Source organism: Bacillus sp. JJ1764 (genome assembly GCF_036962145.1).
Taxonomy (GTDB): domain Bacteria; phylum Bacillota; class Bacilli; order Bacillales; family Cytobacillaceae; genus Neobacillus.
Genome location: NZ_JBALNY010000099.1, coordinates 17,431 through 58,392 on the forward strand (window position 1 = coordinate 17,431; position 40,962 = coordinate 58,392).

A 40,962-nucleotide genomic window follows, 5' to 3' on the forward strand; every position below is an offset into this window, starting at 1 on the left:
GAAATCAACATACAAGTTGAACAGAGCCTTATTAATAAAATATAGTCCAATTTTGCAAACATGATCTGCATGCTTTAGTCTTGAATGGTATAAAAAGTGGGGGGCATGGGTCTCTACATTTTTAGGTATTGGGTTTATATTAGGAATATCCATTAAATTTTGTCTATAAGGGAGTAACTTTGACATAGAAACGGGAAGAACTATTCCTAAAAGAGGTGGTAAAATTTATTCGATTGGCAGGGGGGACAGGACCATGTTAAAACAGTACTTTGAAAAGGCAAAAGAAAAGGTTGAATTGGTTGAAAAAAATCAAATGGCGAAATTGAAAGAAGCAGCTGAACAGGTGGCAAAAGCGATTCAAAATGGCGGTATCATTCAACTATTTGGCTGCGGCCACTCTCATATTTTAACAGAAGAGGTATGTTATCGAGCTGGTGGACTTGTTCCTATTAACCCCATCTTGTTTGAGCCCTTAATGCTGCATGAAGGCGCAATAAGGTCCTCACAGTTAGAACGACAAAACGGCTTAGCAGCTGAGTTCATGAGCGCCCAAGACATCCGTAAAGAAGACGTTATGTTTGTCATTTCCACTTCTGGCCGTAACCCGGTTCCTGTGGATGTAGCCCAAATGGCCAAAGTAAAAGGGGCTTTTGTAATTGGGATCACTTCCTTGGAATATTCGAAGAGCCAGCCATCCAGGCATGAGAGCGGTAAACACTTATTTAATTCGGTCGACTTAGTGATCGATAACTATTCAACCAAAGGGGATGCAGCACTTTCTTATGAAAAGGTTAGTGTACCATTTGGCCCTACATCAACTGTAGTGGGGGCAGTCATCATTAATGCTATCTTTGCCGAAGCGGTAAAAATGATGGCAGACAATGGCTTTGAACCTCCAATCTTCTTAAGTGGAAACATTGATGGAGCTGATCAACATAACCAGCAATTAATAGAAAAATACCGGGATAGAATTCCGCTGTTAAAATAAATTCCAGATAAAGAAGCTACAAAAGACGACTGTTTATCTCAAAAATGTGAATTTCAGTCGTCTTTTTTCTTTTGAATGAGTTTGATAATAGAGTCCTTCGGGTTCCAACATTGGAATTGATAGTGTGTCTTTGTTTCATAGCCTAATCTTTTGCAAAAGTATTTCATTCCTTCTGCTTTTTTCTCTGCTTGGAAATGTTGGCATGTGGCGCAGCAATGGAAATTTTTCAATTTTCTTTGCCTCTTTTTTTCTGTATTTGGTGCTTCATTTTGAAACATCCATCATCTCGGTGAACATGTCAACCTTGAACTTTATTTCCATGTGTAAGGCCTGGAGGAATTTCTTTATGTTGATTCGTGAAGGAGTTGCGGTGTTTTTGCCTTCCAACTCGTGCATTTTCATTCGTACTTGGGTGTAATCGAATAGCTTGGATGAGTAATATTCAAAAGTTGGATTGGCGTAATCAGTTAATCCCAGTGAAGCGAGATGCTCAAGCACCTGTTGGATTGCCCGGCGGACTCTCTGTTCCACTGCTTTGCACTCTTTTCGGAGTTCCTGTTGAGTTGCAGAGGCATCGAGATGTTTTTTTGCTGCAAGCTCATACAGCACATGTAAGTTAGGGATTTCGTGATTTCCCTGGATTTCCCATTGATGCATCTGTTCTAATAGGTCCAAAAGGTCCTTTTCACCGCTCTTGCCAACCATACCTAGTTCAAACAAGATTTTCTTTGAAGTGGATGTGAATGATGGCTGCTTTGTTGGTTGTTGGCTTTCAATTTTGCGATTTTTGGTTGTACTCTTGGTTAAAATGCTTAAGGAATGCTGGATGGTATGAAGCGATTTTTCCAACAACCGATAGTCGCTTACCTTTTTAAGGACGCTAACCACTTCAAGCCGGTTTATCGGCTTTGTAATATAATGCTCTACTCCGATGGAATACGCTTCACTAATCATATCCTTCGATTCGATTTGCGAGATCATGATGATTTTCCCCTGGAAAAATGGGGCAATCGCTCTTACAGTCTCAATTCCGTCCCTAATGGGCATGAGAAGATCGATAATAAGGATATCGACTTCCATTTTGTTCAGAGTCTGAGCATCTACTTCGGCTCCATCGGCTGCTTCCCCTACAATGGTACCCAATTCTTCTTCCTCAATGATATTTGAGAGCATTCCCCTGATGTTAGCGGTATCATCGACTATGAAAAAGTTCATCTTCATTCCTCCTTTTTAATTAACATGGCAACTGGAAGATGAATTTCAAAGGTAGTTCCTTTTTCGTGTGATGACTGGACCAGTTTTATAGTGCCTCCTAGATTTTCAATGATATTTTTTGTGTAAGATAAACCAATACCATTTGATGCCATTCCGTCCTGATTAAACTTTGTTGTAAAGCCCGGTTCAAAAATATACGCTTTGTTTTTCTCAGAAATTCCTGTTCCATTATCTTTTACTGTTATTCTGACCTGGTCTTTCACCCTTTTCACTGTTAACGCAATGTTCCCCTCATGCTTGATCGCCTCCACCGCATTGGCGACAAGGTTATTAAGGATGGAGAGGAGGAGGAAAGTCTGGTATTCCGGATGCTCGCCATAGATATTTACTTGAACCTGAATCGATTTCCGAAGAAGCTCCCCATAATTTTTATTTGAGAGGCTGATAACAGAGATAATATCCTTAATATCCATGAAATCTGCCAACTTTTCCTTGATCATTAAACGGGATAATCCTGCGTAAATCCGTTGATTATCTTTTTTTATTTCATGCAATTCACCAGCAACTTTCAGCATGGCTTGTGCATGTGTATGATGGTTCTCCTCTTTTAAGTCTCGGTAAATGGCATAACAGGTGCTTGTTAATTCCTCCGCGTTTTTCATCGATTTCTCCAATTGGAACTTTTCCGCATATAATTCTGAGACAAATAATAAAATTTGTTCGGTCCGTTGTCGCTGCTGCTCTTCGGCCAATCTTGTTTCCCGAACTAAAATGGCATTAAAAAAACCGAGTGCAAAAAAGCTGCGGATCATGGCGACCAAAACGATGATAAGTAAGTTTGAACCCGTCATTTTCATATCGGTCGTGAAATGGCGAATGGTCATTTCTGTTACATTTCCGATTATTTCAAGAACCATACCTAGCAGGCCAATTAGCAGAGGTTTGGAATACATCTTTTTAACTTTGAAAATATGAAAAAACAGAGCAAAAAGCATGTAATAAAAAAACACAGGAAAATTAGTAGAAAATTGGAATGCTCCATCTAGCAGTTTGTCGTGAATCATTCGAAAGCAGAGAACGGAGGCCCCTGTTAAAAAGCCTGCAAAAATTGGATGGATTTTACGTGACCATAACAGGATAAAGAAAAAAACCGGCGCACTCATGCTGACCCTTTGATCAGGGCTGCTAAAGGGATACACCTTTACTTCACCAGCGATCGGTACAGCAATCATCATAAACAAATAAGCTAATAATTTGTCACGAATCGGTTCTTCCCCCTTTTATGCAACGAAGATTCTAACTACTCTAAAAATTATAATTCATCTTTGTAGTTTTTTGTAGTTTTTCGTAGTTAGGGATGTACGATTAATCCATGGAATCGTTTACAATGTATTTTCTACTATTAATAGTATCAAAAGATGGGAGAGAAGCGAGTGAAAAAGAATAGCTTAGCTTGGCAAATTTTTATTGGATTAATCTTGGGGATTATTGTGGGGGCCGTTTTTTACGGTAATCCGCATGTTGAACAATTTTTACAGCCGATTGGAAATATCTTTTTACGATTAATTAAAATGATTGTTGTACCGATTGTCATCTCTTGCTTAGTTGTAGGCGTGGCTGGTGCCGGTGACATGAAAACATTAGGAAAGCTGGGCGGCAAAACCCTACTCTATTTTGAAATTATTACCACCATTGCGATTGTTGTCGGCTTGTTAATCGCGAATATATTCCATCCAGGAACAGGTGTGGATCGTTCTCAATTAGTAAAGTCAGATATTAGTTCCTATGTAACGACTGAAAAAGCAACGGAATCACACTCTAAGATTGATACATTTGTAAATATTGTACCGACCAATGTCGTACAGGCATTTGCAAATGGAGACATGCTTGCGATTATTTTCTTCTCTGTTATGTTTGGACTTGGTGTAGCGGCAATAGGTGATAAAGGCAAACCGATTATCGCATTTTTTAGAGGCACAGCCGATGCAATGTTTTATATAACCAATCAGATTATGAAGGTTGCTCCATTTGGTGTATTTGCTTTAATTGGCGTTACCGTTTCAAAGTTTGGCTTGTCTTCCTTAATACCGCTCGGAAAACTGGTTATTACTGTATATGGTGCGATGGCATTCTTTATTATCGTTATTCTCGGCATGGTTGCAAAAATTTGCGGCTACAACATCTTTAAATTATTAGCCTATCTAAAAGATGAATTAATTTTAGGCTATTCAACAGCAAGCTCAGAAACGGTACTTCCGCGAATTATGGAAAAAATGGAACGAATCGGCTGTCCAAAAGGAATTACATCTTTTGTCATCCCAACCGGTTATTCCTTTAATTTGGATGGCTCCACATTGTATCAGGCCATTGCAGCATTGTTTATCGCTCAAATGTATGGCATTCATATGAGTATTGGGCACCAGATCACATTGGTTCTCATTTTAATGATTACCTCCAAAGGAATTGCAGGTGTACCGGGTGTTTCGATTGTTGTTCTCTTATCAACCTTAGGCAGTGTGGGCGTTCCAGTAGAGGGCTTGGCCTTTATACTTGGTGTTGACCGAATTCTTGACATGGCTCGTACATGTGTTAACATCGTCGGCAACGCACTAGCCAGCATCGTCATTTCAAAATGGGAAGGGCATAAGGTTGGAGACACGTTCGAGGAAAAAGCTGCCTAATCAGTAAAAGTGTTCTATTAAAATAAGAAGGGTTAGCCACTACGAACAGTAGCGTCTAGCCCTTTTTGTTATTTGTTAGATATATTCATTGTGCAAGGCCTTTTAGAGATGTGGCACCTTCGGACAAGGCGAATCGAAAAAAGCAAGGTGTGACCGAAGTCGAGGCATAAATGCGAAGGGAATGCCTACAACCTATTGGATGAACCCATATTCTTTTAGGGATTCAACCAGCTGAGCTTTCGGTTGGAACCCAGATATTCTTTTCACCAGCTGTCCGTTTTGAAAAAATAATAATGTTGGGATCCCCATTACCTGATACTCACTGATAAACTCCTGATTTTCATCGGAATTCACTTTAACTATTTTTACATCGTACTCTAAATCAATTTCCTCTAGGACAGCCCCGATTAATCTGCAAGGCGGACACCAAGGTGCCCAGCAATCAATCAGCACAGACTGACTTGTTTTAATCTCCTTATAAATTCCCTGTCCCTCTGCCTGTAATATACTCATGATTTCCTCACCTTTCCATTTGTCTTTTGATAGTAGTATATGATGAGTTATACTATAAGTAAAATTAATACTTTGAATGTATTGCATAAGTAAAATCTAATGTAGGTGTGGGGTGAACCATGACTTTATTTCAATTAGAGGTTTTCTTAAAGGTAGTGGAAGCAAAAAGTTTTACTAAGGCCGGTGAGCAGATTGGCCTTTCGCAATCGGCCGTCAGCCAGGCGGTGGCAGCTCTGGAATCAGAGTTAAATGTAAAGTTACTGAACCGGAGCAGAAATGGGATTAATTTAACAAAAGTTGGAGAACGCATCACGGTTTTGATTCGGGAGTTAATGGTGATTAAAACCAAGATCACCAATGAGGCGACGGGAATCACAGAACTTGAAACAGGGACGATCAGAATTGGAAGTATTGCAGGTATGGCAGCAAAACTATTGCCTGGTCTGATTAGTTCTTTTAAGAAACGATTTCCGGGTGTAGAAGTCGTGCTATATGAAGGAAACCAAGATGAGGTAAATAATTGGCTAACATTATCAGTGGTAGATGTTGGAGTGGTCTCTGAAGAAAAGCGGGAATTTGAATTTATCCCCTTGCTCCAGGATAAAATGGTTGTGTTTGTCTCGGAAAATCATCCGTTGAGCCATCAATCAGCCATTCATGTAAAGGATATCGCAAGTGAACCCTTCATCATGGCAAAAGAATGCAACCATGTTATTCGGAAGATTTTTAAAGAACAAGGGATCTCACTAAATGTTCAATTTGAAGTCAGTGACATTGCCACCATCATCGCAATGGTTCAGGAGGGAGTAGGAAATACGATTCTTCCGGAATTGGCCATTCCTTCTACCTTATCCAAAGTCACGGCCTCCTATTTAAGCCCGCAAGTCTATCAGAACTTAGGGCTAGAGGTGCGTTCAACCAATTTCATAAATCCCGCTCTAAAAGCATTTATCCACGAAGCGCAGGAATTCACTAAGAATTTGTCATTGAAATTATTTAATAGTTATCAATCTGTTATTGTGAGAAAAAAATAGGGAGCGTCTAAGCCAGTGAGGACGTTTATATAAAAGTAGAAGAAAAAAGCTTGTTTGCAAAAAGCCTTTTTCTTCTACATTTAAAGAGCCTTGCTGTTACAAATTAGTTCTATGATTTTTTTCTACTATATCCAGAGGTTCTCTAATCTATCAAACAGAGTGAGATTTTGCACCTTCATAAACTACTTTTCCATCAACAATCGTTAGCTTCACCTTTGCAACTGGTATTTCCTCCGCCGGTATGTCAAAAAGATTTCTTTCCAAAACTACTAGATCTGCGAGTTTTCCAACTTCCAATGTACCCAACTCATGCTCTCGGAATGAACCGTAAGCCGGTCCAATTGTATATGCTTTTAACGCATCGGCAAGAGTAATCCGCTCATGTGGATGCCATACTGTTTTTCCGCTGCTGTCAATTCTTGTGACGGCACGATAGATTTGTTGAAGTGGATTCAGGATGTCGATAGGGAAGTCTGTTCCAAATGCTAACCTCGCTCCTGCTTTTTTCAATGTATTGACCGCGAAAACATGCTTTTCCCGTTCGGCACCAATTCGGTCGGTGTAAACACCCCGTTCTGACATGGCCATGTGATCCGGTTGCATCGAAGCCGTGACACCAAGCTCATTAAAACGATGGATATCATCAGGATGAATCACTTCAATATGTTCCACGTTATGCCGGGAATCACGCTTGCCGTTGACTTTTTGTGCTTCCTCATAAGCATCTAAAGCAAGGCGAATGGCTCCGTCACCAATCGCATGAAAACGAATGCTAAATCCCTCTTTATCCGCTTCCACTACCCACTTTTTAATTGTTTCAGGAGGGAAAGTTGCCTCACCGCGTGTATCGTCCTGATCTGCATAGGGTTCTAATAAATACGCCGTACGAGCTGTAATGACACCATCAATAAATTGCTTCAGTCCGGACACACGGAGTAAATCGGATTGGTAGGCATCCCGCAAATGCTTGGCGTGCTCCAAGTCGCCATTTAATGCTGGCCACAAATGGACACGTGTTGTTAGTTCTCCTTTTTCTTCAAACTCTTTATAGATACGATAATCATTTAAGTTATCCAATGATTCTGCCGCAAATAGGTCGTGGACAGCTGTTACTCCAAAGCTGGCGGCGTGGGTGAGGAAACTTGAAAAAAGTTCTCTCTTTTGTTCATTTGTAAAATCATAGGCATGGAGGATTACCTCATCCATTGCACCTTCATATAATATCCCATTTGGTTCACCATTTTCGTTCTTTCCGATCATACCAAAAGAGGGGGGAGGAGTGTGTCGAGTGATATTGGCCATCTCTAATGCTTTCGAATTCACCCAGGCATAATGAACTTCAGCATGAAAGAGTAGCGCTGGACGATCGGGAAGAATACGATCCAATGAATAACGATCAGGTAATTGTTGTGTATCCCAAAAACCACTGTCCCACATAAATCCGAAAACCCATGGCTGATCCGGATTGCTTTCAGCGAATTCTCGAATCATTTCTAGTGCTTCCTCTTCTGAACGAGCCTCGAACAGGTTGACACCATTGAGGGAAACGGCACCCTGCATCATATGAAGATGGAAATCATGGAATCCCGGCATAATGAGTTGATCTTTAAATTGAAGGACTTTCGTATCCTCGCCCATATGGTGCTTCGTTTCTTCTTCAGAACCAACCGCTATTATTTTTTTGCCTTTAATCGCAATCGCTCCCGGTTCAGGTTGGTCGGTAAGACCTGTAAATACAGTATTACTTGTAATAATGAAATCAGCAATTTGTTTACTCATTTTCAATGTATCCTTTCTTTAGTACATAAAATAGTGGTTATTGAGCTTCTTCAAGTCCAAGCTCAGGTGGTAGTTGTCTAAACATTTTTGTTAAGTTTAATAGATAGATGAATCCGACGAGCAGCCATGTCCCACCTAGTATTAGTGAATGTTTATCTAAATTTTTCATTAATAATCCAATAAGTGCTGCGCCAATCAGAGGTATGACTAAATATAGAATTGTCCCTTTGAAGGACCGCTGTTTCTTTCTGAAGTAATAGTGGGCGATCACCGATAGATTCACAAAGAAAAAGGCGAATAGCGCTCCGAAGTTAATCAGTGAGATCGCTGTGTTTAAATTTAGGAAAATGGCACTTAAGGCAATGACACCAATGAGTAAAATATTGAAAACTGGTGTTTGAAATTTGGGTGATAGATAGCCAAAGAATTTTTTGGGCAATACATTTTCCCGTCCCATCGCATACAAAATACGAGAGGCGCTCGTTCCCGAGGCAACAGCTGAAGCAAAGCCAGCTGTTATACCGATTGCATTCATGATGCTATTAAAAATCATTCCGCCAACATAAATCTGAATGTCAATATAGGCGGACGCAGGGTCTTTAAAGGACTGAAAATTTGGGTAAACCATTTGTAGGAAATAGGCGCCTACGATAAAGATGAGTCCGCCAATGAAAGTAACCAAATAGATCCCCTTTGGGATCGTCTTCATCGGATCTTTCGTTTCTTCTGATAATGTGGTTACGGCATCAAAACCTAAGAAGGAAAAACATAAAATCGGAACAATGGATAAAAGAGTTGATAAGGTAATGTGAGAATCATAGAAGGGAGCGGTTGAAAACAATGTCCCTGCTCCTTTTCCAGCATGAAGTCCTTTAATCGCCAAGGTAACGAACCAAACCAGCGATAAGATTTGGAAAATCAGCAAGATCGTATTAAAGTTTGCTGCTAATTTAATACCAAAGATGTTGACAGTTGTAACAATGACAATAAATGAAATGATCCAAACATACATCGGAATCGAGGGGAACATGGCATTAAGGGCGATGGCATTGAACAAGGCACTGATCATCGGGCTAAATAGATAATCAATGATAATGGTCCAACCAACGAGAAATCCAAAATGCGGGTTTAGCGATTTTTGGGCATACGTATAAGCTGCCCCTGAATTTGGTAGCGCTTTCGACATTTGCGAATAGCTATAAGCTGTAAACAACATGATGAATAAAGCAATCGCATAAGCGGTAGGGATCATCCCGTTTGTGCCACTTACGGCTATTCCATACGTTGTTAACAAAGTAGTTGGAGCCATATAGGTTAAACCAAAAAACACAACCATTTTTAACGTGAGAGCTCGCTTAAGCGTAACTGAATTAGTATCCATCCATCAATCCTCCTTGAAAAATGTATGACCCATTTTTTAATTTGCTGCTTACTCAATGTGTAAACGTATACTTTTCAAAAGGTGTTTGACATGGCTGGCCGGGAGCTAATTCAAAGTATCCATCTGTTAAATTCATGATAATAGAGAAAACTGTGTCTGAAGGAAGCGGTCTTCCAGGTAAAGGGCCCAGGGTTTCACCGTGCCTGCAGATTGAATCTGGATAATTGAGATGATCTGATAAGAGGGACTTCACCGTTTCTACATCAATTTTTCCATGTTCTTTTTTAAGTAATTTCTCCCCACGACCTTGGCGAAAATGAGTATCAGGAAAATCCTTTCTTGCCAAATCTTTTATATTGATGTGTTTTGGTCCATAAAAATGATTAGAGTGAACAATGATCCCCTCGGATGGATAAATGGCATCGTAATCATCACACGTGCTTTCAATATCAAGAACTTCACCCTCGCTTGTCGCAATTAAAAAGTTTGCAGAAGTCCCTCTTGGCAGGCGGGAAATTTGTCCAACAGCCTGGGAAAACAATGTACTATTTAAAATTCCCCGGAAAACAATATGAACCGGAACGCCATATTCTTGCTGGGTTGTACTTAGAAAATTAAGACAAAAGCCAATGCCACAATCATTCATGCCAATTTTTCCGACAATACCGGCTTCTGTGCACATTAATACTTTTGGGCGGGAAGGCTGAATGATCTCAACGATAATGACACTTGGCTTAGAAGAAGCCATCCAATCCCAATTCTGTGCTAATAATGTTTGGTTATCTTTTGTACCGGGGGGGACAGCCGCTAAAGAAGTACACCCGTCAGTTGTCGACATGATTTCACTTCGTGCATTCAATGCAACAATGTCTAGAAAATCGACCTTTGCGCCATCACTTATCCCCTTCATTTCATCGATAATAAGCGGATCATACTTTTCAATCCAGGGAATGTAGGCGGCAGCACGAATTCTTGCATGATCCCAGCTAGTATTATTAGCATTCATAAATAGTTGCTCATAGGCCTTGATAGAGTGATGAATTTCCTGTTCAGCCTGCTCACCAATTTGTTTGCCGCATTCGTAGGCAGTTCCTTTTACACAAATCCTTTTAAACGTTTGCAAAAAAACCCCTCCATGATTCTCTATTTATAGACTATTAATGGTTATGTCCATAATTATAAATGAAACATCGATATTGTCAATAATATTTAGAATATTTAGATGAATATAGAAGTTATTATTATTCTGTTAGAATGTAGGTATTAATAAGTGTAAAATAATAGAGTATGTGTAGTTCTATATGAAAAATCTTTATTCATTTGATCAAAGGAGTGATTTCCTTGACCATTCGTTTAGGTATTTTTGGCTCAAAAGAATCAGTCGCAAAAATTAATTCTATTGTAGAAAAAAATCCTTCCTTCAAAAGTATTTCTATTATTTGGGATTTGCGTGAAGGGAATAACAACCCCTTGCATCCTTATTGTGAAGAGGTTGATGCCTGGCTATTTGCTGGTGACCTTGCCTTGACTTATGCAAAAAAGTGGGGGGAGATAAAGCAGCCTACTTATAGTGTAGAATATACAGGCTCCAGTCTATATAAGACCCTATTATTGGCCGCATATGCAGAAGGGCTAAAAATCGAGGAATTGAGTTTTGATTCATTTGAACTGACCGATTTAAAAAATAGTCTGAAGGAAATTAACATTAGTGAAAAACCCTTATATTTAAAACCTTTTGATGAATCACTAACTCTCGAAGATTATGTCGATTTTCATTACTCAAATTGGAAGGAACAAAAAATAAAGGGAGTCATTACTTGTATTCCTCATATCAAAAGTGAACTTGAAAGCTTGGGCATACCTGTATTCAGAATCCTGCCTACTAAATCGGCAATTGAAACTAAATTGAACAGTATTGTTCTGGCATTTGAATTACAACGCTATCAAACCGCGCAAATTGCCGTTCAAGTTTTAGAGCTTGATACGGAGAATAAATTATCCAAGGATTTGTTCTCTACAGATGAATTATTAAATCTGGAGCTAAAAATAACAGACAAGCTATTGAAGTATGCTAGGCGCCTGCAAGGTTCTTTAAAAGCAGCCGGATTAGGAAAGTTCGTTATTTTTTCAACGAGGGGAGTAATGGAGAAAATCACAGACTCATTTTGCTCCATTCCTGAAATGGCAGAGCTGGATGAACTGGGTTTAAAATCAGTAACTTGTGGAATTGGAGTCGGTTATTCAGCATATGAAGCTGAAATAAATGCCGTTAATGCGCTTATTCACGCAAAAGAGTTTGGAAAAGGGACATGGATGGCTCTTTTGGATCATCATGAATTTATCGGCCCACTTGGTGCGCCCAATCAACTTAACTTTTCCTATCATTCGGCCGAATTAGAATCGGTCAGCAAAAAAACATCATTAAGTATATCAACGCTAAGCAAAATAGCCTCCATTTTGAATAAAATGAAGACTGATGAAGTTGATGTGAAGGAATTAAGCCAATTTTTGCAGATTATGCCTCGAAGTGCCCAGAGAATTATTACCGCACTTGAAGCCCATGGTTATGCAACAGTTATTAGGCAAGAAAGCCCCCATGTTAGGGGAAGGCCTAAAAAAATATACCAAATTCATTTAAATGATTGAGTCAGAAAAAAAGAGTGGAGTCATTCTACCATCAGCAAAAAGCCGGATCAAATTCAAGGATTTGATCCGGCTTTTTTGCATTTATGGTGAAAGTAGTGGTTGTTGCTGGGTAATACAATGAATGCCTCCGCCGAGCCCGTTGACAGCCATTGGATTGATTTGTACAATTTTTCGATTCGGAAATGCAGCCTGAAGAATTTCTTTAGCCTGCTCATCCATTTGTCTCACACGATCAGACTTGCCCGGCTCCCAATATTTTGCAGCGATAACAGCGTTGTTTGTAATCAAGAAGTTCAAATAACTTACGGCAGGAATCTCGATTACCTTATCCCCATCTTTGTAGCCTAAACTTTTATAATAGTCATAGCTTTCATCTCCGGGCATAATAAGTCTTTCGTACCAATGATCAGACAAATCAGGAGCCGGCATGCGAATAATATTGAACGGTTTGCCATCGATATCGGTTGCGGTTTTCAGCTTGTTCACCATTTCCTCGACAATTTCGTAATCGATTCTCTCTAATGTGTTGTTATCCCTGGCTTCTTTGGAAATTTCCGCAACTAAAATGGTATGGGGATCTACGAAGCGCGCAAATTCATCAATGTGGCCATTCGCTCCATAACCAAAGAAATTTTCGATAATAGGGCCATTCACCACCAATTTATCTGCAAGAGGACTTCGATCAATCCAGATCATTTTCTTATAGCCATACATTCTAAGGATTTCACTTTCAATTTCTTCAATCGTTTTTCCAGGGTTGCGGTTAAGTGCCATGTCCTTAAATCCCATCATGACCCCATTACCATTCACTTCATAACCACCGCCCTCAGCCACCATGCTGGACTGAACGGTAGGGAGATTCAGTTGCCGAGCCATATCTCTATCAAGATAGCCCAGCGCAAGCTTATCATAGACGTTGTTGCCTGCACCGTAGAAGTTCCAATTAAAATCCATCACCTTTGCCTTGCCTTCACTATTTTTTACGAATGCAGGCCCTAAATCTCTTGTGTAAATATAGAGGTTATTATATTCATGAAAGTTGATGGAATTTGTATCGATCTTATAGTTCTTCAGAAAGTTGATCACCTGATTTTTTTCATTAGGCTTGATGATAAGATCCACTTTTACACGAGCAACGTTTTGCAAATTTTCAATGATTTGCGCAGTAACATCATGCATTCCAGGAATGGATGGGTATTCATACCAAGCTAACCAAACGGCACTTTGCTTCTCCCATTCAGCAGGGAATGAATAATCTTCTGCTGCCGTCGTACTAGCTGCCGTTCCACTAATAGATGCAGAGGACATCATCACAATACTCAACATGGCAATTAGCGACAACTTACATAACTTTTTCAACAGGTTCTTTTTCACCGTATTTCTCCTCATAATTTTCATGTATTTTTATTATTAAAAGCTTCCACCTGCAACAGAGGGCCATATGTGTCCGGCCGTCGATCCCGAAGAAATTGAAGGAGGTTACGAGCAAAATCAATCTCGTTTCTATCAATCTCCTGGATGATGATCCCTTCTTCATCGTCAAGTGATTGCATTATTTTCCCTAATGGATCACTGATAAAACTCCCGCCATAAAAGGTCATATTTTTTTCTTGCCCAACACGGTTAACGGCCGCCACAAAAACACCGTTTGAAATTCCGTGCGCAGAAATCGCCTTCTCCCATGCCGTTCGAGTAGAGAGTTCGGGATGATCAGGCTCAGAACCAATAGCTGAGGGATAAAATAGGATCTCAGCACCTTGTAATGCCAGTATCCTTGCTACCTCTGGAAACCATTCGTCCCAACAAATTCCAATCCCTATTGTCCCATAACGAGTTTGATAGACAGGATAGCCTGTGTTTCCGGGAACGAAATAGAACTTTTCATGATAATTGGGACCATCAGGAATATGGTTTTTTCGAGTGGTACCCATATAAGAGCCGTCAGCGTCGAATACAGCTGCACTATTAAAATAAACTCCGCGTGCTGCTTTTTCATAGAAAGGAACAATGAGTACAACTTCTAGATTTTTGGCAAGTTCACTCATGGTTTGAAGCATCTGACAATCCATCCACTCTGCAAGCTTGTAGCCATTAACCGAAACCGTTTGTGGAAAATACTGTGCGTTAAATAATTCTTGTAAGCAAATAATCTTGGCTCCTTTACTGGCAGCCTCTTCGATTTTCTTTATCGTATAATTCACGTTTTCCTCAATATCCTGACTGCATTTTACCTGTATTAGACCAATCGTTACTTTATTATTCATTTATAAATCCTCCGAGATGTAAATTTTCATTTATCCTATCTTTGTTTTATGTCTTGATCTACGTTACTTCTGTTAAAAACTATGTTTCCGTCAACCATTGTAAGTTCCACCTGTGTTTCCATTATTTCTTCCTCCGAGATTTCAAAAAGGTTTCGGTCTAGAACAATGAGATCTGCCAGTTTCCCAGCTTCTAATGTACCTAGCTCATCCTCTCTGAATGTTCCATAGGCGGAACCGTACGTATAAGCTTTTAATGCCTCGGCCAGCGTAATAGCCTCGTTTGGATTCCATTCCTGTTTTCCGCTGCTGTCAAGTCTTGTAACTGCTTTATGGATCTGATGCATCGGGTTTAAGGGATCAATAGGGAAATCTGTACCAAATGCAATGGTGGCTTCTGCATTTTGCAACGTCTTAATGGCAAATGCATACTTCGCACGGTCTTCACCAATCCGTGATGTATACAGGCCCCGTTCTGTGTTGGCTAGAAGACCGGGCTGCATGGAAGCTATGACACCTAAATCATGAAAGCGGGGGAGATCGTCAGGGTGGATGACTTCCACATGCTCAACCGAGTGGCGTGAATCCCTCACACCATTCACTTGTTTTGCCGTCTCATATGCGTCCAAAGCCAAACGGACAGCACCATCTCCAATGGCATGAAAGCGAACGCTAAATCCTTCTTGATCAGCTTCTACGACCCACCTTTTGATGGTTTCAGGAGGATGGGCCAGCTTAGTTTCCGTGCTTGAGTTATCTGAATAGGGTTCTATTAAAAAAGCTGTCGAGTTGGAAATTACTCCGTCAATGAACTGTTTTAACCCAGAAACTCTTAATTTCTTCGAAGAATAGGTATCTCTTAATCTTTTAGCACTCTTTATATCGCCATCAAGTGCAGGGAAAAGGTGGATACGGGTGGTTAAATTTCCAGTCTTTTCGAATTCCTGAAACATCTGATAATCATCTAGGGTGGCCGCGGAACCAAACATGTTGTTGACGGAAGTGACGCCAAAGCGGGCTGCTTCTGTTAGAAATCTCTGAAGAAGCTGTCTCTTTTGGGTTTGCGAGAAATCATAAGCATGCTTTGTAACAAAGGAAATGGCTCCTTCAACTAAAATGCCGGTTGGTTCACCGTTTAAGTCCTTTTCGATAAAGCCATAATCCGGATCTTTCGATTCACTAGAGATTTTGGCTATTTCCAATGCTTTGCTGTTCACCCATGCATAATGGCTGTCAAGAGAAAACAGGACGATGGGCCTGTCGGGAAAATAGACATCCAGGGCAGAACGATGCGGTGGCTGTTTGTCATTCCAGCGACCCGAATCCCACTTAAATCCAATGATCCAAGAATCACCCGGATTCCTTTCAGCATACTTGCGCACCATCTGAATCGCTTCCGCTTGTGATCGCGCAGCAAAAAGGTTCACACTATTTAAGGCCAGGCCACCTGCCATTATGTGTAGATGAAAATCATGAAACCCTGGCAAAATTAACTGATTACCGAAATCATAGATTTTCGTGTCAGGTCCTATATACGGTATGATCTCTTCCTTAGATCCAATCGCTGCGATTTTATTTTCAATAATGGCAATGTCAGCATGATACGGTTGATTGGTTAACCCAGTAAAAACAGCATGACTGGATAAAATTACATCAGCTTTACTATGAAAACGCATAAACTTCAACTCTCTTTTTTTAATAATTATTCGTATAAATGGCAAGCAACAAAATGCCCTTTGGCCATTTCTTTTTTCATAGGAATTTCCTCTTCGCAACGATCCATCGCGTAAGGGCATCTCGTATGAAAGACGCACCCGGAAGGTGGGTTTAAAGGAGACGGAAGTTCCCCTTTTAATAAGATTCGTTCCCTTTTCATTTTCGGATTTGGGAGCGGTATGGCGGATAGTAAGGCCTGGGTATATGGGTGAAGAGGTGAGGCAAATAAGCTGTCGGTCACAGCTTCTTCGACCATCCTCCCCAAGTACATTACCCCGATACGATTTGAAATATGGCGTACAACACTGATGTCGTGGGCGATAAAGAGATAGGTCAATTTCATTTCATCCTGCAATCTTTGCAGTAAGTTAATAATTTGTGACTGAATCGATACATCGAGGGCAGAAACTGGTTCATCAGCAATAATCAATTTGGGATTGACGACTAAAGCACGAGCCATACCAATTCGCTGTCTTTGTCCACCGGAAAATTCGTGAGGCAGCCGATAATAGTGGTCCATGTTCAGACCGACTTGATTCAGGATCTCCATCACCTTTTCTGTGCGCTCTTTTTTGGTTCCGATGGAATGAATCGCCAAAGGTTCTTCTAATGTTTTTCCAATGCGTTTTCGTGGATTCAAGGAAGAATAAGGATCTTGAAAAACCATTTGCATGTGTTGTCTAATCGAGCGAAATTCTTTGCCTTTTAGCTTAAAGATATCTTGATTACGATATATCGCTTTTCCTTCAGTAGGATCGGTCAGCCGCAAAATCGTCCTGCCTGTCGTGCTTTTTCCACACCCGGATTCACCAACCAATCCTAAGGTCTCTCCTTCGTACAGCTTAAAGGAAACATCGTTTACAGCTTTAACTTGCCCCTTTACTCCTCCCAGACTTCCCAATGATCCTTTAACTGGAAAGAATTTTTTCAGTCCTTGAATATCAAGCAGGGGGGAGGCCGGCTGATTAGGTGCCTGAGTTTGCATATTTTCCCTCCTTATCTTGAGCTATTTTGTCTGCATGCCAGCATCGGACTTTTTGACCGTTTGGCTGCAGTGTCAGTTCTGGCATTTTTTCTTTACACCAGTCATCGGCATAAGGACAACGAGGGGCAAAGCGGCAGCCTTTAGGGATATTGTCTAAGGAAGGAACCATTCCTTCAATGACATACAACTCTTTCGTACGATCTCCATCGAGTTGAGGAACGGATTGCATTAACCCCTTTGTATAGGGGTGAAGCGGCTGGGAAAAAAGGCTGTCAATATCTGCTTCTTCTACGACTTGACCCAAATACATCACGATCACACGTGTACAGATTTCTGCTACCACACCAAGATCATGTGTGATAAACATGACACCCATTTTAAGATCTTGGTTAAGATGGACAATCAGATCCAATATTTGCGCCTGAATGGTAACATCCAATGCAGTTGTTGGCTCATCGGCAATCAAAAGTTTCGGTTGGCAGGCGAGGGCAAGGGCGATCATAACCCGCTGCCGCATTCCCCCTGATAATTGGTGGGGATATTCATTCACCCGTTTTTCTGGTGCCGGGATACCGGTTAATTTGAGCAGTTCAATCGCTCTCTTGTAGGCTTCTTTTTTTGATACATTCTGATGCAGTAAAATGGACTCGACAATTTGATAACCGATTGTATAAACCGGATTTAGAGAACTAAGCGGATCTTGAAAGATCATGGCAATATCATTTCCGCGAATGGATTGCATTTCGGTATTCGAAAGCGCTAACATATTTTTACCTTTAAAGTTAATTTCCCCTTCATATTGAGCGGTATATTTTTCATCAAATAACCTCAAAATGGATTGAGAGGTAACACTTTTTCCACATCCGGACTCTCCTACAACACCGAGTATTTCTCCTTCTTCAATGTGAAAACTAACTCCATCTACTGCTGTAACGGTTCCGCGCTCTGTTCTAAAATGAGTTTTCAGTTTCTTTACTTCCAAAAGGTGCTGCTTTTTCATGGCGATCCCCCTATCCATCTTTTATTTTTTTGTTTTACTAACATGGGGGTCAATCAGGTCCCGAAAACCGTCACCAAGTAAATTTAATCCTAGGACAGATAATACAATCATTAATCCTGGAAAAACCGTCATCCACCATGCGTTAAAGATGACCAATTTACCGTCGTACAAAATATTGCCCCAGCTCGGATTAGGGGCAGGAACTCCGACTCCTAAGAAACTTAACGCTGCCTCGGTAATAATCGCTTCCGCAAAAATAAAGGTTGCTTGAACGATTAAAGGCGAAATCGTGTTTGGCATAATATGCAGCCAAATGATTCGAAATGTACTTGCTCCTTGAGCCTTCATTGCCTCAACATATGTTTCTTCACGAATCACTAAGGCAGCGGAACGTATGACCCGGGCAACATAGGGAGTAAACACAATACTTAAGGCAATAATGACATTTTTCGTCATGGGCCCGAGTGCCGCCATTAATGAAATGGCCAACAATATGGCCGGTATCGACATGAGCCCGTCACATATTCGCATCAAGATGTGGTCAAGAGTAGGATAATAGCTTGCATATAACCCAATGATTACACCCATAAGGGAAGAGAGAGCCGCAACTGTAAAACCAACCAACATCGTAACCTGAGCTCCGTTAGCGATTCGGGACAAGATATCCCGACCGAAATTATCGGTGCCAAGTAAATGTTCACCGCTAGGTCCTTGCAGCCTATTTGATACATCCATTTCATACGGATCATGGGAAACGAATATAGGTCCCAAAAGGGTCACCAGAATTAAAAAAATCATGATCAGGCTCCCGGTGACCATCAATTTGTTTGATAAGAGCCGCAGTGTAAGTAATTTTCTCTGTTGTTTCTTCAGACTATGTTTACGATTGGTAAATTCAAGATTGTTTTCTATCGCCCCCATCGAATTTCTCCCTTCTACTTTCGTTCTAAACGGACGCGTGGATCAACGATGCCATATAATAAATCAACGATTAAGTTAATAAAAACATAGGCCAGGGTAACAAATAACACGACACCCTGAATGACGGCATAGTCGCGCCGTGCTACGGAGTTTAGGGTAAGCTGACCAATCCCCGGTATATTAAAGATCGTTTCAGTAATAACAGCTCCAGCACAAGAAAACCAATCGATTGTCCTATAATGGTTAAAATGGGGAGGAAGGCATTGCGTAAGGCGTGTCTGTATGTGACATTATGTTCCTTCACGCCCTTTGCCCGAGCTGTTTTAATATAGTTGGTGTTAAGTACTTCTAGCATGGAAGATCGTGTCATACGGGCAATGAGGGCTGCTTGAACAACTCCTAATGAAATAGCAGGTAAAATCAGATACTTTACATGACTCCATAATCCTGAGCTTAGCGGCTGATATCCGGCAACAGGCAGCCATTTTAACCCCACTCCGAACAATAAGATAAGCAGAAGACCCAATAAAAAAACTGGAATAGACAACCCCAATAAGGAAATCGCCATCATAGATTGGTCGAGACCTGAACCCCGGTGTTTCGCAGCTTTAATGCCAATGGGAATAGCTATGAGGAGAGCTACGATTTCACCCAATATGGTTAGTGAAATCGTCGGTTTCAAGTGTGATAAAATCGATTGAGTGACAGGCTCCTTCATAAAATAGGAGGTGCCCAAATCACCTTGAAATACTCCGGCCATCCAGTGAATGTATTGCTGGAATAACGGAAGGTTAAGGCCTAGTTTTTCACGAAATTCATTCACTTGTTGCTTAGTAGCCTCCTGTCCTAATATGACCGAAGCCGGATCACCAGGGGTTAAGTGAATAATTAAAAAGATGACAATTGAAACAACATACAAGACGGGTAAAAGTGAAAGGACCCGTTTTATCAGGTAAATATGCAACGGTGTAACCCCCTCTGGTTTACCTTCCCGCTGCTGGATCAGCAACGGGAAGACCATTTTTCAAAATGCTTATTTGTTATTTGTTACATTCCATAGAATCATCCGGTCCTGAAATTGATAATTGGAAACCGTTTTGCGTAAATAATCGACTTTTTTGATATCGCCGACTTTGATATCCGGCACATAATCGTAATACCACTTAAGCAATTCACCATATTGAGCTTTTGCCTCATCCAATGAAGGCAGACCTCTGATTTTCGATACAAGGTCCAGCATTTCGGGACTATTCGTCCATCCAGCAAATCCCGGTATTAAGGATAAATTTGAAGTTGGTTCAGGAACAGGGAGGTCTATAACCACGTAGATGTCATATTCATTTGGATCAGAAGTTTTATTCAGCAGAGTAGGCCAGTCGTATACTTCGAGCTTTACGTTCAACCCGATTTTTTCTAGCTGACTTTGAATAATGACAGCAGCATTGTAATGGTCAATATAGTCACGAGTAACCATTATTTTTATTTCTTTGCCATCGTATCCAGCTTCTTTTAATAAATGTTTTGCTTTTTCAGGATCACTTTTTTTGTAGAGATCTTTTCCTACATCACTGGACCATTCTTTTTGCTGAGCCATCATCAGAGAGTCATTAACAGTAAAGAACTTTTTATCTTTAAAGGTACCGGTTAAAATCTTTTCCCGATCAAGGGCTGTAGCAACGGCTTTACGCGCTTGTTTATTGGCAAAGAGTCCCTTTTTCTTATTAAAATTCACCGTAATATACCCGAAAGGATTGATGGAGGGAATTAGATTTGGATCGCTTTTAAGTATATTTTCATTATCAACCGGAACAGAAGAAGCAAAATCATATTCCCCACTTTGAATTCCTGCTACCCTTGTTGAAGCATCTGGAGTAAACATAAATTTCACTTCATTAAGCAATGCTTCTTTTTTGCCAGCTAATCCATTGGCTTTTTCACTGCGAGATTGATAATCATCAAAACGGGAGAGAGAGACGTATTGATCTTGTTTCCATTCAACAAATTTAAACGGGCCAGTTCCCACAAATTCTTTTACGCCGGTTGGGGTGGCCTGATCAATGATTTCCTTTGGCATGATTGCAGCGAACGAGGGACCTTGGTAAGAGATGATGCTTAAGGCGGTTGATAAAGGCTTAGGCAGATTTAAAACGACAGTGTAGTCATCTTTAGCTTCGAAAACAGCATCCGAAAATTGCCCTCTGCCGCCTATGTTATCTTTCCACCGATTCATGGAGGCTACCACGTCAGCTGCTTTCATTTCTTTTCCATTGTGAAAGTGGACTCCTTTTCTTAAATGAAAAGTAACTGTCTTACTGTCGCTGCTTTGCTCATAAGATTCAGCCAGCATCGGTTGGATTTTATGGTTGGAATCAACTGTTAATAATGTTTCATACACGTTTCCCATAATATCTGCCGTAGCTTGAGCTAAGCTAATGTGAGGGTCTAGTGTCTGAGGCTGTGCAGAGTACGCGATTTTTAAATCCCCGCGCTTATCTTTTGTTTGTTCACTTTCCCCTGATGATTTCTTATCAGTACTACAACCAATAAGAGAGAATAATAGGACGGTGATCAATGCCCCTATTAAAATCTTAAATTTCCACAATTCAATTGCCCCCTTTGTTTAATCATCCTTTAAAAAAATCGTTCACTTGAAGTCGAAAAGAATCTGAAGGAAGGGTGTATTCTTCAATGAAGGTAGGTCTAAGAGGTCAAGGTAATGAGTGGAGCTGCTAAATGATGTATTAATTTTTAATTAAATGAAATCCCCCCTTTTTTTGAACCATTAAATGTTGATTAATGGCTATGTCCATAATTATAAAACAAGATATCTAATTGTCAATATTTTTAGAACATTCCAACTGTTATTTAATTCGACTTTTTGTTGTTATTGGTGATGGGGAAATGTAGAAGAATAGTGAGAATATGAATAAAGCACCTGCCCGATTCTGGACAAGTGCTTATTGCTGAAAGGCTATTAAACTTTGAATTTACCTGTAAGTTTTTCCAAGTTATTGGCCATTTTAGCCAGGTTGCTTGAAAAGACTGAAATTTCCTGGATAGATAGCAATTGTTCTTTTGCGGATACTGCTACGTCTTGTGCATTGGCAGAAGACTGGTTCGCAATGGCTGCCAAATTCGTAACTGACAAGGCGACTTGCTCCGTTCCAGAGGACATTTGCTGGGATGCTGCTGAAACTTCTTGGATTTGTTCAGTGACATTCTGGATGGACTGGACAATACGATTAAATACGGTTCTTGCGTCATCCACTACCAGGATACCGGTATTCACATCGTCAATGCCTTTGTTTGCGGAGTTGACCGCATTAGAAGTATTGATTTGGATTCTTGATACGAGTGTTGAGATTTGTGCTGCGGAGTCTTTGGACTGTTCGGCCAGCTTTCTTACTTCATCCGCGACGACCGCAAATCCTTTCCCGGATTCACCGGCACGTGCGGCTTCAATGGCAGCATTTAATGCTAATAAATTGGTCTGTTCCGCTATATTTGTAATAACATCAATAATTTGACTGATTCCTTGTGAAAGATTCTCTAATTCTTGAACTTTTTCACCGGCTTCATCAACAGATGTTTGAATGGTTTTCATTTGTTCAATTGTTTTTTCAATAACCCTATGTCCCTCATTTGCATCATCAATCGTTTTGTAAGCCGACTCAGTCACGATACTAGTGGAATTGGCGATTGTCACAATTCCGACGGCCATTTCGCTCATTGCGACTGAGATCTCATCCGTTCCTCTCACTTGTTGCTTGGTGCCGGTGGAAATTTCTTCGATAGAAGCAGAAATTTGCTTGGTGGCTACTGAATTTTGTTCAGCACTCGCCATCAGCTCCTCTGAGGAAGCAGCTACTTCTACTGCGGCCAATTGAACCTGTTTAATGATGCTCTGGATATTGTCCATCATTTTATTAAAGGCGTGGGCCATTTGGCCAATTTCATCATTACTTTTTACTTCTAATCTCTGAGTTAAATCCCCATTATTATTTGATAATTGGTCAAGCTTTTCGACAACAAAGGATAGCGGCTTGGTCATTTTTCTTGAGATAAAGAATGAAACGCCCAATCCTATAAAAATGGAAATAATAATAACTGCTATACTAATAATGGAACGGACCTTAGCTAATTTCTTCTGTTCTTTTATTTTCTCATTCAATAAATCTAGCTGAATTTGCTTAAAATCTGCTACATTTTTTGAAAAATAAGTGTTATTTTGGTAATATTCCCCATTATAAATCTCTAACGTTTGTTCCTTATCTGTAAAAGCGAGTTTCCTCATTTTTGTTTCTAAATCCCATAATGTAATGTTGTTGCTCTCGAGATTTTTTAGAATGGTCTTAGATTTTTGATCGGTAACCTTAGAAGAAACCTTCTTGATATTTTTAGTAATCTGCTTTCCATATTCATCATAGCGACTTTTTTCCCTTTTGCTGCCAGGCTGAATTATCATTCCTTTTACAGTATCGCTGATCACCGAGTCCTCATATTGAATTTCTTGTGCCAGGTTGTACAATTTCACATCGTTTTGGATGACATTATCATATGATTTACCTAGATTTAGCATAGAGAAATACAGAATGACAAATCCAACCATACTTGCGATTAAAACAGATGTAAATCCTAGCATTAATTTAAACCTTATACTCATATTTTTTTCCTCCTGCTAGTAGCAATGTTGTATAGTGAATAATTGTTCAAATTTAAAAAGTGCTTCTACCACTATGGAATCCTCGGTTTAAACGATAGTAACTTGGAACTACATATGGTGGTAAACTACTTTTCCATCAACCATTGTTAGCAGTACCTTCGTATCCGGTATTTCTTCTTCTGGAATATCAAAGAGATTTCGTTCTAAAACAACTAGATCCGCGAGTTTCCCCGTTTCCAAAATCCCTAATTCATGTTCTCGGAATGATCCGTAAGCCGGGCCAATCGTATACGCTTTTAAGGCATCGGCAAGAGTAATCCGTTCATGCGGATGCCATACCGTGTTTCCGCTGCTATCAATTCTCGTGACGGCACGGTAGATTTGTAACAACGGACTAAGGACATCAATGGGGAAGTCGGTACCAAAGGCTAAATTTGCTCCAGATTCTTGTAAAGAATGAGTCATAAAAACATGTTTTTCCCGTTCAGGACCAATTCTGTCGGTATACACGCCTCTTTCGGACATGGCCATATGATCTGGCTGCATAGATGCGGTTACACCAAGACGTTTAAAACGGTGGATATCCTTAGGATGAATCACTTCAATATGTTCTACAGAATGTCGAGAATCCCGCTTTCCATTGACTTTTTCTGCTTCCTCATAGGCATCTAAGGCAAGATGGATGGCTCCATCACCGATCGCATGAAAGCGAATGCTGAATCCCGCTTTATCTGCATCCACGACCCACTTTTTAATCGTCTCAGGAGGGTAGGTTGATGTGCCGCATGAATCAGGCTGATCTGCATAAGGTTCTAATAGATAGGCAGTACGAGCGGTGATGACCCCATCAATAAATTGCTTTAATCCCGATACTCGAAGTTTATCCGAATGATACTTTTCCCGTAATTGTTTGACATGTTCCAGATCGCCATTTAATGCAGGCCAAAAATGAAGCCGTGTCGTTAATTCTTCTTTGTCTTCAAATTCTTTGAAAACACTGTAATCATTGAGCATTTCCAATGATTCAGTCGCGAACAAGTCGTGAACAGCTGTTACTCCCAAACTGGCTGCATGCTTAAGGAAATCAGTAAACAATGCTTTTTTTTGTTCTTTGGAAAAATTATAGGCATAACGAATCACTGCATCCATGGCTTTTTCGTATAAAAGACCATCAGGTTCTCCGTTCACATCCTTACTGATCGTTCCAAACGGTGGGTTTTCAGTATCACGGTTAATGTTGGCAATCTCCAATGCTTTCGAATTCACCCATGCATAGTGGCCTTCCGCATGAAACATCAGTGCCGGACGATCAGGGAGAATCCGGTCTAGTGAATAGCGATTCGGCAATTGCTGAGTATCCCAATAACCGGCATCCCAAGTTGAACCGATTACCCATGGATTTTCTGGATGCGACTCGGCAAACCTGCGAATGATTTCCAATGCTTCTCCTTCGGAACGGGCTGGTAATAAATCAGCGCTGTTCATGGAAACAGCCCCATCCATGATATGAAGGTGAAAATCATGAAATCCTGCCATGATTAATTGGTCATTAAATTCAAAGACTTTTGTGTTCTCATCTGAATATGCTTTCATTTCCTCAGGCAAAACAATCGCCATGATTTTATTGTCCTTTATTGCAATAGCAGCAGGTTCTGGATGGTTTTTAAGACCTGTAAAAACAGCATTGCTAGAAATGATGATCTCTGCAAATGGTTGACTCATATCAGTCAATTCTCCTTACTTACGTATTTTTTTGATAAATAACTTTCCCATCAACCATCGTTAGCTGCACATTTGTAACCGGAATTTCATCTAAAGGTATTTCAAAGAGATTACGTTCCAAGACGACAAGATCAGCAAGCTTGCCTACTTCTAATGTCCCTAATTCATGCTCTCTAAATGAACCGTAAGCAGGCCCAATCGTATAAGCTTTTATTGCATCGGCAAGAGTAATCCGCTCATGTGGATGCCATACCGTGTTTCCGCTGCTGTCAATTCTTGTGACGGCACGATAGATTTGTTGAAGTGGATTCAGGATATCGATAGGGAAGTCAGTTCCAAATGCTACTGTTGCACCGGATTCTTGCAGTGTATGAATCAAGAAAACTTGTTTTTCCCTTTCAGGTCCTATTTTGTCAGTGTAAACTCCTCGTTCCGACATCGCCAAGTGGTCAGGCTGCATTGAAGCCGTAACACCAAGCTTTTGGAAACGAGGGATATCATCAGGGTGAATCACTTCAATATGTTCCACGTTATGACGGGAATCACGCTTGCCATTGACCCGTTGCGCTTGTTCATAAGCATCTAAAGCAAGACGAATCGCTCCATCGCCAATCGCATGAAAGCGAATGCTGAATCCCTCTTTATCCGCTTCTACTACCCACTTTTTAATCGTCTCAGGAGGAAAAGAGGTCTCACCACATGTATCTGGTTGATCAGAATAAGGTTCTAATAAATAGGCTGTTCGAGCAGTAATGACACCATCGATAAATTGTTTAAGCCCAGACACTCGGAGTTTAGTTGAATGATAGGTGTTACGTAGTTGTTTAGCATGTTCTAAATCACCATTTAAAGCAGGCCAAAGATGAATACGTGTTGTTAATTCGCCCTTATCCTCAAATTTTTTGAAAACCTCGAGGGCGTCTATATTTTTTAACGCATGTAAATCGTGAACGGAAGTGACTCCAAGGCTTGCTGCATGTTTTAAGAAGTTAGCGAACATATCCTCTTTTTGGATTTCCCTGAAATTGAAGGCGTGTTGAATGACTGCATCCATTGCTTTTTCATATAAGAGGCCATTTGGATCGCCATTTTCATATTTCCCGATTACTCCGTAAGAAGGGTTTTCTGTTTGACGGGTAATATTTGCAATTTCTAGTGCCTTTGAATTTACCCAAGCATAATGTCCTTCAGCATGGAACATAAGGGCTGGACGATCCGGGATGATTTGATCTAATGAATAACGATCAGGTAATTGTTGAGTATCCCAGTAGCCTGCATCCCATGTGAATCCAATGACCCATGGGTTTTCCGGATTTGATTGGGAAAATTTGTTAATCATTTGCAGTGCTTCTTCTTCTGAGCGGGCCGCAAACAAATTGACACTTTTAAGAGAAACAGCACCTTGCATAATATGAAGATGAAAATCATGGAATCCCGGCATTATGAGCTGGTCGTTGAATTGATAGTTTTTAGTGTGTTCTGCCGCGAAATATTCCATTTCTTCTTTAGAACCAATTGCCATAATTTTGTTGTCTTTGATGGCTATGGAAGCAGGTCTTGGCTGGTCGGATAGACCCGTATATACTGCATTACTTGAAATAATGATATCGGCTAGATGTTTAGCCATGTTTCACCCATCCCTTCATTAATCTTTCCAACGTTTCTTTTCAGCAAATTGGAAAATGAACGTTCCAATTTATAATAAAGTATCGTCTTACTCAAGAGTCAATGTGACCAAAAAAAAAGCCTTGAAATGATCATGTCATTTCGAAGGCTCTTTAATGGGAATTTGTATTTCATAAAATGCTTCATCGTATTGATCTGTTAAAGAAATGTCAACCTGCATGATTCGAACAGCGTCACCTATAATCTGGTAGCCATGAGTATCAATATAATGGAGTAGCTTTTTAAACTGTACCAGCATTTTTTCCCTGACAACACCTCCATAATAAGAACAAGCGTAAAGTCCTTTTTCAAGTTTGAGTGTTGGGATTACTGACTCTTCATTTTGTACAAGTATAAATAATTGGGATTGGTAAGTATTAATTTGATGGGATAAATCAGATGTATGACGTAATTCGTTAAAGTACTCTTTTTTAATAAAATCTCCAAAAATATTACTTGCCAATGCTGGAATGGCCCCACCAATCATATTTTCTAACTCTAGGATTCCTAGATAAAGATTTTCTTGGTCCTCCCAACCTACAGGTTTTTCAAGCTGAATGTATTTACGTTCTTCAAGTTGTTTGATGATGATATCCGAATCTAGATAATGATTTGTAAAATCCTCAATATTGGATAACCTTGTGGTTAAAATTTCACGAATTTCTTGCAATTCCTGGATTTTATCCTCAATATTGTTTATTGATTTTCTTAGTAATTGAACGGATTTTTTGACATTGCGATTGGTTAGAAAGTCCTTAATTTCTTCAAGAGAGAAACCAATTTTCTTTAATTCTTTTATGGTCCCAAGAACTTCATACTGATATAAGGAATAGTAGCGATATCCCGAATCCGGGTCAGTCAGATACGGTTTTAGCAAACCTATTCTGTCGTAATGGCGCAGCGTGTCGATTGTTACATTTCGCAGTTTCGCCATTCTTCCTATACTCAACTTATTCTGCATGGCCATTTCCCCTTTTCAAATCAAAGAAATAATAGGTAATTTGTCGATTATTCTTTATTATAAATGATGGATTTCATTTCTGGATATATAAACATAAATTCTCATTATGTTGGAACCCATTGCTTTGGCAAGGGGAGTTGAGGTGAAGGATCTTATTACCGGGGAGGGGCTTGGAAGCATCCCCTTCAGCAGCAACATTCGCGATATCAGTAAACGAAACAGGCTGAAGAAAAGATAATGAAATTGTGCATAAGGGATCCTTTAACCAGATTTTCTAATAGGTTCTTATTAAATGATCGTCTTACACAGGCAATTGATCAGGTAGATGAATCGGCAGAACATTGGAATTATGTATATTGATTTGAAGCGGTTTAATTAATCCGATTGGTGAGTGGGTGCTTTATGATGTATGCTCGTATATAGTTTTTAGCTACCCCCATAATCCATTTATGCTTGATCGTATTCTTTTAATAGGAATACAAAAAGCACGAGGGGAATAGTATGAACAAACTGACCAAGGGCGCTCTTTCCATGGTGTTAGTTGGATTTGTCACGTTTTCTGTCACCAACTCTCTACTAGTTAATCAATCTCCTAATCAAGCAACAGGAAAAAATCCTGCCGGTGACAATAATAAAGCGGACGAAACCAACGAAAAAACGCTGAAGGATCAAACGCCAACAGCCAAGGTGAATTCGGAGCCAACCGAGGTGAATCCGGAGCCAACCAAGCCGTCTACTAACAGTACTGCTGCTCAGGTAGATTTAAATAATAGCCAAAAAAATGATGGAGTAATTGCGGCTGTTCAATCGAAAAAAAATAATTCCACCAAGGAAACTTCACCAAGTCCTGCTCATGTAATTACCACAACGACTGCTACACATGCCGTTACAGCGACACCTGCCATTAGTGCACCATCAGCACAAACAACGACAACCACTTCGTCAGGATCTAATACAACAAGTACGAACACCACAACAACCAACAATGGGCAAAAAGTATCCCAAGCTGCTAAAGATAAGGCTGCTAGCCGTCGAGACACCAGAGAAATGAACGGTAAGAAAAAGTAAGTCAAAGGGTCACCACAAGAAGGTGGTCCTTTTTGTTGTAATTAAAAATGGCCTTCCCTAAAAAGGGAAGACCTGACGCCTTACATATATTCCTCACCCTTCATCATGGAAGATTCCTGAGTTACATTTCCATTTCGCTTCAGTTTATTCCAGCCAACAGTTACTCCCTTAATCGCCGAGAAGATCGATTTAATGACCACATACGTCATTAATTGTTTATATAGGATTCGTTGCAGAAATAAGGAAACGAGCGGTTTTGGACTTTCCTTCTCCAATCGAAACGCATATAGGGAAGTAAAGAAATCCAGCAGATAAAATAGGGCAAATCCTATCGCTGCCTTTCCAGGATGTGGACCAAACAGGGCAATTATGAACAGGATATCTGCAATCGGTGATATGGTTTGGTAAAAATATTGGAAAAGCCACATGTTTGGAAGGCCGATATAACCTAATGAGTTATGTTGCTTATTGAATAAAGCCTCGCGATGCTTCCATAAGCATTGGAGTGTGCCATAAACCCACCGGTAACGCTGTTTTGCCAGACTTTTAATATCCTCCGGCACTTCAGTGAAGGCATACGCTTTTTCTTCGAATTCAATTTTTTTCCCTTGGCGTAAAAGCGTAAGAGTAATATCGGTATCCTCGGCCAATGTATCTTCTTTAAAGTAACCAGCTTCTTCTACCGCTGTCTTTCTCCAGGCACCGATTGCGCCTGGTACAACCGTAATACAATTGAGAGTAGCAAAGGCCCTTCTCTCTAGGTTAAAGCCTGTTACATATTCGATATGCTGCCAATTTGTAAGAAGGTTTCCCTTATTGCCAACTTTAACATTTCCTGAAACTGCTGCCACATTTTCATTTTTAAAATGGTGAACAAGAAGGGAAATTGCATTTTCGGCAATGAGAGTATCCGCATCGAGAGCCACCACGATTTCCCCTTTTGCTTCTTTAAAACCGAGATTAACAGCGGACGATTTCCCTCCATTGGGTTTGGTCAGCAATCTGACCCGGGCGTGTTCTGCATACGTTTTTTGGACAACCTTAGCGGTATCATCCTTAGAGCCATCGTCGATAATTAGGATCTCAAAAGCAAGGTAATCGCTGGATAAAATGGAATCAACCGTTTTGCAAATCACTTTTTCCTCGTTATAGGCAGCAATAACAACACTGACAAACGGTGTAAAGCCGGGGGCGATCTTGGAATCCTTGTCCCTTTTTATCTGCTTTCTTGAAAGAAATACGAAGATTGCCATCCGTAAGATTCCTAAAAGGATCGCTGAGTAGAACAGGAAGCTTAGTCCGTAATGCCAGCCTTGCAAGAGCTTGAATACTGCCTTGTCATAAACCATATAAGGGTTGTTTTGACTTGCAGGGGGCATAATCTGAGTATGACTCTTTCCAATAAGCTGGCCAATGGTGGTAAATGTGTAACCTCGCTTTTTAAGCTCCTCAATGATCATCGGCAGGGCCTTTACAGTGTTGGACCGGTCACCGCCAGAATCGTGAAGCAAGATCACATGGCCATCTTTTAGCTGATCCAATACCCGCTTTACAATTTCATTACTTGATAGCTTTTTCCAATCGTCAGAGTCATTTAATTCTCCGACCATGGAATACCCCATATCCTGTGCCCGTAATATAGGCAACAGTTCTTTCTTTGTACTTGGTTCCGCATTAGCTACATACGGCGGGCGGAAGAGTGTCATCGAACGGCCGGTAATTTCTTCAAAAAGTCTTTGAGTGGCATTTAGCTCCCATTTCGTTTGCCATGAGGCGATCGATGCTACATCAGGATGGGTAAAGGTATGATTGCCAATTTCATGGCCTTCTTCATACATCCTTTTAACGAGTTCGGGATGCTGCACTGCATTTTCTCCAATAATGAAGAAAGCCCCTTTAATATGATTCTTGTCCAAAATGTCCAATATTTGCGGCGTATAGACTGGATCCGGGCCGTCATCAAAGGTAAGGACGACTTCCTTCGTTTTGGGTTTGCCATATCGAGTTACATTATATGGCTTGGGTAAATCCGTATAGGTTTCGGTTTGAATCAGACCTAGTGAATCTAATCGAATCGTTCTGTTCCCTTTTTCTGATTGAGAATCAATTTTTAGAATTTCTCCGGCACCCGTATAGTGAACAGGTTCAGGGTTCACTAAGGTTTTAAGAGCATTGGATGGATTTTCTATTTCTTTTGTTTTATTGATGTAATTCCAAATCGAAGGATCTTCGGAACCAAGACGCCAAACCGCTATTCCGCTTGCGCCGCTATCTACAGCCAGCTTCATTTGATTATAAAAAGTAGCACCATCCAAAAACCAAACAATATGTTTTTTTTCATTTCGTTTGTACTGTAAATAAGGGTTACCTGTCTGTTGATTCCAATGGATTTGGAGGTTGTTTCCCGCTCCGAGATTCATGATATCCCCGAACGTCATCGTAGCTGCAGGTTGCTTGGAGTTTTCTTCCCAGTCATAACCGTAAATCCCCAAACCGGCAATTAATTTATCAGAAGGAATAGGGAGTTGGGTTAAGCTCTCCTTTGCCCAATCCGATTGAGCCACAGGCCCCGGTTTACTTATGGAGTTATGCTGGTCATAAAGCATGACAATCATCCGATCAACGTTTGCTGCTAAAGAAATATAGTCAAAACTTTTGTTATTAGGCGGGACATCTACTGTGACCATGAGCCCATGTTGATGAAAGCTTTTAGATACTTTTTCAATAAAATTGGTGAAATTCTCTTTGTCATTTGGCATGATTCCTTCAAAGTCTATATTAATTCCGTCAAAGTTATTGGTTCTTACATAGGTTAACAAATTTTTACTAAAACGATCTTCAGCACCGGGTTCAGTGAATAAGCGGTGCAGTGTCTCGCCATCCCATTTATGGTTAATAAAATTATTCACTAATGGAAGAACCTTTATATCATGTGCTTTTGCCTCTGCAGCAATTGAACTTTCCGTACTGCTTTTAAGGGTAAGGTCAGGTGTAAGCTGCATCCAGTCAGGCACTAATGTTGTAATGGAATCGGTATTCCTTTTGAAAGACATTTTGCTGTTGACGTCCCAATTGACGTAAAAACCATACACTTCCTGTTTGTTGGATAACCTCGTATTTTTTTGGATAAGTGGGGAAGGATTGGTTTTTTGAATCTGTGTTGCCAGTTCTGCTTCACTGAACTTGGTATTAATCGGCTCAATCCCGTTCTTTGCTGTGCTTTCATCCAATTGCAGCTCAGGAAATGCCGGGTTTGTATTAAGACTTTCAATAAAAATGGTAGAAGCTAAAACGATTAATACCGCAAAGCATGCACTCATTCGTTTAATGATGGACCAGCGTCTTTTTGCAGGATCCAGAAAAACCTGTTCCTTCCTTCGCTCGTTTTTTCTCAGCCCCAAGTTGTAAAGCCAGTGGAAGAAAAAATAACAGACAAGTCCAATCAAGCTTCCAAAGACCCCTGATGAGATGGCTTGCATAGATTCCATTTTCATTTTAAAGGCAGAAAATAACGGGTAATTTTCTAATATACTTAAATCCAGGGTTGGTAAATGACGAATGTTAGGGATAAAAATCGTAATTAACGTACCAAGAAATAAGGCGATGATATTCAGACGCAACAAAAGTGACAAAACAAACAATAATGGAATTTTTAAACTATCTAAAGGCAAAAAGGCCAGAAAAAACCCAATTGTACTCGCAACCGCTCCTGCATGTCCAGTAACAGGTGCAAACAATGATTTAACTATCCACCTGAAAATTCGATCCACTAAAACTCCTCCTTTATAGGTTAGTGTCGAAAAAAGTAACTAACATTAAAAACTTAGGTAATTGTATGAAGAATTTGAGGGTAGGCTGAAAAGTTCTCTCAAGTTTTATATGGTAATTAAGATATTTTCGTTATAAAAAACCTGCGATTATAAAATATTATTTAAATCGTAACCAATTTTTCTAACATGGTATGAGGGAGGCAGAATGGGTTTTTAGGAGAGTGAAAGGATCAGTTAATAGTGTTGCTACTTATCTAACGAACAGAAAATAAGCCTATTGAGGTTTTTAAATTAGAGGAAATCTATATATACTTAATAGGGAAAGAAAAGCCATGGGGGGAATAGAATGAAACGATTAGCCGTTTTTTGCGGCTCAAGTTTGGGAGCGACAGAAGCTTATAGAGCTGGAGCTGTTCAATTGGGTAAAGAATTAGCTGCACGCAACATATCGTTGGTTTATGGCGGTTCAAGCATCGGCTTGATGGGTGCAGTGGCGGATACAGTTTTAAATGAGGGCGGAGAAGCGATTGGTGTGATCCCTCGGGTGCTGGAAGAACGGGAAATAACTCATAAAAGTTTAACAGAGCTATATAGGGTTGAAACGATGCATGAACGAAAAGCAAAAATGGCCGAATTAGCGGATGGATTTATTGTCTTGCCCGGCGGAACCGGAACCCTTGAAGAGTTTTTTGAGATTTTTACATGGTCACAGATTGGTTTGAATCAGAAACCGTGCGGCCTTCTTAATATTGATCATTACTACGACCCGTTAATCAACCTGTTTGATCATATGGTGGAACAAAAATTTTTGCAGGAAAAATTCCGATCAATGGCCATCATTGAAGAAAAGCCTAACGCATTGATTGATGCGTTTTCCAATTATGTGCCTCCCACAATAAAAATATTCAAACCTGATGAAGAAATATGAAACATGGTTTTAAAGATTCATGGGTGAGATAAATAGAGTATAGAGGTTATGCTTGATTTCTAAATAGTAAAAGCCTTGCCGTGAATAAATCGGCAAGGCTTTTTCCTCTAAGCGAAATCCAGTGTCATCTAAATGATACATTCAATACGACATCATTTGTTATGTTGCTCGTTCTTTTATAATCAGAATAGGAGTAGGAATAATAGGACAGATTCGGGATTCCTTTAATAGCGGTTGCTATGTCATTTAACAGAGTAGAACGATTCATATATCTAATATGAATCGTAGATTGCTTGTTTTTAATAGCTTCCTTCATCATGGCAGCAAGTTCGTCTCTATTGTTTGCTGTATATTTTTTCGATAAAAGGTTAAGGTCCAATGCAGTGAGCAGCCCCCGGTAAACACTTGCTTTAGCGGGATCGGTGACAAGCTTTTTGTTCAACGTATTGTAAAAATCGGTTGTTGCGGCTGGATATGTTTTAACCCAAGAATGGTCTCTTTTTATTTGAGCATCAGTCAGATTGTAATAATCATAGGTTACACGGCCTGCAACATCCGGGAGCGGGTCGTCCCAGGTTGCATCAAAGTGGTACCAAACGCCATCAAGATTTACGAGGTTCCAAGCGTGAGATTGCCCCCCAGCGGTACCTTCAATTATTCTTGTTTTGATCCCGGCTTGATTGAGCATTTTATATGAAAGCAATGCATAGCCTTGGCAGACTGTTTTATAAGGCGACACCAGGGCATCGTAAGCAGAATATTTCGAATAACTTGTGTCATACGCGACATGTTTTTCAATCCAATCATGGATGACCTTTTCTTTTTCAAAGTTATTCATGCCCGGTTTAATGATTTGATTTAAAATGGCTGTTACCTTGGTATTAACGGTCTTTTCTTGTTGTGCTGTATTCCAATAGTTGAAAGTAAAGGTAATGGTTGCCATATTGCTACTATATTTATAGGAATAGTAATAACCCTTACTAGTATAGCGTAGATAGTCATCAGCATTATAGATCTTGTTGATGATATTGGAGATATCTTGTTGAAGTGTACTAATATTTCCTTTATACACAATTTGATAGGAAGTTTTTCTCTCATGCATCGCAGAATCAACTTTTGATTGCAAACTAGATAAAGTAGAGACGGAATCAACGGCTGCGTAAGCTTTTGGCGTTAGAAATAAGAGTGTAAACAATAGCAAAACAGCAAACTTTGAAACAGGAAAACTAAGATGTACTTTCCTCACAAGCAGTGTCCCCCTTTTTAACCTTCTGATAGGAATATTGTACTCCCCAAATGGGCTGGTGTCATATATTTTTTGATAGCTTCCTTCTATCTTTTTTAAAAAAACTTTCACCTTTCACCAAGTTTTCACCAAGCGCTACTAAACTGTAAACATCAAGAACGAAAGGAGGAAGGATAACGATGAATATGAAAGTGAAAAAAGGTATTTTCTGGGGTGCTATAATGATGCCAATAGTTTTAGGATTCCCCTTTCTATCGGGAGGTTCAAATGCCCTAGCAGCTGGGTTCCATGGCCACGATCGTGGCGGAATGGGAATGGGACCTAAAGGCGGTGGCTTTGGGGGCGGCCATCAAATGATGAATGCTCCACAACATGGAGGCTTTTCCTGGATTGGAACGTTAGTATTTCTGGCAATCATCATCGCTGTTGGCTATTTCGTAGTGAAATGGCTGAGAGGAAAATCAAAAGAATCCTCTATGCAGCAGTTTATTGATACTTCAATGATGAGTTCCTATAGACCTACCGTGAACCACAATGCAAGTGTATTAGATCAGTGGGAACAATCTATTAAAACCAAAAGGGAGAATGAATAATATGGGCATTTTTAAACGAATCAAAACCATTGCGAAGGCTGATCTAAATGGACTATTGGATAGCTTTGAAGATCCAATTGCTATGTTAAATGAATATTCAAGAGAAATGGAGCAGGAAATAGCCAAAGCACAAAAGGCTCTGTCCCGGCAAATTTTTGTAGAAAATAAACAGGCAGCGCTCATTTTGGAGCTTAAAGCGTTAGTGGAAAAAAGGACGCGTCAGGCGAAGTTGGCGTTAGAAGAAGGGGAGGAGAATATTGCTAAATTGGCCGTTCAGGAAAAACTAACGAACGAAAAGCAGTTGGCTCTTTATGAACAGCAATATGAAGCAATTAAGGACCAGACTGAAGTACTTAAGGGGAAAATAGCTAATTTGCACCAAACCTATAGCGAATTGCAGCACAAGAAGGTTCTTCTGGCATCACGAGCCAATGTGGCTCAATCAATGAAGCAGATCCAAAAGGCAACTGTATCCTTCCATACCGATGCTATTATGCGCGGGGTAGCTCGTGCAGAAGACAAGATTCTGTTCATGGAAGATGAACTACAAGCCGGCACGCAGTTTGCCGAACCACTTGCCCAGCAAGATGCTGCATATAGCCACTATATTGCAGATGACGAAGTAAATAGTGAATTGGAGAAATTAAAGCAGGAACAAGCTGTATTAGTAAAATAATATTTGAGAATGGAGGCACTTGCAGTATAGTCGGGTGCTTCCTTTTTTTAGGAGAGGAGACCATGTGAAAAATCATTAAAAATGATCCCGTAAGTTTGCTTATAGGGTCATTTTTTTTATTTTGTTACTGCCACTGTGCACTTCCTTATTTTAGTAGGATCTGAACGGAAGCGGTTGTGATTACCACCGAACCGTAACCGACAGCATGGACTTTGCCATTCGCTTCGACAGTCACTACGCTAGGATTACTACTCTTCCAAGTCAGAGAATTATCAGTGGCGTTGCTAGGGTTCACCGTCTATTTAGTACTATGAACATCATGAAAATAGAATTTGGTTTTTTTATAAATAAAAGAGATATAGCCGTGAAACAATAATAGATTTTTAAAGTCTAATAGAGTAAACGGAGGTGGCGGGTATGAAGAAATTAATCATTCCAATCTTAGTCATTAGTTTTTTTGTTATGGTGGTTGGCTGTGGAACAAATCAAAAGACAGCAAGCGGTAAGAGCAATGTAATTTTTAAAAAGGATGATTATAAGGGGATAATTTCCGCAAATAATCAATTAGGCTTTGACTTATTGGCGAAGGTCAAGGCAAACAAAGAGGGAAATGTTTTTATTTCTCCAACGAGTTTATTACAGTCGCTTTCAATGGTCTATAATGGGGCGGATGGTGTAACGAAAAAGGAGATCGAACAAGTACTACATAAGAAAGGTATCGAGGTTAACCAGCTCAATAAAGTCAATGCTTCCTTGATGTCCTTGCTACAAAACAGTTCCAAACATAGTCAGCTTAAAATGGCGAATTCCCTATGGATCAATCATCAATATCACTTTCAGGATAATTTTGCGAAGAATGTGCGGGGATATTATCACGCCAAGATCCAAAAAATAGACATAACTAGTTCTAAGACCCCAAAAATCATCAATGATTGGGTGAAGGAAACGACTAATGGAAAGATAGACAAGATGGTTGGGGATGATGATATAGACCGTAATACCTTTGCTATCCTGATTAACGCGATTACCTTTAAAGGGAACTGGATGCATGAATTTGCTGGGGGGCGTACGGAGAACCAAGCATTTCATTTAGTAGATGGAACGGTGAAAGATGTTCCGCTTATGTTCCTGAATGAGAAATTACCGTATTTGGAAAATGATGATTTTCAGGCGGTTTCACTTCCTTATGCCGATGGGAAAATGAGCATGAAGGTGTTTCTTCCAAGGGAGAATACCAGTTTGGAGAAATTTAAAGCGACCCTTAACAAAGATAACTGGGACCAATGGAATTCACAATTGCGAGAGCAAGAAGGTGTGATCATGCTGCCGAAATTCAAGTTGGAATATGAAACGGAACTGAGAAAATCATTAGAACAGCTTGGTATGACAACCCCATTTGGTGGGAAAGCGAACTTCACTAAAATGATCAAAGAAAGCGATCCCCTATTTATCAGTAAGGTCAAACAAAAAACCTTTTTAGAAGTAAATGAAAAAGGCACAGAGGCAGCAGCCGCAACCTCCACACAAATGACCTTAAAATCATTACCCATCCACATGGTAATTAACCGCCCATTCTTCATCGCCATAACCGATGACCAAACTGGTGCAATCCTGTTCATGGGTACCGTTTCAAATCCAGGAGGTGGAAATTAACAGGAAAAGGTAATAAAAAGGGTAATAAAAAAGGTGACAGGCACCACTCGTGTACAAATCAGACCGATTTGTCCATCTGGGGTGGACACTTCTTCTTATGGGGGTGTCCACTTTGGGTGGACATTTGTCTTTTAGTAGTGACAGGCACCTTTGTCGAACAAAAGATTGAGCCTTTTTTGATTTTTTTTAAAATATATGGTAAAATGAATGACAGTCATTCATACAATAAGAAGGAAGGTTTTTCATATGCCAAGAAGTGCTGATGGTAAATATGAAAAAATTTTAAGAGCTTCTATTGAAGTTATATCCGAGAAGGGAATTGATAAAGCTTCGGTTTCTGAAATAGTCAAAAAAGCCGGGGTGGCTCAGGGCACGTTCTATTTATATTTTTCATCGAAAATTGCGTTAATACCGGCAATCGCAGACTCCCTTTTTACTGAAACATTAGAGAGAGTGAAGGGGCGGATTCGGGAGGATCAGGATTTCTGGGGTGTGATAAAGGTGATTATCGACGAGACCTTTATTATTACTAGTGAGCACACCGATGTGATTGTCCTTTGCTATTCAGGGCTGGCGTTTGACCATTCCATGGAGAAGTGGAACTCCATCTACAAACCATATTATAACTGGCTAGAGGATATCCTGATAAAAGCAATTCAGGATGGATTGGTTATCTCGGACATTAATGTAAAACTGATGGCTAGAACCATCATCAATTTGATTGAAAACTCGGCAGAACGTTTTTATATTAGCCGTGAGCAAGAAGAAAACTTGGACGTTTTTAAGGATGAGACGTTTAATTTTATTAAAAGATCATTAGCTAAAAGGTAAAGTTATTGGAGTGATCCTTTAACTTTTATTCATCGCTAAAAAATGACTGACAGTCATTCATAGGTGAGAGGAGGAATATATATGAAGTGGTTTATGATATTTTTGGCAGGAATTTTAGAGGTGTTATGGGCTTCGTTTTTAAAATATGCTGATTCCATATCAGATTGGGTGATTACGGTTTTACTCATTGCGGTAAGTTTTACTATGCTAATTCGTTCATATAAAACCATCCCGGTAGCTGCGGCTTATACCGTTTTCGTTGGCATCGGTACAGTGGGAACTTATTTGTTGGGAATTTATTTGGGTGAGGCCTTTTCGATGAAACAAATTCTGTTTCTGATGATACTGTTGATGGGAATTGTAGGGATGAAGACATTTACAAAAGAAAACAAAAGAGGTGAGCAATAATGGTATGGGTATTATTAGTGTTAGCGGGTATTGAGGAAGTTATTGCGACGGTTGCGATGAAATATATGGATGGAGTCAAGAAGAAATGGCCAATAATTGTGATGGTGTGCGGGTTCATTTTTTCATTTTACTGCCTGTCAAAAGCTATGCGGGTTCTTCCAGCAGGTGTAGCATATGGGATTTGGACAGGAATCGGCTGCCTTGGGATTACGACCGTTGGCATCCTATGGTTTAAAGAACGATTTGGAATCTATCAGCTTATTTCACTTGGATTTATTTTAATAGGGGTCATTGGGTTAAGGCTGACCTCATAATGGTAACGACCGGATTCATCAATGGGTTCGGTCGTTTTATTTTTAGGGATATGAAACTTTTGTCATTTTTTAACGTAAGAGTTGGTAAATACAATTTGGGAGGCCTACGTATGTTTTCTGAAATGAATGCAAGGATTGTTGCAATCAAAGGAGAATTACGGAAAAAGGAAAAATATCAAACACAGCTTGCTGATTACCAGGAAGAACTGAAAATGGTCGAAAGGACACTTACCCAACTACGTTCCCAATTTACTGCAGAGAAAAAGGATGTTGAGAAACTAGAACATATTAGCCTAGCAAACTTAATTGCCACCTTATCCGGTAATAAAGATGAGAAGTTGTCAAAAGAAAAGCAAGAAATGATGGCTGCACAGCATAAATTGCAAGCAGCTGAAAAGACAAAAAGAGAAATAGATGAGGCGATGGAGGGGCNNGAAGTTGAAAAATACGGAAAATGAGTATCAAACGCTGCTAAGACAGAAAGAAGAATTGATCAAACAAAGCGGGGCTTCATACGCAGCAAAGGTGTTTGAATTGAGTGAACAGGAGGGGGCCCTGAAAGCCTATATTACCGAATTGGACGAAGCTATTTTTGCCGGAAGGCGGGTAGAACGGGCGCTTTCGGACGCTATAGCTGCACTAGAGAAAGCTCAAAACTGGGCGACATGGGATTTATTCGGCGGTGGAACTATATCAGATATTGCCAAGCACCAAAAAATAGATCAGGCAGAAGCTTATCTCCGTCAAGCACAAACAAACATGCGCCAATTCCAAAAAGAACTGTTAGATGTAAAACAAACAGCCCTTCCAGAAGTGAACATTTCCGGAATGCTGAAATTCGCCGACTTTTTCTTCGACGGTTTCATCTCTGACTACCTGGTCCAAGGGAAAATTAACAACTCCCTCGACCAAACAAAACACCACTATAATCATGTAGGAGACATCCTGACAAACCTCGAACTACAATCCGAAAGAAAACGAAAAAAACTAGAGCAAATCCACCATGAAAAGCAGGTAATAGTGGAAAGTCTATAAGTGGAGATGAGCGAGGGTGACAGGCACAGCTCGTGGACAATAGTACCGTTTTGTCCACGCGGGGCGCACAAAATGGATATATATTCCTAAAGAAATGAACCAAAAAAGCCTGAGGTCATGCCTCAAGCTTTTTTTGGTATTCTCAAAGTTCGAATATTGTTAGTACTATCATTTTTCATGATACATGATAGCACTATTTTTCTTGTTAGAACGCCCCGGATCCGCCGCCGCCACCGCTGACTCCACCCCCGCCGCCGCCGCTGCTGCTTGCGGTTGATTGGTAGGCGGAATGGAAGCCGGTAGAGGCTG

Annotated in this window: 33 protein-coding genes and 2 pseudogenes; 13 read left to right on the forward strand and 22 right to left on the reverse strand. The window is 40.2% G+C overall.

All coding sequences use genetic code 11. The annotated features are described in order from the left end of the window. The first annotated feature begins 253 nt into the window (after window positions 1-253). Window positions 254-988, forward strand: a complete 735-nt coding sequence (locus V7083_RS14495; RefSeq protein WP_335478968.1) for an SIS domain-containing protein — start codon at window positions 254-256, stop codon at window positions 986-988. Between the two features lie 264 nt (window positions 989-1,252). On the opposite strand, the gene V7083_RS14500 is transcribed toward V7083_RS14495, so the two are convergent. Together V7083_RS14500 and V7083_RS14505 are read right to left on the reverse strand one after the other, a co-directional pair. After that, window positions 1,253-2,203, reverse strand: a complete 951-nt coding sequence (locus V7083_RS14500) for a response regulator (protein WP_335478970.1) — start codon at window positions 2,201-2,203, stop codon at window positions 1,253-1,255. Window positions 2,204-2,205: 2 nt separating this feature from the next. Beyond that, on the reverse strand, window positions 2,206-3,438 hold the full coding sequence (locus tag V7083_RS14505) for a sensor histidine kinase (RefSeq protein WP_335478972.1): 1,233 nt from the start codon (window positions 3,436-3,438) through the stop codon (window positions 2,206-2,208). Between the two features lie 198 nt (window positions 3,439-3,636). Here V7083_RS14505 and V7083_RS14510 point away from each other — a divergent pair, with 198 nt between their 5' ends. Further along, window positions 3,637-4,884, forward strand: a complete 1,248-nt coding sequence (locus V7083_RS14510) for a cation:dicarboxylate symporter family transporter (RefSeq protein ID WP_335478974.1) — start codon at window positions 3,637-3,639, stop codon at window positions 4,882-4,884. Between the two features lie 192 nt (window positions 4,885-5,076). Here the strand turns inward: V7083_RS14510 and trxA are convergent, their stop codons facing one another. Then, window positions 5,077-5,397, reverse strand: a complete 321-nt coding sequence (trxA, locus tag V7083_RS14515) for a thioredoxin (protein ID WP_335478976.1) — start codon at window positions 5,395-5,397, stop codon at window positions 5,077-5,079. Window positions 5,398-5,516: 119 nt separating this feature from the next. Between trxA and V7083_RS14520 the strand changes: the two genes are divergently transcribed. Further along, window positions 5,517-6,431 (forward strand): LysR family transcriptional regulator, encoded by a 915-nt coding sequence (locus V7083_RS14520; RefSeq protein ID WP_335478978.1) that lies wholly within the window; start codon window positions 5,517-5,519, stop codon window positions 6,429-6,431. Window positions 6,432-6,581: 150 nt separating this feature from the next. Here the strand turns inward: V7083_RS14520 and V7083_RS14525 are convergent, their stop codons facing one another. Genes V7083_RS14525 through V7083_RS14535 form a run of 3 tightly spaced genes read right to left on the reverse strand, consistent with a single transcriptional unit; the run spans window position 6,582 to window position 10,714 of the window. After that, complete coding sequence (locus tag V7083_RS14525; protein ID WP_335478980.1) at window positions 6,582-8,210, reverse strand: amidohydrolase; 1,629 nt, start codon at window positions 8,208-8,210, stop codon at window positions 6,582-6,584. 37 nt (window positions 8,211-8,247) lie between these two features. Further along, window positions 8,248-9,591: an APC family permease gene (locus V7083_RS14530; RefSeq protein WP_335478982.1), complete on the reverse strand. Its 1,344-nt coding sequence runs from the start codon at window positions 9,589-9,591 to the stop codon at window positions 8,248-8,250. Window positions 9,592-9,643: 52 nt separating this feature from the next. Continuing rightward, window positions 9,644-10,714, reverse strand: coding sequence for a C45 family peptidase (locus V7083_RS14535; RefSeq protein WP_335478984.1), 1,071 nt, complete (start codon window positions 10,712-10,714; stop codon window positions 9,644-9,646). 218 nt (window positions 10,715-10,932) lie between these two features. Here V7083_RS14535 and V7083_RS14540 point away from each other — a divergent pair, with 218 nt between their 5' ends. Beyond that, complete coding sequence (locus V7083_RS14540; protein ID WP_335478986.1) at window positions 10,933-12,237, forward strand: ArsR family transcriptional regulator; 1,305 nt, start codon at window positions 10,933-10,935, stop codon at window positions 12,235-12,237. Between the two features lie 81 nt (window positions 12,238-12,318). On the opposite strand, the gene V7083_RS14545 is transcribed toward V7083_RS14540, so the two are convergent. The 13 genes and pseudogenes from V7083_RS14545 to V7083_RS14600 all read right to left on the reverse strand — a co-directional run bounded on the left by V7083_RS14545 (window position 12,319) and on the right by V7083_RS14600 (window position 28,131). Next, window positions 12,319-13,611, reverse strand: a complete 1,293-nt coding sequence (locus V7083_RS14545) for an agmatine deiminase family protein (RefSeq protein WP_335478988.1) — start codon at window positions 13,609-13,611, stop codon at window positions 12,319-12,321. A 20-nt stretch (window positions 13,612-13,631) separates the two neighbouring features. Further along, window positions 13,632-14,501 carry a carbon-nitrogen hydrolase gene (locus V7083_RS14550; protein ID WP_335478990.1) on the reverse strand — a complete coding sequence of 290 codons (870 nt, stop codon included), beginning with the start codon at window positions 14,499-14,501 and terminating at the stop codon, window positions 13,632-13,634. Between the two features lie 35 nt (window positions 14,502-14,536). Continuing rightward, window positions 14,537-16,174, reverse strand: a complete 1,638-nt coding sequence (locus V7083_RS14555) for an amidohydrolase (protein WP_335478993.1) — start codon at window positions 16,172-16,174, stop codon at window positions 14,537-14,539. A 26-nt stretch (window positions 16,175-16,200) separates the two neighbouring features. Beyond that, entirely contained in the window at window positions 16,201-17,199 is a 999-nt protein-coding gene (locus V7083_RS14560) for an ABC transporter ATP-binding protein (RefSeq protein ID WP_335478995.1), read from the reverse strand. Continuing rightward, a complete protein-coding gene (locus V7083_RS14565) occupies window positions 17,180-18,199 on the reverse strand; it encodes an ABC transporter ATP-binding protein (protein WP_335478997.1) in 1,020 nt (339 codons plus the stop codon). The genes V7083_RS14560 and V7083_RS14565 overlap by 20 nt, the downstream gene beginning before the upstream one ends. 21 nt (window positions 18,200-18,220) lie before the next feature. Continuing rightward, window positions 18,221-19,120 carry an ABC transporter permease gene (locus V7083_RS14570; RefSeq protein ID WP_335478999.1) on the reverse strand — a complete coding sequence of 300 codons (900 nt, stop codon included), beginning with the start codon at window positions 19,118-19,120 and terminating at the stop codon, window positions 18,221-18,223. Window positions 19,121-19,134: 14 nt separating this feature from the next. Continuing rightward, a pseudogene (locus V7083_RS14575) lies at window positions 19,135-20,141 on the reverse strand (ABC transporter permease). A gap of 12 nt (window positions 20,142-20,153) precedes the next feature. Then, window positions 20,154-21,722: an ABC transporter substrate-binding protein gene (locus V7083_RS14580; protein ID WP_335479001.1), complete on the reverse strand. Its 1,569-nt coding sequence runs from the start codon at window positions 21,720-21,722 to the stop codon at window positions 20,154-20,156. 372 nt (window positions 21,723-22,094) lie between these two features. Then, window positions 22,095-23,063: a methyl-accepting chemotaxis protein gene (locus V7083_RS23815; protein ID WP_438823728.1), complete on the reverse strand. Its 969-nt coding sequence runs from the start codon at window positions 23,061-23,063 to the stop codon at window positions 22,095-22,097. Next, window positions 23,037-23,783: pseudogene (locus tag V7083_RS23820) on the reverse strand (HAMP domain-containing protein); the annotation flags it as partial. The pseudogene V7083_RS23820 and the gene V7083_RS23815, both read right to left, overlap by 27 nt. 108 nt (window positions 23,784-23,891) lie before the next feature. Next, the gene (locus V7083_RS14590; RefSeq protein WP_335479006.1) at window positions 23,892-25,505 is read right to left on the reverse strand and encodes an amidohydrolase; all 1,614 of its coding nucleotides are present in this window, start codon (window positions 25,503-25,505) and stop codon (window positions 23,892-23,894) included. Window positions 25,506-25,524: 19 nt separating this feature from the next. Beyond that, entirely contained in the window at window positions 25,525-27,132 is a 1,608-nt protein-coding gene (locus V7083_RS14595; protein WP_335479008.1) for an amidohydrolase, read from the reverse strand. A 135-nt stretch (window positions 27,133-27,267) separates the two neighbouring features. Further along, window positions 27,268-28,131, reverse strand: coding sequence for a MerR family transcriptional regulator (locus V7083_RS14600; RefSeq protein ID WP_335479011.1), 864 nt, complete (start codon window positions 28,129-28,131; stop codon window positions 27,268-27,270). Window positions 28,132-28,632: 501 nt separating this feature from the next. Here V7083_RS14600 and V7083_RS14605 point away from each other — a divergent pair. Further along, window positions 28,633-29,199: a hypothetical protein gene (locus V7083_RS14605; protein WP_335479013.1), complete on the forward strand. Its 567-nt coding sequence runs from the start codon at window positions 28,633-28,635 to the stop codon at window positions 29,197-29,199. Between the two features lie 80 nt (window positions 29,200-29,279). On the opposite strand, the gene V7083_RS14610 is transcribed toward V7083_RS14605, so the two are convergent. Next, complete coding sequence (locus V7083_RS14610; protein WP_438823729.1) at window positions 29,280-32,594, reverse strand: polysaccharide deacetylase family protein; 3,315 nt, start codon at window positions 32,592-32,594, stop codon at window positions 29,280-29,282. 721 nt (window positions 32,595-33,315) lie between these two features. Between V7083_RS14610 and V7083_RS14615 the strand changes: the two genes are divergently transcribed. After that, window positions 33,316-33,897, forward strand: a complete 582-nt coding sequence (locus V7083_RS14615) for a TIGR00730 family Rossman fold protein (RefSeq protein WP_335479017.1) — start codon at window positions 33,316-33,318, stop codon at window positions 33,895-33,897. Window positions 33,898-34,021: 124 nt separating this feature from the next. On the opposite strand, the gene V7083_RS14620 is transcribed toward V7083_RS14615, so the two are convergent. Further along, window positions 34,022-35,143: a transglutaminase domain-containing protein gene (locus tag V7083_RS14620; protein WP_335479019.1), complete on the reverse strand. Its 1,122-nt coding sequence runs from the start codon at window positions 35,141-35,143 to the stop codon at window positions 34,022-34,024. A gap of 179 nt (window positions 35,144-35,322) precedes the next feature. On the opposite strand from V7083_RS14620, the gene V7083_RS14625 reads away from it, so the two are divergent. Together V7083_RS14625 and V7083_RS14630 are read left to right on the forward strand one after the other, a co-directional pair. Further along, on the forward strand, window positions 35,323-35,736 hold the full coding sequence (locus V7083_RS14625; RefSeq protein WP_335479022.1) for a hypothetical protein: 414 nt from the start codon (window positions 35,323-35,325) through the stop codon (window positions 35,734-35,736). A gap of 1 nt (window position 35,737) precedes the next feature. Then, entirely contained in the window at window positions 35,738-36,412 is a 675-nt protein-coding gene (locus V7083_RS14630; protein WP_335479024.1) for a PspA/IM30 family protein, read from the forward strand. 145 nt (window positions 36,413-36,557) lie between these two features. Here the strand turns inward: V7083_RS14630 and V7083_RS23825 are convergent, their stop codons facing one another. Further along, window positions 36,558-36,707 (reverse strand): Ig-like domain-containing protein, encoded by a 150-nt coding sequence (locus V7083_RS23825; RefSeq protein ID WP_438823727.1) that lies wholly within the window; start codon window positions 36,705-36,707, stop codon window positions 36,558-36,560. A gap of 122 nt (window positions 36,708-36,829) precedes the next feature. Between V7083_RS23825 and V7083_RS14635 the strand changes: the two genes are divergently transcribed. The 5 genes from V7083_RS14635 (at window position 36,830) to V7083_RS14655 (ending at window position 40,653) form a co-directional block, all read left to right on the forward strand. Continuing rightward, window positions 36,830-38,065 (forward strand): serpin family protein, encoded by a 1,236-nt coding sequence (locus tag V7083_RS14635; RefSeq protein ID WP_335479026.1) that lies wholly within the window; start codon window positions 36,830-36,832, stop codon window positions 38,063-38,065. Between the two features lie 246 nt (window positions 38,066-38,311). After that, on the forward strand, window positions 38,312-38,896 hold the full coding sequence (locus tag V7083_RS14640; protein WP_335479028.1) for a TetR family transcriptional regulator: 585 nt from the start codon (window positions 38,312-38,314) through the stop codon (window positions 38,894-38,896). A gap of 81 nt (window positions 38,897-38,977) precedes the next feature. Continuing rightward, window positions 38,978-39,304 (forward strand): DMT family transporter, encoded by a 327-nt coding sequence (locus V7083_RS14645; RefSeq protein WP_335479030.1) that lies wholly within the window; start codon window positions 38,978-38,980, stop codon window positions 39,302-39,304. Further along, window positions 39,304-39,618, forward strand: a complete 315-nt coding sequence (locus V7083_RS14650) for a DMT family transporter (protein ID WP_335479032.1) — start codon at window positions 39,304-39,306, stop codon at window positions 39,616-39,618. The genes V7083_RS14645 and V7083_RS14650 overlap by 1 nt, the downstream gene beginning before the upstream one ends. 438 nt (window positions 39,619-40,056) lie before the next feature. Further along, window positions 40,057-40,653 (forward strand): hypothetical protein, encoded by a 597-nt coding sequence (locus tag V7083_RS14655; protein ID WP_335479034.1) that lies wholly within the window; start codon window positions 40,057-40,059, stop codon window positions 40,651-40,653. Window positions 40,654-40,962 lie beyond the last annotated feature (309 nt).

What these genes read in the sequence shown, in the direction of transcription:
- V7083_RS14495 (WP_335478968.1), top strand. Translation starts at nt 254, where the DNA reads ATGTTAAAACAGTACTTTGAAAAGGCAAAAGAAAAGGTTGAATTGGTT.
- V7083_RS14500 (WP_335478970.1), bottom strand. Translation starts at nt 2,203, where the DNA reads ATGAACTTTTTCATAGTCGATGATACCGCTAACATCAGGGGAATGCTC.
- V7083_RS14505 (WP_335478972.1), bottom strand. Translation starts at nt 3,438, where the DNA reads ATGATGATTGCTGTACCGATCGCTGGTGAAGTAAAGGTGTATCCCTTT.
- trxA (WP_335478976.1), bottom strand. Translation starts at nt 5,397, where the DNA reads ATGAGTATATTACAGGCAGAGGGACAGGGAATTTATAAGGAGATTAAA.
- V7083_RS14520 (WP_335478978.1), top strand. Translation starts at nt 5,517, where the DNA reads ATGACTTTATTTCAATTAGAGGTTTTCTTAAAGGTAGTGGAAGCAAAA.
- V7083_RS14525 (WP_335478980.1), bottom strand. Translation starts at nt 8,210, where the DNA reads ATGAGTAAACAAATTGCTGATTTCATTATTACAAGTAATACTGTATTT.
- V7083_RS14530 (WP_335478982.1), bottom strand. Translation starts at nt 9,591, where the DNA reads ATGGATACTAATTCAGTTACGCTTAAGCGAGCTCTCACGTTAAAAATG.
- V7083_RS14550 (WP_335478990.1), bottom strand. Translation starts at nt 14,501, where the DNA reads ATGAATAATAAAGTAACGATTGGTCTAATACAGGTAAAATGCAGTCAG.
- V7083_RS14555 (WP_335478993.1), bottom strand. Translation starts at nt 16,174, where the DNA reads ATGCGTTTTCATAGTAAAGCTGATGTAATTTTATCCAGTCATGCTGTT.
- V7083_RS14560 (WP_335478995.1), bottom strand. Translation starts at nt 17,199, where the DNA reads ATGCAAACTCAGGCACCTAATCAGCCGGCCTCCCCCCTGCTTGATATT.
- V7083_RS14565 (WP_335478997.1), bottom strand. Translation starts at nt 18,199, where the DNA reads ATGAAAAAGCAGCACCTTTTGGAAGTAAAGAAACTGAAAACTCATTTT.
- V7083_RS14570 (WP_335478999.1), bottom strand. Translation starts at nt 19,120, where the DNA reads ATGGGGGCGATAGAAAACAATCTTGAATTTACCAATCGTAAACATAGT.
- V7083_RS23815 (WP_438823728.1), bottom strand. Translation starts at nt 23,063, where the DNA reads ATGGCCCACGCCTTTAATAAAATGATGGACAATATCCAGAGCATCATT.
- V7083_RS14590 (WP_335479006.1), bottom strand. Translation starts at nt 25,505, where the DNA reads ATGAGTCAACCATTTGCAGAGATCATCATTTCTAGCAATGCTGTTTTT.
- V7083_RS14595 (WP_335479008.1), bottom strand. Translation starts at nt 27,132, where the DNA reads ATGGCTAAACATCTAGCCGATATCATTATTTCAAGTAATGCAGTATAT.
- V7083_RS14600 (WP_335479011.1), bottom strand. Translation starts at nt 28,131, where the DNA reads ATGCAGAATAAGTTGAGTATAGGAAGAATGGCGAAACTGCGAAATGTA.
- V7083_RS14605 (WP_335479013.1), top strand. Translation starts at nt 28,633, where the DNA reads ATGAACAAACTGACCAAGGGCGCTCTTTCCATGGTGTTAGTTGGATTT.
- V7083_RS14615 (WP_335479017.1), top strand. Translation starts at nt 33,316, where the DNA reads ATGAAACGATTAGCCGTTTTTTGCGGCTCAAGTTTGGGAGCGACAGAA.
- V7083_RS14625 (WP_335479022.1), top strand. Translation starts at nt 35,323, where the DNA reads ATGAATATGAAAGTGAAAAAAGGTATTTTCTGGGGTGCTATAATGATG.
- V7083_RS14630 (WP_335479024.1), top strand. Translation starts at nt 35,738, where the DNA reads ATGGGCATTTTTAAACGAATCAAAACCATTGCGAAGGCTGATCTAAAT.
- V7083_RS14635 (WP_335479026.1), top strand. Translation starts at nt 36,830, where the DNA reads ATGAAGAAATTAATCATTCCAATCTTAGTCATTAGTTTTTTTGTTATG.
- V7083_RS14640 (WP_335479028.1), top strand. Translation starts at nt 38,312, where the DNA reads ATGCCAAGAAGTGCTGATGGTAAATATGAAAAAATTTTAAGAGCTTCT.
- V7083_RS14645 (WP_335479030.1), top strand. Translation starts at nt 38,978, where the DNA reads ATGAAGTGGTTTATGATATTTTTGGCAGGAATTTTAGAGGTGTTATGG.
- V7083_RS14650 (WP_335479032.1), top strand. Translation starts at nt 39,304, where the DNA reads ATGGTATGGGTATTATTAGTGTTAGCGGGTATTGAGGAAGTTATTGCG.